Annotated in this window: 57 protein-coding genes and 1 tRNA gene (2 of these 58 running past the window's edge); 32 read left to right on the top strand and 26 right to left on the bottom strand. The window is 53.7% G+C overall.

What is annotated here, in order from left to right:
• Positions 1–1,846 carry the 3' portion of a hydantoinase/oxoprolinase family protein gene (locus tag DK507_RS10445; RefSeq protein ID WP_109356356.1) on the top strand. 215 nt of this gene lie to the left of the window's left edge, so the window shows 1,846 of its 2,061 coding nt (coding positions 216–2,061); the start codon falls outside the window, past its left edge; it ends in the stop codon at positions 1,844–1,846.
• A 12-nt stretch (positions 1,847–1,858) separates the two neighbouring features.
• Complete coding sequence (locus tag DK507_RS10450) at positions 1,859–3,544, top strand: hydantoinase B/oxoprolinase family protein (RefSeq protein WP_109356357.1); 1,686 nt, start codon at positions 1,859–1,861, stop codon at positions 3,542–3,544.
• 163 nt (positions 3,545–3,707) lie between these two features.
• Here DK507_RS10450 and DK507_RS10455 read toward each other — a convergent pair whose 3' ends face one another.
• Positions 3,708–4,541 (bottom strand): ATP-binding protein, encoded by an 834-nt coding sequence (locus DK507_RS10455; protein WP_162559007.1) that lies wholly within the window; start codon positions 4,539–4,541, stop codon positions 3,708–3,710.
• On the bottom strand, positions 4,516–6,426 hold the full coding sequence (locus tag DK507_RS10460) for a transposase family protein (RefSeq protein ID WP_162559008.1): 1,911 nt from the start codon (positions 6,424–6,426) through the stop codon (positions 4,516–4,518). The genes DK507_RS10455 and DK507_RS10460 overlap by 26 nt, the downstream gene beginning before the upstream one ends.
• A 320-nt stretch (positions 6,427–6,746) precedes the next feature.
• Between DK507_RS10460 and DK507_RS10465 the strand changes: the two genes are divergently transcribed.
• Positions 6,747–7,259 (top strand): helix-turn-helix domain-containing protein, encoded by a 513-nt coding sequence (locus tag DK507_RS10465; protein WP_109356360.1) that lies wholly within the window; start codon positions 6,747–6,749, stop codon positions 7,257–7,259.
• Positions 7,260–7,512: 253 nt separating this feature from the next.
• Positions 7,513–9,207 (top strand): long-chain fatty acid--CoA ligase, encoded by a 1,695-nt coding sequence (locus DK507_RS10475; protein WP_109356362.1) that lies wholly within the window; start codon positions 7,513–7,515, stop codon positions 9,205–9,207.
• On the opposite strand, the gene DK507_RS10480 is transcribed toward DK507_RS10475, so the two are convergent.
• Genes DK507_RS10480 through DK507_RS10490 form a run of 3 tightly spaced genes read right to left on the bottom strand, consistent with a single transcriptional unit; the run spans position 9,204 to position 13,738 of the window.
• Positions 9,204–10,481, bottom strand: coding sequence for an MFS transporter (locus DK507_RS10480; RefSeq protein WP_109356363.1), 1,278 nt, complete (start codon positions 10,479–10,481; stop codon positions 9,204–9,206). The two genes, DK507_RS10475 and DK507_RS10480, sit on opposite strands and share 4 nt — an antisense overlap.
• Complete coding sequence (locus tag DK507_RS10485) at positions 10,482–11,387, bottom strand: alpha/beta fold hydrolase (RefSeq protein WP_254054344.1); 906 nt, start codon at positions 11,385–11,387, stop codon at positions 10,482–10,484.
• An 11-nt stretch (positions 11,388–11,398) separates the two neighbouring features.
• A complete protein-coding gene (locus DK507_RS10490; RefSeq protein ID WP_109356364.1) occupies positions 11,399–13,738 on the bottom strand; it encodes a TonB-dependent receptor in 2,340 nt (779 codons plus the stop codon).
• A gap of 128 nt (positions 13,739–13,866) precedes the next feature.
• On the opposite strand from DK507_RS10490, the gene DK507_RS10495 reads away from it, so the two are divergent.
• From DK507_RS10495 to DK507_RS10510, 4 genes are all read left to right on the top strand, one after another.
• Entirely contained in the window at positions 13,867–14,487 is a 621-nt protein-coding gene (locus DK507_RS10495; protein WP_109356365.1) for a TetR/AcrR family transcriptional regulator, read from the top strand.
• 57 nt (positions 14,488–14,544) lie between these two features.
• Positions 14,545–15,186, top strand: coding sequence for a glutathione S-transferase family protein (locus DK507_RS10500; RefSeq protein WP_109356366.1), 642 nt, complete (start codon positions 14,545–14,547; stop codon positions 15,184–15,186).
• Positions 15,187–15,376: 190 nt separating this feature from the next.
• Positions 15,377–16,003, top strand: a complete 627-nt coding sequence (locus DK507_RS10505) for a DUF6445 family protein (RefSeq protein ID WP_109356367.1) — start codon at positions 15,377–15,379, stop codon at positions 16,001–16,003.
• A 17-nt stretch (positions 16,004–16,020) separates the two neighbouring features.
• Entirely contained in the window at positions 16,021–16,971 is a 951-nt protein-coding gene (locus DK507_RS10510) for an MBL fold metallo-hydrolase (RefSeq protein ID WP_109356368.1), read from the top strand.
• Positions 16,972–16,987: 16 nt separating this feature from the next.
• Here DK507_RS10510 and DK507_RS10515 read toward each other — a convergent pair whose 3' ends face one another.
• Entirely contained in the window at positions 16,988–19,342 is a 2,355-nt protein-coding gene (locus DK507_RS10515; protein WP_109356369.1) for a patatin-like protein, read from the bottom strand.
• 56 nt (positions 19,343–19,398) lie between these two features.
• The gene (locus DK507_RS10520; RefSeq protein WP_216822381.1) at positions 19,399–19,956 is read right to left on the bottom strand and encodes a DUF1287 domain-containing protein; all 558 of its coding nucleotides are present in this window, start codon (positions 19,954–19,956) and stop codon (positions 19,399–19,401) included.
• A gap of 121 nt (positions 19,957–20,077) precedes the next feature.
• Here DK507_RS10520 and radA point away from each other — a divergent pair, with 121 nt between their 5' ends.
• From radA to DK507_RS10540, 4 genes are read left to right on the top strand one after another with little or no spacing between them, the layout of a single operon-like run.
• The gene (gene radA, locus DK507_RS10525) at positions 20,078–21,442 is read left to right on the top strand and encodes a DNA repair protein RadA (RefSeq protein ID WP_109356370.1); all 1,365 of its coding nucleotides are present in this window, start codon (positions 20,078–20,080) and stop codon (positions 21,440–21,442) included.
• Positions 21,443–21,451: 9 nt separating this feature from the next.
• Positions 21,452–21,964: a CvpA family protein gene (locus tag DK507_RS10530; protein WP_109356371.1), complete on the top strand. Its 513-nt coding sequence runs from the start codon at positions 21,452–21,454 to the stop codon at positions 21,962–21,964.
• Positions 21,961–22,401 carry an iron-sulfur cluster assembly scaffold protein gene (locus DK507_RS10535; RefSeq protein WP_109356372.1) on the top strand — a complete coding sequence of 147 codons (441 nt, stop codon included), beginning with the start codon at positions 21,961–21,963 and terminating at the stop codon, positions 22,399–22,401. Before DK507_RS10530 ends, DK507_RS10535 begins: the two co-directional genes overlap by 4 nt.
• Positions 22,402–22,404: 3 nt before the next feature.
• Positions 22,405–24,177, top strand: a complete 1,773-nt coding sequence (locus tag DK507_RS10540; protein WP_109356373.1) for a monovalent cation:proton antiporter-2 (CPA2) family protein — start codon at positions 22,405–22,407, stop codon at positions 24,175–24,177.
• Between the two features lie 9 nt (positions 24,178–24,186).
• Here DK507_RS10540 and aroB read toward each other — a convergent pair whose 3' ends face one another.
• The gene (gene aroB / locus DK507_RS10545) at positions 24,187–25,287 is read right to left on the bottom strand and encodes a 3-dehydroquinate synthase (RefSeq protein ID WP_109356374.1); all 1,101 of its coding nucleotides are present in this window, start codon (positions 25,285–25,287) and stop codon (positions 24,187–24,189) included.
• The gene (locus DK507_RS10550; RefSeq protein WP_254054345.1) at positions 25,284–25,847 is read right to left on the bottom strand and encodes a shikimate kinase; all 564 of its coding nucleotides are present in this window, start codon (positions 25,845–25,847) and stop codon (positions 25,284–25,286) included. Before DK507_RS10550 ends, aroB begins: the two co-directional genes overlap by 4 nt.
• A 105-nt stretch (positions 25,848–25,952) precedes the next feature.
• On the opposite strand from DK507_RS10550, the gene DK507_RS18170 reads away from it, so the two are divergent.
• From DK507_RS18170 to DK507_RS10570, 5 genes are all read left to right on the top strand, one after another.
• The gene (locus DK507_RS18170; RefSeq protein ID WP_301950670.1) at positions 25,953–26,087 is read left to right on the top strand and encodes a hypothetical protein; all 135 of its coding nucleotides are present in this window, start codon (positions 25,953–25,955) and stop codon (positions 26,085–26,087) included.
• Positions 26,088–26,090: 3 nt separating this feature from the next.
• Positions 26,091–27,941: a hypothetical protein gene (locus tag DK507_RS10555; protein WP_109356375.1), complete on the top strand. Its 1,851-nt coding sequence runs from the start codon at positions 26,091–26,093 to the stop codon at positions 27,939–27,941.
• A 60-nt stretch (positions 27,942–28,001) separates the two neighbouring features.
• Entirely contained in the window at positions 28,002–28,898 is an 897-nt protein-coding gene (locus DK507_RS10560) for a tyrosine recombinase (RefSeq protein WP_109356376.1), read from the top strand.
• Positions 28,899–28,929: 31 nt separating this feature from the next.
• Complete coding sequence (locus DK507_RS10565) at positions 28,930–29,877, top strand: acetyl-CoA carboxylase carboxyltransferase subunit alpha (protein ID WP_109357619.1); 948 nt, start codon at positions 28,930–28,932, stop codon at positions 29,875–29,877.
• A gap of 123 nt (positions 29,878–30,000) precedes the next feature.
• Positions 30,001–31,512 carry a M48 family metalloprotease gene (locus tag DK507_RS10570; RefSeq protein ID WP_109356377.1) on the top strand — a complete coding sequence of 504 codons (1,512 nt, stop codon included), beginning with the start codon at positions 30,001–30,003 and terminating at the stop codon, positions 31,510–31,512.
• Positions 31,513–31,593: 81 nt separating this feature from the next.
• Here the strand turns inward: DK507_RS10570 and DK507_RS10575 are convergent, their stop codons facing one another.
• The gene (locus DK507_RS10575; protein WP_108810835.1) at positions 31,594–31,758 is read right to left on the bottom strand and encodes a Flp family type IVb pilin; all 165 of its coding nucleotides are present in this window, start codon (positions 31,756–31,758) and stop codon (positions 31,594–31,596) included.
• A 115-nt stretch (positions 31,759–31,873) separates the two neighbouring features.
• Positions 31,874–32,044 (bottom strand): Flp family type IVb pilin, encoded by a 171-nt coding sequence (locus DK507_RS10580; protein ID WP_109356378.1) that lies wholly within the window; start codon positions 32,042–32,044, stop codon positions 31,874–31,876.
• 95 nt (positions 32,045–32,139) lie between these two features.
• Between DK507_RS10580 and DK507_RS10585 the strand changes: the two genes are divergently transcribed.
• On the top strand, positions 32,140–32,550 hold the full coding sequence (locus DK507_RS10585) for a (deoxy)nucleoside triphosphate pyrophosphohydrolase (RefSeq protein ID WP_301950671.1): 411 nt from the start codon (positions 32,140–32,142) through the stop codon (positions 32,548–32,550).
• Positions 32,551–32,557: 7 nt separating this feature from the next.
• Here the strand turns inward: DK507_RS10585 and DK507_RS10590 are convergent, their stop codons facing one another.
• Positions 32,558–33,424, bottom strand: a complete 867-nt coding sequence (locus tag DK507_RS10590; RefSeq protein ID WP_109356379.1) for a methyltransferase domain-containing protein — start codon at positions 33,422–33,424, stop codon at positions 32,558–32,560.
• A 40-nt stretch (positions 33,425–33,464) separates the two neighbouring features.
• Between DK507_RS10590 and DK507_RS10595 the strand changes: the two genes are divergently transcribed.
• The 6 genes from DK507_RS10595 (at position 33,465) to DK507_RS10620 (ending at position 37,053) form a co-directional block, all read left to right on the top strand.
• Complete coding sequence (locus DK507_RS10595; RefSeq protein WP_109356380.1) at positions 33,465–34,205, top strand: ComF family protein; 741 nt, start codon at positions 33,465–33,467, stop codon at positions 34,203–34,205.
• Between the two features lie 57 nt (positions 34,206–34,262).
• On the top strand, positions 34,263–34,520 hold the full coding sequence (grxC, locus tag DK507_RS10600) for a glutaredoxin 3 (protein WP_109356381.1): 258 nt from the start codon (positions 34,263–34,265) through the stop codon (positions 34,518–34,520).
• A gap of 6 nt (positions 34,521–34,526) precedes the next feature.
• Positions 34,527–35,360: a carbon-nitrogen hydrolase family protein gene (locus DK507_RS10605; protein WP_109356382.1), complete on the top strand. Its 834-nt coding sequence runs from the start codon at positions 34,527–34,529 to the stop codon at positions 35,358–35,360.
• Positions 35,357–35,875, top strand: a complete 519-nt coding sequence (locus tag DK507_RS10610; protein ID WP_109356383.1) for a DUF1178 family protein — start codon at positions 35,357–35,359, stop codon at positions 35,873–35,875. Before DK507_RS10605 ends, DK507_RS10610 begins: the two co-directional genes overlap by 4 nt.
• A gap of 40 nt (positions 35,876–35,915) precedes the next feature.
• Positions 35,916–35,992: transfer RNA gene (locus DK507_RS10615), tRNA-Arg, on the top strand.
• A 185-nt stretch (positions 35,993–36,177) separates the two neighbouring features.
• Positions 36,178–37,053 (top strand): hypothetical protein, encoded by an 876-nt coding sequence (locus DK507_RS10620; protein ID WP_109356384.1) that lies wholly within the window; start codon positions 36,178–36,180, stop codon positions 37,051–37,053.
• 188 nt (positions 37,054–37,241) lie between these two features.
• Here the strand turns inward: DK507_RS10620 and DK507_RS10625 are convergent, their stop codons facing one another.
• The 4 genes from DK507_RS10625 to DK507_RS10640 all read right to left on the bottom strand — a co-directional run bounded on the left by DK507_RS10625 (position 37,242) and on the right by DK507_RS10640 (position 39,383).
• Positions 37,242–37,868 carry a hypothetical protein gene (locus DK507_RS10625; RefSeq protein WP_162559009.1) on the bottom strand — a complete coding sequence of 209 codons (627 nt, stop codon included), beginning with the start codon at positions 37,866–37,868 and terminating at the stop codon, positions 37,242–37,244.
• Positions 37,853–38,149, bottom strand: a complete 297-nt coding sequence (locus DK507_RS10630; RefSeq protein WP_162559010.1) for a hypothetical protein — start codon at positions 38,147–38,149, stop codon at positions 37,853–37,855. Before DK507_RS10630 ends, DK507_RS10625 begins: the two co-directional genes overlap by 16 nt.
• Positions 38,150–38,385: 236 nt before the next feature.
• Positions 38,386–38,799, bottom strand: a complete 414-nt coding sequence (locus tag DK507_RS10635) for a holin family protein (protein WP_109356386.1) — start codon at positions 38,797–38,799, stop codon at positions 38,386–38,388.
• 44 nt (positions 38,800–38,843) lie between these two features.
• A complete protein-coding gene (locus DK507_RS10640; RefSeq protein WP_109356387.1) occupies positions 38,844–39,383 on the bottom strand; it encodes a glycoside hydrolase family 108 protein in 540 nt (179 codons plus the stop codon).
• 202 nt (positions 39,384–39,585) lie between these two features.
• Here DK507_RS10640 and DK507_RS10645 point away from each other — a divergent pair, with 202 nt between their 5' ends.
• Both DK507_RS10645 and DK507_RS10650 read left to right on the top strand, forming a co-directional pair.
• A complete protein-coding gene (locus DK507_RS10645; RefSeq protein WP_109356388.1) occupies positions 39,586–40,704 on the top strand; it encodes an acyl-CoA dehydrogenase family protein in 1,119 nt (372 codons plus the stop codon).
• Between the two features lie 28 nt (positions 40,705–40,732).
• Positions 40,733–41,926: an acyl-CoA dehydrogenase family protein gene (locus DK507_RS10650; RefSeq protein ID WP_109356389.1), complete on the top strand. Its 1,194-nt coding sequence runs from the start codon at positions 40,733–40,735 to the stop codon at positions 41,924–41,926.
• Here the strand turns inward: DK507_RS10650 and DK507_RS10655 are convergent.
• Genes DK507_RS10655 through DK507_RS10675 form a run of 5 tightly spaced genes read right to left on the bottom strand, consistent with a single transcriptional unit; the run spans position 41,923 to position 46,571 of the window.
• On the bottom strand, positions 41,923–42,924 hold the full coding sequence (locus DK507_RS10655; RefSeq protein WP_109356390.1) for an LLM class flavin-dependent oxidoreductase: 1,002 nt from the start codon (positions 42,922–42,924) through the stop codon (positions 41,923–41,925). The genes DK507_RS10650 and DK507_RS10655 overlap by 4 nt on opposite strands.
• 3 nt (positions 42,925–42,927) lie before the next feature.
• Positions 42,928–43,665 (bottom strand): type II secretion system protein N, encoded by a 738-nt coding sequence (gene gspN, locus DK507_RS10660; protein ID WP_109356391.1) that lies wholly within the window; start codon positions 43,663–43,665, stop codon positions 42,928–42,930.
• A 17-nt stretch (positions 43,666–43,682) separates the two neighbouring features.
• Positions 43,683–44,174 (bottom strand): co-chaperone YbbN, encoded by a 492-nt coding sequence (locus DK507_RS10665; RefSeq protein ID WP_109356392.1) that lies wholly within the window; start codon positions 44,172–44,174, stop codon positions 43,683–43,685.
• 1 nt (position 44,175) lies between these two features.
• On the bottom strand, positions 44,176–45,585 hold the full coding sequence (locus tag DK507_RS10670) for an FAD/NAD(P)-binding protein (protein WP_109356393.1): 1,410 nt from the start codon (positions 45,583–45,585) through the stop codon (positions 44,176–44,178).
• A gap of 59 nt (positions 45,586–45,644) precedes the next feature.
• Positions 45,645–46,571 (bottom strand): hypothetical protein, encoded by a 927-nt coding sequence (locus tag DK507_RS10675; RefSeq protein WP_109356394.1) that lies wholly within the window; start codon positions 46,569–46,571, stop codon positions 45,645–45,647.
• A 141-nt stretch (positions 46,572–46,712) separates the two neighbouring features.
• On the opposite strand from DK507_RS10675, the gene DK507_RS10680 reads away from it, so the two are divergent.
• Entirely contained in the window at positions 46,713–47,222 is a 510-nt protein-coding gene (locus tag DK507_RS10680) for an Rrf2 family transcriptional regulator (RefSeq protein WP_174209037.1), read from the top strand.
• Between the two features lie 4 nt (positions 47,223–47,226).
• Here DK507_RS10680 and DK507_RS10685 read toward each other — a convergent pair whose 3' ends face one another.
• Positions 47,227–47,520 carry a putative quinol monooxygenase gene (locus tag DK507_RS10685; protein ID WP_109356395.1) on the bottom strand — a complete coding sequence of 98 codons (294 nt, stop codon included), beginning with the start codon at positions 47,518–47,520 and terminating at the stop codon, positions 47,227–47,229.
• A 48-nt stretch (positions 47,521–47,568) separates the two neighbouring features.
• Positions 47,569–48,705 (bottom strand): flavodoxin-dependent (E)-4-hydroxy-3-methylbut-2-enyl-diphosphate synthase, encoded by a 1,137-nt coding sequence (gene ispG, locus DK507_RS10690; protein WP_109356396.1) that lies wholly within the window; start codon positions 48,703–48,705, stop codon positions 47,569–47,571.
• Positions 48,706–48,822: 117 nt separating this feature from the next.
• Between ispG and DK507_RS10695 the strand changes: the two genes are divergently transcribed.
• From DK507_RS10695 to DK507_RS10705, 3 genes are all read left to right on the top strand, one after another.
• Positions 48,823–49,488 carry an SDR family oxidoreductase gene (locus DK507_RS10695; RefSeq protein ID WP_109356397.1) on the top strand — a complete coding sequence of 222 codons (666 nt, stop codon included), beginning with the start codon at positions 48,823–48,825 and terminating at the stop codon, positions 49,486–49,488.
• Positions 49,489–49,567: 79 nt separating this feature from the next.
• Positions 49,568–50,671, top strand: a complete 1,104-nt coding sequence (locus DK507_RS10700; RefSeq protein WP_109356398.1) for an isoaspartyl peptidase/L-asparaginase family protein — start codon at positions 49,568–49,570, stop codon at positions 50,669–50,671.
• A gap of 43 nt (positions 50,672–50,714) precedes the next feature.
• Positions 50,715–52,238 carry an acyl-CoA carboxylase subunit beta gene (locus DK507_RS10705; protein ID WP_109356399.1) on the top strand — a complete coding sequence of 508 codons (1,524 nt, stop codon included), beginning with the start codon at positions 50,715–50,717 and terminating at the stop codon, positions 52,236–52,238.
• Positions 52,239–52,245: 7 nt separating this feature from the next.
• Here the strand turns inward: DK507_RS10705 and DK507_RS10710 are convergent, their stop codons facing one another.
• The 3 genes from DK507_RS10710 to DK507_RS10720 all read right to left on the bottom strand — a co-directional run bounded on the left by DK507_RS10710 (position 52,246) and on the right by DK507_RS10720 (position 56,624).
• Complete coding sequence (locus DK507_RS10710; RefSeq protein ID WP_109356400.1) at positions 52,246–54,054, bottom strand: ABC transporter ATP-binding protein/permease; 1,809 nt, start codon at positions 54,052–54,054, stop codon at positions 52,246–52,248.
• A 54-nt stretch (positions 54,055–54,108) separates the two neighbouring features.
• Complete coding sequence (locus DK507_RS10715; protein ID WP_162559011.1) at positions 54,109–56,145, bottom strand: TonB-dependent siderophore receptor; 2,037 nt, start codon at positions 56,143–56,145, stop codon at positions 54,109–54,111.
• 170 nt (positions 56,146–56,315) lie between these two features.
• Positions 56,316–56,624: a hypothetical protein gene (locus DK507_RS10720; RefSeq protein ID WP_109356402.1), complete on the bottom strand. Its 309-nt coding sequence runs from the start codon at positions 56,622–56,624 to the stop codon at positions 56,316–56,318.
• 61 nt (positions 56,625–56,685) lie between these two features.
• On the opposite strand from DK507_RS10720, the gene DK507_RS10725 reads away from it, so the two are divergent.
• A complete protein-coding gene (locus DK507_RS10725) occupies positions 56,686–57,498 on the top strand; it encodes an SDR family oxidoreductase (protein ID WP_109356403.1) in 813 nt (270 codons plus the stop codon).
• Positions 57,498–57,671, top strand: partial view of a GNAT family N-acetyltransferase gene (locus tag DK507_RS10730; protein WP_109356404.1) — the 5' end (the start) only. The gene runs 426 nt beyond the window's last position; only the first 174 of its 600 coding nucleotides appear in the window; its start codon is at positions 57,498–57,500; its stop codon lies off the right edge, out of view. Before DK507_RS10725 ends, DK507_RS10730 begins: the two co-directional genes overlap by 1 nt.

Raw genomic sequence — 57,671 nt, forward strand, 5'->3', positions numbered from 1 at the left:
CAATGCGTTGACCGAACGCAAAGGTGTGAAGACCGGACTGATAATGACTCGTGGTTTTCGTGATATACTGGAAATCGCACGCGGCAACCGGCCGGATTTCTTCAACCTGCGATATGAAAAGCCGGAAGCTTTCATCCCTCGTTATCTGCGCAGAGAAATTACCGAGCGTTTGGACTATAAGGGCCAGGTGATAGAAAATCTGACTTTGAAAGAACTATCGCCCATTTTGGAAGACTTCAAGAAGGAAGGAGTAGAAGCGATTGCGGTCTGCTTGCTTCATTCCTACGCTAATCCTGATCATGAGCAGGAACTGGTCGGGAAGATTAAATCGCTCTGGCCAGATGTCGCGATTGTCGCGTCACACCAGGTATCACGAGAATGGCGTGAGTATGAAAGAAGCAATACAGCGGCTCTATGTGCATATGTGCAACCTATCGCCGAAAAATATCTCTCCAATATGGAGGACGCGCTGCATAATAACGGCTTTGACGGTTCGTTTTATGTCATGCGATCTAATGGCGGCATAGACACTGTAAAATCGGTGAAGGAAATTCCGATCACCGTGGTGGAATCCGGGCCAGCTAGTGGTGTGCTGGGGGCCGAAGCACTCGGCAAGCTGCTGGGCATCGAAAATATCATTGCCTTTGATATTGGTGGGACAACGGCGAAATGCTCGTTAATTGATCAAGGCCGCGTTTCGGTAACTAGCCAGTATATGATCGAGAAAACCCCACTATCTTCGGGTTATCCAATCATGACGCCCGTGGTCGATATTGTTGAAATAGGCAATGGCGGCGGTTCCGTCGCTTGGCTCGACGATCATGGAAAAATGCATGTCGGACCGCAAAGCGCGGGCGCGCTGCCTGGACCTGTGGCCTATGGCAAGGGTGGAATTGAGCCGACCACTACCGATGCCAATTTGATGCTTAACCGTATCAATCCCAATTATTTCATTGGCGGAGAAATTCAGGCGGACATGGAAAAAGTCCGTTCGGCCTTTGAAAAACTGGGTGATCCGGTGAATTTAGGGCCGCAGGAGGCCGCCCGCGGCGTTATTCGCATTGCTAATCACAATATGGCCAATGCTTTGAAGTTGGTTTCAATCAACCGTGGTTATGATCCGCGTGATTTTACATTGGTTGCCTTTGGCGGCGGCGGCGCAATGCATGCGACTGCGCTGGCCAAGGACTTGAATATCCCGAAAGTTGTCGTGCCTGCGCATAGTGCAGTATTTTCTGCTTTGGGAATGCTGCTATCTGACCTGCGCCGTGATTACATCCGCACAAGCCCAATGCCGCTTGATATATTGCAAGCCGCAGCCATTGGTAAGACTATTTCGGAAATGGAAGATGAGGCTCTGGCTTCCTTCGCTGAGGAGGGCTTCAGCAATGATGATATCTATTTCGAGCGCTTTTTGGATATGCGCTACGAAGGACAGGAACATTCGATGCGCGTGCCAATCGCATCTTCGAAAATCGCTGAAAAAAACGTGGATCTACTGCACCGTGATTTTGGCAATGCCTATGAACGTGAATATACATATCGGCTGGATAGCGATGTAGAAATTGTGAGTTTCCATCTTGCCGCCTATGCGCAGATCGAGAAGCCCGAACTTTCTCCCATTGCAGAAGACAAGGATGTCGCAAACGCCATTAAGGAAAAGCGCGATGTTGATTTTGATGAATCAGGTGTTGCCGAGGCGGTAATCTATGATCGCGATAAATTGGGCGCTGGAGCAGAGATCCAAGGCCCAGCTGTTATTGAGGAATCAGGCTCGACTACCGTCATTTTTCCTGACCAGTCAGCCACAGTCGATAGATTTGGTAACCTGCATATTGCAATATAGGAAAGGTTCAACATGGCTAAAGAAGACTTAGCGCCAAAGGTGGCGGAACATGACCCTATAACGATTGAGATCATACAAAGCTCGCTGCGCTCTATCACCGATGAGATGTTCGCTACTATGCGCAAGACGGCGATGAGTTCCGTCATTTACGAAGTACTCGATTTCGGTGTCGCGATGATGGACGCTGATGGTGAACTGGCCAGTTCGGGGTCCGGTATTCCCAGCTTTGTCGGTATGCTGGCGCCAGGTATTAAATCGGTAAGGCGGAAATTCACAAAGCCTGATGACATCAAGCCAGGTGATGTTTTTGCGACCAATATCCCGCACCATGGCGGCGTTAGCCATCTAAATGATGTCGTGTTGATGCAGCCTGTATTCTTCAATGGCCAAATTATAAGCTGGCTCGCCAACAAGGCCCATTGGGTTGACGTTGGTGGCACCTTTCCGGGCAGTATCAGCGTAGATGCGCTGGATATCTATCAAGAAGGTCTGCAACTGCCGTGCATAAAGGTGATTGATCAAGGAAAAGAAAACCAGGCAGTTATTGACATTATGGCGGGCAACTCCCGTGTGCCGGATATCACTGTTGGAGATTTTTGGGCAGGCATTGCCTCTATGCGTTCAGGCGAAAAACGTTTGCAGGCGCTCATTGAGAAATATGGTGATGAAACGGTGCGTTATGCGATAGCGGACTATATTGCTCTAGGCGAAGCTATGGCTCGCACTGAGCTCAAAAAGCTGCCGATGGGTGTCTATTCGGCGACCGAAAAGCTGGAGGATGGCCGTGTTGTGAAGGCGGTTGTGACAATCACCACAGATGCTTTTACGGTCGATTTGCGTGGTAATCCCAAACAGGGTAAAAATGCGCTGAATTCATCCTTGGATGCTACTATTGTCGATGCTCAAATGGTGTTCAAAGCACTGACGGACCCCCAATCTTTTGCCAATGCAGGGTCGTTTCGACCGGTTGAAGTTTTAACTGATGAGGGGTCTATTTTCAATGCGCAATATCCCACCGCGATGGGGGTATATTATGAAACCGGTATGATCCTGTTTGACCTTATCTGGAAAGCTTTGGCACCATTCATGGAGCAGCATCTCACAGCTGGCCACTATGGTTCAATCTGCGGAACATTTCTGGGCGGTAAACATCCTGATACTGGAAAGGAACATTCGATTGTCGAGCCACAATTGGGCGGCTGGGGCGCAAGTTTGGATCGTGACGGCGTGAACGCACTTTATACTGGACAGCATGGCGAAACCTTTAACGTACCTGTCGAGGTCGCTGAACAGCGCAACGGACTGATGATTGATCGCTTGTGCTTGAATGATGCACCGGGCGGTGAGGGTCAATATATTGGCGGTAAGGGAATAAATCTCGACTACCGTATCCTCGGCGATGATTGGTGGATTTCGATGACCTATGTCCGCTCCGAAAGTGGTCCATGGGCCCTGGAAGGGGGAAGGCCGGGTAGCACCAACTATATCAATGTGGTCCGCAAGGATGGCAGTGAAAAACGCTATTCGTCTTGCACTGCCTTGCCGCTTGAAAAAGGTGATGTCGTGCAAGTGGTGACGGCCAATGGCGGCGGCTATGGGCCACCACAAAAACGCGCGAAAGACAGCGTTTTTTCTGACATCAAAAATGGTTACATAACAGCAGAACGCGCGCGCTATATTTATGGTACAGAAGCCTGAGTTACAGTGAGATCGAACGAGCATCCCAGAAACATGTTAAATATGAAACACCGGTAGAACGCTTCGGTGCATGTGCTGCGATCGCCCGTTGAAACCGCAGGACAAAGATGACACTGGTCCACACTAACCCTTATATTTTTTGGTATGCTGATCTGATGTCCGATCAGGGGTTCAAAACATGTCTCACTGTTTCTACCGTAGTTGGTGCACCACCGGTATATCTCTCGCAGTTCAATATCACGCGCTCCATTTGTCGGAGGTCGCGCTTCACTCTCGGCTGGTTAAAAAAGCCAACTAGGGTTTTGATGGCGGCTTTGTCGGTTATGCCTTTTGCCTCTGCGATCATTGCCAAATCATCGTTAGATAGATTGGCATAGGTCAACTGCTCTTCGTATAGCAGTCGGCTCCTAACCGCTCCTGCAATCACACTGTCGCGGCCAAGACTTTCATCAAGTGCAAATTCATTATTGCCGATAAAAATTAAGCCGAGTGGAATTGGTCCAGTTGTTCTGTCCCTATCATTAAAATCGCGCAGCATTTCGATGGCTTCGCGAGAAAGCCTCTGCGCTTCATCAAAGATGATCGTTATCGGATAGTGAACGTCCAAATCGTCAAGGTCGTTTGGATCGCAACGCTTATAGACAAGATTGAAAACCATCTGTCGAAGCTGCCAAAGGGAACCGCTTAGCTGCATTCCGCCACGCTCTCCGTTTTCCATACGCATGGTTTCAGCGATACGTTGCAAGATCGACCGGGCCGTGGAACCTTGTTTGTTTGTCCCGTTTTCAACTTTCACAACTATGAATTCACCGAATCTGTCTTCTGTTTTTCTCGTTAATTCGTTGATTGTCGTTGTTTTACCAATTCCCCACGGTCCGGAAATGACAGATATCCCGCGCCGTTCATGCGTATCCTGCATCACTCTCATCAACAGACGGACTACAGAAGTTCCAACGATTTTGCTTTCTGTCCTAGGTTTTAGTTGAACGAGGCCCACGCGCTTTCTCCCATCTCTCTGTTTCTTCCATCTGTCGCGCTATGCGCCGCTCTTCGACCGTTGGTTGTGCCTTGCGTTTCGTTTCCCTATCAAACCGGGCATCCGCTAACTGCCTTGCTCGTTCGGATTGAGAGAGTTCGATTAAAGGAGCGGGTGCAGCTTTGCTTGGAATATTGATGATGCGGCGTGCCATAGTGGCTTTGGCGTTGATATTCACTGCTGCCTGTTTTGATCGTTTGACGGCTTTCTCGTTTTTCGACTGCAATCGACTTGTTTCAATAGCGCCCGAAATATTGCCAGGGAGGTGCAAAATTTCTGGCTCAGTGGCAACCCATCCATGGTCTGGGATTTTGGCCAATGGATAAGAACCGCGCCGATAAGGAATCGCGACTGGGATGGTTTGACGATTTGGTAATTCTGGATGCCGGTATCTTCCGCCGCCGTAGGAAATGACGCCGCGATCAACCTTTCGTGTGGAAAATTCACAAAAGGCAGCATCGAGCGTGAGCGTATCAACATTGACTGGACGCCAGCCATTATCAAGATGATCATGGTAGCATTGTGTTGGGCTAACGCCTGCAAAAGGACCGCTGCGTATTTCCCAGCTTTCAAAATCGGCAATCCGTTCCAAGGCTTCTTGCACAAACTGATCAAATGAGCCGGAATAAGGCTTTGTTGACTTGCCAACATTTTGGGTTTTCTTATTCATCCGATCGCCACCGGCCCAGCCTTCCATTTGCGAAAATACTGCACGGTCCAGTTTCGCAAATTTGCTTTCAATGGGCTTGGATGCCCCGGAATATGGCTTGGCATTGATAATCGTGCGAATACCTTCGTCAGCGATCATCGCTAGTGCCGACCGGATTTTGTCGAACATTTTGTATTCAGAGCCATTATCGCGATAGACTTGCTGCGGAAAACCCCAATGAGGGTCGCTTACCATTCGCAAAAAGCCATCCAGAACATGTTCTTGCCGAATGCCTTCGCCCTTATTTAGGGTAACAAAATGGCAGAATATTCGGTGGGTTCCAGTGTCCATGAAACCGATAAGCTTTGGCCAAGTCTCGCTGCCATCGGCTCGGCGAACAATGCAGTCTAGCGGTTTCACGTCCATGACGATTTGTTCCATTGGCTGGAACGTTCGGTTATCGCGACGGATGCGGGGTTTCATGTCATCAAAGAGCTTGCGATCATTCTGGTAAATGTCGACGATCCGCTGGCTTTCCGATTGCATGATGCGCCGCCTTGATAGTTTGCATGCGGACTTGGGCAGAGGACAGCCGCGTTTTTCACATTCCATTTGAAGGGCCGTCTGTGATTCTAACTGGACACGCCACCATCCATGTCGCTGCGAGGGGCTTTGCCAGTATGCAGCTATAGTGCCGTCAATCCAGTTCGATAGTTCTGGGAGTTCACTAGCAAGATACCCGGCTTCCACAAAAGCTTTGTCGAAAACGCGCGATACATGCACTCGCCGTTGGCCAGCATTGGACGGGCGTTTGTGCGCGAGAGCATTTACATCACCGCCACTGTCCGTCAGTTCCTTACAATAGCGTTGCAGGGTACGAACGGTCTTTCTGTATTTTTTTGCGGCGCGCTGAAGTTCAAATGTGCGTTCTGGCGTGCCGGGCGGATAATCTAGCGCCTCGTTTATCATTTCCAGCCGGCGTTCAATTATCGAGCCCTGGTTTGCAGCTGGAATAGGGCGATAATATTCGACGATCTTAGAAGGCTCTGAGCGATCGATAAGAAGCTTCTGATAGGTCCATGGAAGACTGCTAAGCAGAACTTCATATCGTTTTCCTGCTGCACCGCCGCGCCCGTTAACAATTCGGACTACCAGCCTTGCTTCCTTCCAAAGTCTGCCAGATTTTGCATTACGCAATATACGATTTGCAGATTGCCGTCGAAATCCTACTAAATCAGCAAATTCGGGACTCGAGAGCCATTGACCATCTTTCTGGATCATGAGGTAATTAACCTAAACTCCAATCTCTTCTTTGCACTTTCGGGAACCGAACGCCTTCGCCGCCATTGTGATTCGGTTGATTGATTTTTCCCCAGAAATCGAGCAAGTTGAGCGTCGGTTTCGCATTGCGCCTTTTGCTTCATATCCACAATTTCTGCATCCACTTGTTTTGAACGAGTGTTGCTTTTGGTCATAAATACACCCATCAGAGATTACTAAACACGACAGGCAATGACATGAATGACACCAATATTCAATCTTTAATGTCATTCCTCTGCCCTCATGAAGATGAGGGAGTTCCAATGTTTATTGGATGTGTTGCAAAAGCCCTAGGATCAGCAAAGGATAGGACGGTTGCACTTACCATTGGAGTTTCATCAGCCACCATTGCAAACTGGAAACGCCGTAATCGCATACCTGACGACTACCAAGTTTGGCTCAATACCACTCTAATTAAAAAAATTGTTGGCTATAATAGACAATACCCAAAAACCGAACTTGAAGCTCGAATTGCACTTTTGAGGCTTTTAAAGGAAACGGATGGAGATCCTTATAAACTTGGTATCAAAGGAGAGGTCGCCGTTGCAAATTCTATGCCCGGATTGCTTGCGCTCTCTCAGTTTCTACTAGACAGAATGTATGTTACTTGCCGAGATGAGAGCGAAGTTACTGTTGAACGGTTATGTGATCTTTTAAAGACTGCCATGTTTTTTGCTCGGCGTGCCGATCATATCAGGGCGTTCCACTAATTCGGCGTTCCCAAAAGGTTCCCAATACGACAAACTATAGGAACAATTTTCAGGATTTCCGCTATTTCCGATTGGGAACACCAATAGTTTGCTTTTGGTTCCCATTGTCCCAGCGACAGATTGATCTTTAGAGACAATTCTGAGTCCGACGACAAATCATAATGGTTCACCGATGACAAATTGAAAAAGCGCTTCCATCGAAGTTCGCGGATCACCATTGTCAGCCGCTCGATATTCACTTACATGAATGTCAATGACTGACACCCCCGAAACACAGCCGTCCGCCGATTCCACTCCTATCTGGAAATCGCGTTATAATCACCCCACGGACTGGGATCAGTTTTTCCCGCCGTTGTCGATGCCGGGCATGTTCTTTCGCTCGGCCGGACGGCGGGGAGATGCCAATCTGCTCGACTTTATGGGGCGGAAATATAGCTATGCCGAAGTTGCTGCCGGTGTTATCCGTGTGGCTAAAGGGTTGCAGGATCTGGGAGTTCAAAAGGGTGACCGGGTCGGTCTGTTCCTGCCTAATGTTCCTCACTATGTAACTGCCTATTACGGCGCGATGGCAATCGGCGCGACGGTGGTCAACTTTTCGCCGCTTTATACTGTGGATGAACTCAATCATCAGGTGGAAGATAGCGGCACAAAAATTCTTTTCACGCTCTCGGCCAGTGCCGTGTTCCCGACCGCTTATGAAGTGTTGCAGCAATCGAGCCTCGAACGACTGGTCGTTGGCAGTGTCGCTGGCGCGCTGCCCGGTGCCAAGGCGCTGTTTTACCGCCTGTTCCGGCGCAAGGAAAACTCGCCGCAGCCAAAGGATGACCGGATCACGCCCTTTGCCGACCTGACCGATAATGACGGCAAATATGTTGCGCCCAATATCCATCCGGAAAAGGATATTGCCCTGCTGCAATATACTGGCGGCACCACGGGTACGCCGAAAGGCGCGATGCTCAGTCACCAGAACCTGACCGCCAATGCGCGGCAAATTAACGGCATTGATCCGTTTATTGACGATGATGACCGGTTGATGGGTGTGCTGCCCTTCTTTCACGTGTTTGCCAACAGCGCGGTGCTCAACCGGACCGTGCAAAGGGGCGGCGAGATTGTCATGCTACCGCGCTTTGATGCGAAACAGACATTGAAAGCGATTACCCGCAACCAGATTACCGCCATGCCGGGCGTACCGACCATGTATCAGGCATTGCTTGACCATCCTGATATCGACAAGACCAATTTCTCGTCGCTGAAAGTCTGTGTATCGGGTGGCGCACCGCTGCCGCTGGAGCTCAAGAAGAAATTTGAAGCGAAGACCGGAGCCAAGCTGGTCGAAGGCTATGGTCTTACCGAAAGCTCCGGCGTTGTCAGCGCCAATCCCTATTCGGGTTTGAACAAGTCGGGCACCATCGGACAGCCGGTGCCGGGAACATTGGTCAGGCTGGTCGACAAGGAAGATCCGACCAAGGACGTTCCCGAAGGGGAACCGGGCGAACTGATCTTTTCAGGGCCGCAGGTGATGCAGGGGTACTGGAACCGGCCAGATGCGGATGACGACGTGTTTGTCGACGGTTTTCTGCGCACCGGTGACGTCGCGGAGATTGATGACGATGGCTATGTCAAAATTGTAGACCGGTTAAAGGATATGATCGCGGTTGGCGGTTTCAAGGTCTTTCCGAGCCAGGTCGAGGAAGTGCTTTACAAGCATGATGCGGTCAAGGAAGCGCTCGTCATCGGGGTGCCGGACGATTACCGCGGTGAAAGCCCGAAAGCCTTTGTGGCTTTGGAAGAAGGCATGGATGTCGACGGCGCTGCGCTGAAAGACTGGCTGAACCCGCAGCTTGGAAAGCATGAGCGGGTTGAGGATGTCGTGGTAAGAGAGAGCCTGCCCAAAACGATGATCGGGAAACTCGACCGCAAAGCATTGCGTGCAGAGGAATTGGGCTAGGCGGTTTCCTCGACCCATTCCCGTTGCAAGGGCTTTGCCGCCAGCGCCATGAAGCCCGCGGCGATCACATAGAATACCAGCGATATCAGCATGGAATAGCGCAGGCTGTCCTCGCCATAAATCGGGACGAGGCTGTCAGAGAGCGCACCGAGAAAGAATATCCCGCCACCAATGCCCACGAGATTATTGATCAGCAGGAACAGCGCCGACGCGGTGGCCCGGGTTTCGGCGGTGACCAGATGCTGCACTGCTGACAAAACCGGTCCCAGCCAGATATAGGCCAGACCCTGCGGGATCAGGAACAGGATGAAGGCGAGGGTAGCCGAACCGCTCATGATGCCTGCGGCAAACAGAGGAACAGCGAGCAGGAAGGCAGCCGCCGGGACCAGTCCGTATGCGCCCTTGTTCTTGCTGCCGAGCCAGTCTCCCAACATCCCGCCGCCAATGACACCGGCTACGCCGCCGATCAGCAATATTGATCCAAAGAACAGGGAGGTTTCAATAAGATCCAGGCCAAAGCTGCGCTGCAACAGGCTGGGCAGCCAGAAGGCAATGCCATAGCCGAGCATCGAACTGGAGGCCGCGCCAAAGGCGAGAAACCAGAAAGCGCGTTTTTTGGCCAGAATTTTGACGATATCGACAAAGCGGGCTTGTGGAGATGCAGCTTCCGCGATCACCGGTTTCTTGACTGGATCGCGCACAAGATATTTAAACAATGGCGCGATCAAAACCCCGGACAGCCCGACGACAATAAAGGCGAGGCGCCAGTCTACAGTGGCGGCAATATAGCCGCCTGCGATCACGCCTGTTGCCGATCCCAAGGGGATGCCCAGCGAATAGATAGACAGAGCACGGGCACGCTTTTCGCTGGGGAAATAATCCGCGATTAGCGCGTAAGAGGGCGCAACACCGCCCGCCTCGCCGATGCCAACGCCGAGGCGCGCGAGGAAGATCGACCAGAAACCTTGGGCGAAACCGCAAAGCGCAGTAAATCCGCTCCATACGCCCAGGGAAATGGTGATGACCCAGCTGCGGCTGGTCTTGTCGGCTATCCAGCCAAGCGGCACCGCCAGGGTAGAATAGAGCAGGGCGAAGGCAATACCGCCGAGCAATCCCATCTGCGTGTCGCTGAGGTCCAGATCGGCCTGAATCGGGCCAGCGAGTATCGCCAATATCTGCCGGTCAATGAAGTTGAATATGTAAACGACCAGCAACATGCCCAGCGCAACATTGGGGGAGGTGGCGCGTGCAGGGATCCGGGCATTGCTCGCCATTCAGGATTCCAGGCTTTGCAGGAAACCGTCAATTGCCGAGATTGCGGCCGGTTCGTCCAGCATTGGGGCGTGACCGCGATCTGCAATCTCGACTGCGCTAATTGGTCCGGAATGGCGATCTTGCATTTCCGCCACAGTGGTCGGGGAGATTATGTCTGTCAACGCACCATGGATAATCAGGGCAGGGATATCATCAAGCTGCTCCCATACCGGCCACAGGTCTGGTGGAACAGCGGTTTGTTCGTTGCCGGCAAGACCTTCGGAAATAGCGGGATCATAAGCGAATTTTATCCGGCCGTCGGGCAATGGTTGACAGGTACGCTGCGCGAAGCCGAGCCAGTCCTTGTCATCATAGCCGCGCATCACATCACCATGTACCTTTTGGCAATGATCCGCTGCTTCCTGCCAGCTATCAAAGGGAGCGAGCGCGCCGACATAGCTCTGGATGCGGTCCAGGCCATCCTGTTCCACCACCGGACCAATGTCGTTGAGGATAAGGCTGGTGAAACGTTTTGGCTCTGTGGCGGCCATCATCATCGCCATGAGACCGCCCATGGACGTCCCGATGAGACCGATTTGGTCGAGCTGCAGACTGTCGATCAGTGCCATCATATCGACCACATAGGTCGCCGGTATGTAATTGACCGGATCCCGATCATAGTCTGATCTCCCGCGACCGCGCTGGTCGGGAACGATCAGGCGATATTTTCCGGCCAGATGCGCCGCCAAGCCTTCAAAATCGGCACTATTGCGGGTCAGTCCATGCATCAGCAACAAAGGCGGCCCGTCGCTCTCGTAAATGCGCGCGTAAAGCGTCAGCCGATCATCACCGCTGCGGTAGAAATGATCCTGGTAGGTAGGCGGATCACCTTTGTCGCGATCCGCCTGTGGAGAGTATTTCGCCACGTCCGGCCGGCTTAAAACTTGATTTCGCCAGTGACGAAAACGCGCCGGGGGTCACCGAAGAAGGCCGTCAGAGTGCCCTCCAGACCCAAGGTAGAGACAAAGGGCGCTCCGTTTTGTCCTCCTGCGACGAAATTATATCCGGCCACCTTATACCGTTTGTCGAACAGGTTCTTGCCATGCACACCGATCGAGAAAAGATCGCTGTCATCGGTATAGACCAGGCTGGCATCGACCAGAGAGAAACCGTCCTGATCGAGGAACGGATTGGGCGATTCAAACTGGCTGGCGTCACTGCGGAAGGATATAGAACTGATCAGATCGAGCATCCCGCTTGCCACCGGCACGCCCAGGTTAAAGGACATGCTGCCGGTCCAGTCCGGCGTGTTCTGGAACACCCGTTCGTCCGCGACATCATTACCCAGATTGTCGATAAACGTGTTGAATTTGGCGTCCAGATAGCCAAGCGACCAGCTGACATTGAAGCGGCTGCCCGGTCCGGCAAAATCCCTGCCGACCAGAGCGCGGCCTTCAAATTCGAAGCCGTTGACATCGGCGCTCGCGGCGTTTGAGGTGATACCCGCAAAACTGTCATTGGTACCGTCTCCATCGGTATCGAAACCGACTGAGCCGGGTATCTGGACATCGGAATAATCGCCCTTGAACAGCGCAACGCTGACATTCAGGCGATTGTCGAGCAGAGACCCCTTCCAGCCCAGCTCATAACTGTCGACGGTTTCCGGATCGAACTGCAGGAAGTCGAAAACCTCGTCGGCGGAAATTGTGCCATCTTGATCGAAATCGGGTGTTGCACTGCTCTGACCGCGCGGATCAAATCCGCCGCCCTTGAAACCGCGCGAATAGGTGAAATAGATATTGTGGTTTTCATCCGGCTTCCAGCTGATCGACGCGCGCGGGGTAAATTCCTTGAACGTGTCGCTCCCTTCAAAATCGGACGTCACGGCAAAAGGAACGCCCGCCCCACCGAACTGGTCTGAAAAGCCGTTCACAAATGACGTGCGCAAAATCCGCGAGCTACGCTTGTCATTGGTATAGCGGCCACCCACAGACAGGCTGAGATGATCGGAAATATCATAGGTAAAATCGCCGAAAATCGACCAGGTCTCGGTATCGACGTCGCCAAGAGTCTGGGCGTTAAGGCCGGGCAGGTTGACGAAAGGCAGCGCGCCGGTCGTCGCCAGCAGCACGTCGAACACGTTGAATGCGTTGGCGTCGAGATAATAAGCGCCCAAGACGCCGTTCAGATTGTCGCTTTCATACAGGACCTGGAACTCCTGACTGAACTGGTCATTCTCATAGATGACCGGAACGTCGAGATCCTCCGACGGCAAGCTGTCAAAGTCGATATTGGAGGAAGATTTATCTTCGCGATACGCGGTGATGCTTTTTAGCGTGATATTGTCCGATACCGGCGCTTCGATCAGCAGCGATCCGCCATAAGCTTCGACCAATTGCTCGGGGACAGTCAGGCCAGCGCGTGTGTCAAAAACATCATCCAGAACCGGTGCGCCGGTCAACAGGCTGGGGATCAGCCGGTGGCCCTGACGCGGATCACTTTCGTCGCGGATATAGTCGCCGGACAGGCGCACGAAAAATCCGTTATCATCATATTCGATGCTGCCACGCGCGGCCCAGACGTCTTTATTGTAATTTTCAACACCCTGCTGAACCAGATTGTCGCCAAAGCCGCCGCGGCTGAGCCGCGCGCCGCTGGCACCGATGCGCAGGCTATCGGTAATCGGGGTAGAAGCAGTGACGATCAGATCGGCCTGATCATAGGAGCCGTATGTTCCACGGATCTTGACCGATGTGTCGTCGGGCAGGCGACGTGAGACATATTTGATCGCACCGCCAATGGTATTGCGGCCATATAATGTGCCCTGCGGTCCGCGCAGCACCTCAATCCGCTCGACATCATAAATGTCCAGAACAGCGGCTTGCGGCCGGTTAAGGTACACGTCGTCGACATACAGGCCCACGCCTGCCTCAAAGCCGGCAACAGGGTCCTGCTGACCCACGCCGCGGATGAAAGCGGTCAATGTGGTGTTGGTACCGCGTGATACTTCCAGTGTCAGGTTGGGGACCTCCTGACCGATCTCGGTGATATCCTGCACGCCCGAGGCGACCAGATCATCGCCGCTAATCGCTGTGATGGAAAGGGGGACATCGACCAGACGCTCTTCGCGGCGGCGTGCGGTGACAACAATGGTCCCGTCGTCGGTGTCCTGGCTGGCCGCTTCCGTCTGCTGCGCGTGGGCGGCCGTTGGAACGAGCATTGCCGTCGCCAATCCGGATACCAAAGCTGCATAACTGACGCTGTGTTGAAATCTCATGGGGAACCTCCTCCTAAACATTTTTTAGCCTGGCATTTCCAGATCGTTACACTGCCTTTACTGAAACATGAACCACCTTTCAACTATGAAATTTGCCAATCCCGCAAAATGCCGTTAGCCGTGACTTCATGGCCACAGAATATTCCGATCATGTCGAATCGAAAGACAAGCAACCCCGCACCGCACGGGGTTTGAAGACCAAACGAAAATTACTGGATGCTGCGGCGCTGGAATTTGGTGAAAAAGGCTTTCATGAAGCCTCGATTACCGGAATTACCCAAAGGGCCGGAACCGCCTTGGGCAGTTTCTATACCTATTTCGATTCGAAGGATGAATTGTTCAGCGCGCTGGTGAAAGACATGAGCGCACGGGTCAAAACCCACGCCGCCAGTGCGATGACCGAATGGCAGGATGCGCTGGAGCGCGAAAAACTGGCGCTTGAAGCATTTATGAGCTTTGCCCGCGAGCATAAGGAAATTTACCGGATTATTGACGAGGCGGAATTTGTCGATCCCGCAAGCTATCGATCTCATTATGAGGAAACAGCCGCGCGCATTGCCGAGCGATTACAGGAAGGCAGTAAGGCGGGCGACTTGCGCGATGATATGGATGAGGCTCATGCGTGGGCCATTATGGGTATGAATGTTTTTCTGGGTCTGCGCTATGGTATCTGGACAGAGGACAAATCCCCGGCCGAGGTGGCCGCAATCGCAAACGATATTCTCACCAAAGGTATTGCGAGCGCCTGAAATCTCGAAAAGCGGCCAGATGATGACAGGTGCATATTTTCGCACTAGCCTTGTCTGATGGTTCAACCGACACTTCAGATTCATGGCACGATAATCTCGACCTATAGCCGCATTGTTCAGACTGTGGCGGAGGAAGCCGGGATTGGCTGGGGCATAACCGCCACTCCAGCGGGCAGCGAGGAAAACAGGCGGCGACATCCGTTCTGCAAGGTCCCCACGGTCGAGATTGACGGGCTGAATCTCTATGAGAGCGTCGCGATCTGCCAATATATCGACAACGCCCATAATGGCGGCGCGCTGCAGCCGGACGATCATGCCGCGCGGGCGGAAATGGATCGCTGGATATCGGTGGCGAACAACTATCTGTTCCCGGTTGCCGAACATGGCCTTTTGATGCCGCGGCTGGCACACCGGTTTCTGAAGACACCATTGCGATCGGATGTGATAGAGGCCGCCTTGCCAGAAATCGCGGAGCATCTCGGTATCGTCTGCCAGCGGGTGGAGGAAGCTCCCTATTTTGCGGGAGCGGAATTTTCGCTGGCGGATATTTTCCTCTATTGCATCTTGCGGCCCGTCCAGATGACATCAGAAGGAGACAATCTGATCGGTCAGCTTTTGCCACTGCGCCACTGGCTCAACAAGATCGGCAAGCGCCCCAGCCTGATTGCCACGCGATGGGAGACGGAGGGGGGACCATAAAACCCTGTCCTACAGGCGTGGAATTATGATAGTCGGTACTCATCACAGATCAAATAAAGAATTTTTAGGATTGTCTTTATTTATCAATATTATGTGAAGGAATTTTTACCTCATTTCTCGAAATTGAAATACCCCAAAAGGACATTGTGCACATTGTAAACTTCGTAACAAAATTACAAAGGCTGAATTGATGCTGCCATCACTACTGATCATTGATGACTTTCTGTCCGATCCACTGGCTGCGCGTCAGGCAGCCTTGGCGCTGGACTATGATGCAGCTTTCAAGCGCGGCAATTACCCCGGACATATTTCGACAAGGCCGCTGGATATTCAGGGACTGGATGAGCGCGTTTCAAAGATAATTGGCGCACCGGTAAAAGCTGCCGATGGAACGAGTCACAGCCATTGCCGGATCACCCTGAAAGGCGACAAGGGGCGCAGCGGTGTGCATATAGATCCGGCCTTCTATTCCGGCATTCTCTATCTGTCCTTGCCGGAGCATTGCAAAGGGGGCACCGAGTTTTTCCGCCACAAACGCACCGGGCTGGAACGCGTGCCCAGTGATCCACTTGCCATTACCAAGGCGGGATATGCGGATATCAACGCGTTGATTGAGGATGTCGTGAACCGCGACACGCAAAATAAAGCGAGATGGGAGCGGACCATGCTGGTCCCGATGCGTTTCAATCGCCTGATCCTGTTCAGTCCCTGGCTGTTTCACAATAGCGGTGCGGCTTTTGGAACATCCCACGAGACCGGCCGGCTGGTACATTTGATGTTCTTTGCCAAAGCCATAACTTCGTCTACAAGGCCTTGAATTTAGGAGAAAGCCCCATGGAAAATATTGTAACCAAGACCATCTCGCTGGCGCTACTGGCCGCATCTCCCTTGGCGTTGACGGCTTGTGCCGAGACCAATGCGCAGGAAACGGATCGCTTCGCGAAGGTGGAGATTAAGACCGAGCAGCTTGGCGATGGTATTGCGGTGCTCTTTGGCGCGGGCGGTAATATTGGCGTATCCTATGGGCCCGATGGCACGGTGTTGATTGACGACCAGTTCGCGCCATTGACGCCGAAAATTCAGGCAGCGGTTGCAGCCTTGGGCGCAGAACCGGTCAAATATCTGATCAACACCCACTGGCACTATGACCATACCGGCGGGAACGAGAATTTCGGTAAGGCCGGCGCGCTGATCATGGCACATGACAATGTTCGTGAGCGGATGGCGGGCAAGCAAACCAGCGGAAACGGAAATGACCCGGCATCACCCAAAGAGGCACTGCCGGTGGTCACCTATCATGATGGCGTGAAGCTGCATCTCAATGGCGATGAAGTGCATGTGAAGCATATGGCGCACGCGCATACCGATGGAGACAGCATCGTGTTCTGGAAAAACGCCAATGTCTTGCACATGGGTGATCTTTACTTCAACAAAGTGACCCTGCCATTTATCGACATCAATAGCGGCGGTAATGCGCGGGGCGTCTTGGCGGCTGCGGAAAAGGCGCTGACCATGGTGAATGACGAAACCAGGATCATTCCCGGGCATGGTCCGATGGCGACCAAGGCAGATCTGACAGACTATCGTAATATGATGAAAAGCGTTATCGAAACGGTCGAAAAAGCGCGTGGTGAGGGCAAGACGCTAGAGCAGATTCAGGCGATGAAGCCTGCCGCTCAGTGGGACACCAACAAGGACGCGTTCATCAAGGGCGACGCATTTGTTGAGGCTGTATTCAAGAGTCTGGAAATGCCGGACCATGGAAAGGGCGGCCATAAACACTAAGCGCCAGTGTTAAACATTACGGCGTTGCGCGCTCAATTTCCTTGCGAAGCGAGATGATCAGCGGGCCGATCTTGGTCAGCCGCTGCTCCTCTTCATCAATGATTGCACGAAACAACGTCTTTTTGAATGCCAGCGTCTTTTCCGGGTCAGGGCGCTTCGCTTCGGGGAGGGTCGAGAGAAGGATATCAATCATCCGTTCGGCGCCATGGAGCCGGCCCCAAAGATAGTCATTCTCGCGATAGTTCCTGCTAAAGAATGCGCCAAAGTTATTGAACTCAATGCCTTTTAATGTTGCGGCAACACCGCCCTGACGGATCGATTTTGCATCTTCAGGAGAAATGCGGTCCACCTTGATCGGGTCAAATTCGTCGAGACCTTCACCTTGCAAAAGGGGCAGGGTGGCGACGTCGTAAAACGGGAAGCCGAGAAAGGCGAGCAGCATGGATCGGCGCTCCGGCTTGGGCAGTCCCGCCATCGCTTCGGCCAGCTTGGCATCGACCAAAGCATCGGCGGAGGCGAGATCACGAGCCTTCGCCAGGCTGCCGAGCATTGCGGCCGGTGCATGCTCGGCATTTTTGGCCAGAGCGACAAAATCATCGCCCAGATATTCAATCGTTTCGCGCTCGATATAAAGGGAAAGACAGTCGTAGATCACATCATGCATCTGCTCGATCACGGCATAGTCATCGGGATGCGCGCTATCGAGATCTTCGGCAAACCGCCGGGCTAGAAACCGCAGCCGGCGGATGCGATAACCCAGATCATGCTGCCGGAAGAAATCGGCGGCGAGCTTTGACGGGCCGGCACCGCCTTTTTTGGCGATATTCTCAAAGCCGTGCTCACGCAGTTCCGCCCACAGCACTTCGCGCAACGCATGATGACTTTGGGCATTGGAATCGGCCTTCGCCCGCCTCACCGTATGGGCGATGTCCTCAAGCACGGTTGCGAGTTTAAGATGACCATAAGCACTATAGGAAAAGCCGGCGAGTTTACCGGCCTTGTCCCGTGACTTGCGCCGCCATGCGGCAAGGCGGGCCGCCGTCGGTTTGTCCAGAAACAATGTGCGGCCGAAAATGGCCTCGACATTCTGCTCAACCTCACCGCGCAGGTTGTCGGTGATCTGCCGCATCTGGATAATCCGGTTGGATCGCCGCGATATGTCGTCAAGATTGTCGCGGATCGGTTGCTCTCGCGGAATATTGGATATCGCTCCGAATATGGTCGAGAAGAAGCCGGGGAGGTTTTCGTCTTCTGCTTCTTGTGCGGCCTGAAGCCGTTGCAGCGCCCGGTCGCTTTTGGCGACATCCAGGTCCGGTCTTGGGTCGATATAGACAAAACGTCGATCCACCTCCCGCTTCGCTGGCCGGTTTTTCAAAGCTTCAATGGCCTGCGCAAAGGGGGCGTTCGCCAAAACGGAACCATCAATCAACACCGTATCATTGGCGGTGCCAGCCCGGCTTTGATTGGGCAATATCCGCTTTAGAAAACGTGACCGATTGGTCCAAACCTGATTGCGGTCGGATAGAACATTGTCCAATTCGGTGACCGTGAATGGTGGAAACGCGCCCGGAAAGCTGGCTGTTGCCCGGCCGGCAAAAACGAGTTCGGCGGGATCAGCGATATCGCCGCCCGGCTTGCCCCGCGTGGAAAAACTGATGGTGATGCGGTGCTCCATCTCCAGAGCCTCTGGCGGACTATGGAGTTGCAGCTTTTCCGGATGACCGACAAAGTCAGTCACGGTGACAAATAAATCAAGCGGCTGCCCCGGTGGCAGTAATTTGGGACCGCGCTTGGTCTTCTTCATCGTTGCCAGCGCGTCCATGATCAGCCCGGAAAATATCTTTCCGCCAAATGGAGGCGCAAACCATCTTGCCCGCACGAAGCGGGACAGCTTCATTTTTACCTCTTCGCGCGCTTCCTTGGAAACTGTCTGTTCCACCGCGCCGCCCTTGCGGCCAAGCGCCATCCAGGCAATGGGCTCTGCCCAGAATTTGGAGAAACGTGACAGCGGCCGCGCATCGGGATCCAGTAGCGTATCGACATCAGCCGTTTCCAGCCACATATCGGTCAGCGGTTCCAGAGATTCCCCGGATATGATCGCTTGTGACAGGAATATACCGTTGATCCCGCCTGCGCTGGCACCTGCAATGATATCAGGCAGCACCCGCAATTTGACGGTGCTTTCCTGCTCTATCCACTCCAATATGTCGTAATAGGTACCGCGACTGCAGCTATCGTTTTTCTGGCCGTCATGAAAATCCCGGCTGGCCTTGGCAAGCTTCCAGATTTCCTTGGTGATGCCATGCATGTAAATGGCGAGGCTCACGCCGCCATAGCAGATCAGGGCCAGTCGGAGTTCTTTTTGCCGCATGATTTTTCACTACAGGATGGCAGGGAGTGTGCAAGCGTGGAATTGGAGCAATATCGCTAGACTGCCCAACGATAATGGCCTGTGATTGGCCACGCAAAGAGGCGGTCTTCCTCACGGGTGCCCCGTCCGACATTGTGGATCAGCAGCGGGCGGCTTCTTAGTTTGCGATCCGAAACAATCCCGCAATGTGCAAGTCTACCGTCAATAACGCTCGTGACGATATCGCCGGGCAACCAATCTTCAGGGTCTTTCGAAAATGGCTCGACCGCCCCTTGCCGTTTGAGAAAGGTACGCATATTCGGGACGCGGCGGTGGTCGATATTTCGATCGGTCGTCTTGAGACCCCAGATTTTGGGATAGGCCGAAAATGCCTTTTTCATGTCGAGATGGATGAGCTTTTGTAAATCCAGATCAAGGCCATCGCGATAGGCGCGGATGATGACATCGGTGCACGCACCAGATTTGCGAGGAAAATCTCCGTTAGGATAGCCGATGCCGTGATAGGCCTGGCTGTAAATGGTAGTGACGCCAACCTGGCTGCGTGCCGCCAGAACCAATTTTGCCGCGCGGTCCAGCGGCTTTGCTTTCAATAACGGCGGGAGAAGCAAGCTCACACCAGCTGCCGCGACGATTTGCCTTCGGGAAATTTTCATCCTGAAAACATGCATTTGGATGCGTGAATCCTGAATGAATGAAAAGGCTGGTGTTCCGTATTTGTTCTGATAAATAGCTGTTATGGCCAAACCGAAGAAAAAATATGTCTGTCAGGAATGTGGCTCGATTTCCCATCGCTGGCAGGGACAGTGCGTGGATTGTGGGGAATGGAATACGCTGGTTGAAGAGGCCGGGGATACGGTCTTTGCGGCCAAGCATAATTTGCAGAGCGGGGGCAGGGAGGTTCGGCTGGTCGGTCTCGACAGCGACATAGCTTTGCCCGAACGCAAGCTAACCGGAATCGCGGAATTTGACCGGGCTATAGGCGGCGGCCTTGTGGCTGGCTCGGCAACGCTGATGGGCGGCGATCCGGGAATTGGTAAATCAACTTTGCTCCTGCAGGTTTCTGCCCGGTTGGCAGAGGCTGGCCTTTCGGTAGCCTATATTTCCGGCGAGGAAGCTGCGGACCAGGTTCGGCTGCGCGCCCGGCGGCTGGGCTTGGGGAAGGCGCCTGTGAAGCTGGCTTCTGCAACATCGGTTCGCGACATACTGACCACGCTTGGAAAAGACGCGCCGGATTTTGTGGTGATCGATTCGATCCAGACCATGCATAGCGATTTGATTGAAGGCGCGCCCGGAACCGTCAGTCAGGTGCGGGCATCGGCGCAGGAACTCATCAAATTTGCCAAGGAACACGGCACAATGATCATGCTCGTCGGGCATGTGACGAAAGACGGTAATATCGCCGGGCCGCGCGTTCTTGAACATATGGTCGATACGGTAATGAGCTTTGAAGGCGAACGCAGCCATCAGTATCGAATATTGCGGTCGATCAAAAATCGCTTTGGCGGCACTGATGAAATTGGAGTGTTCGCGATGGAGGAAATGGGTCTTAGCGAGGTCCAGAATCCATCAGCGCTGTTTTTGACAGATCGTAGCGAAGAAGTGACGGGCGCCACTGTCTTTCCGGCTCTGGAGGGAACACGGCCGGTTCTGGTCGAAATCCAGGCGCTTACGGTCCGCTTGGCCAGTGGTGCGACCCCGCGGCGTTCCGTCGTTGGGTGGGATAGCTCTCGCCTCGCCATGATATTGGCGGTGCTCGAAGCGCGTTGTGGGCTCAGTTTTTCGGGTGCAGAAGTATATCTGAATGTGGCCGGGGGATACCGCCTGACTGATCCCGCGGCCGATCTTGCCGTCGCAGCCGCGCTGATTTCTGCTCATGCCGAAAAACCGATGCCAAGCGATGCTGTGATCTTTGGAGAAATCGCACTCTCTGGTGAGATTCGGGCAGTGTCCAACACACCAATGCGGTTGAAGGAGGCTTCGAAACTAGGCTTCGGAAGAGCTTTGATACCCGCATCCAAAGAAAACTCTGCCCCAGGTGTGAATTGTGTGAACTTTGCGAAGCTTGCCAATCTCGTTGACCATATGCTTGGCCGCGATTAGCTAGTCTTCATGACTGGTTTGGATATTTTTGTATTGGCGTTGATGGGCGGCGCCGCTGTTCTTGGTTTTCTTCGCGGATTTGTGCAGGAAACGCTGTCCCTCATTGCTTGGGTGCTGGTTATCTTCGCTGTCCGGTTCTTGCATACGCCTGTCACGGATTTCCTGATCGCGCCAATTGGTAATGACGGCGGAGCGGCAGTATTGGCTTTTTGCGCGATTGTGATCGTTACCTATGCTTTGGGACGCTGGTTCGCCAAATCTGTTGGGCGCAAATCACGCAAATCACTGCTCGGTCCGATTGACCGTGTGCTTGGCTTTGGATTTGGCATGATCAAGGGGCTGATCGGGGCGACCTTGGCGTATCTGCTGGTGGTGCTGGTTTATGACAGCATCTATGGTGCAGCAGAGGCGCGGCCTGAATGGATTGCCGATAGCCGCACTTACCCATTGCTTAATGCCAGCGGTGATGCTCTGGTTCAATTCGTGGAGGAGCAGCGCGAAATGGCGGAAGTAGAAGAATGAGCGACGCGCTTTATACACGGGATATATTGCGTCTGGCGGTGTCCATTCCGCATCAATCGCGGCTGGAAGAGCCCGATGGCACGGCGGAGGTCCGGTCTCGTACATGCGGAAGCCGGGTGGTTGCCGATATCATATTGTCTGAAGACCGATCTATTGCGCAATTGGGAATAGAGGTAAATGCGTGTGCATTGGGGCAGGCTTCTACTGCCATTGTGGGGACGGAAGCGATCGGCAAGTCTGCAAAAGACATTGCGGTCGCTAGAGATTACCTGTCCGGTTTTTTGAGTGGTTCTCACGATGATCCCGGTCCGTGGGATAATATGGACCATCTTCGGGCCGCGAAAGATCATCCTGGACGACATGCTGCGATTTTATTGCCTTTTGATGCTATCCTTGCTGCCTTCAAATCGGCAGCAAACGCCAGCGAGGCGGCCTAAGGAATGGAGGGAGCAGAAGCACATATGGGTGATCTGCTATTGGGCGGTTTCATTATGCTGGGTGCGGCTTTGCTCTTGGTGCTCTTGTTCCGCAAGTTCGGGATAGGTGCTGTTCTGGGCTATCTGATCGCCGGTATATTGATCGGACCGCAAGGTTTCGGACTGATCAGTGAGGGTGAGACGATCCTCGAATTTTCCGAAATCGGGATCATCCTGCTGCTGTTCCTTGTTGGGCTGGAACTGGCGCCTGCGCGTCTTATGCGGCTGCGCAAGGCGATATTCGGTCTGGGGATGAGCCAGGTTGTTTTTTGCGGAATTGCTTTGTTCCTGTTGATTATGGCGACGACAAACTTTACTTTTGGAGCCGCTATTGCACTTGGCTTGCCGCTCGCTCTGTCATCGACAGCGCAGGTGCTGCCGATGCTGCAGTCCTCCGGAAGGCTGAATACGCCAACCGGCGAAAAAGCATTCTCGATCCTGCTGTTTCAGGATTTGTCGATCATCCCGCTGCTGACAATTATCGGTGTACTGTCCAGGGCGCCGGCAGAACCCGGAGCATTATCCGGCTGGATGACCGCGATATTGGGCGTCGTTGCGATTGGCGGATTGATACTGGCCGGGCGATATGTATTGCAGCCCGCTTTGGAGCTGATCGGCAAGATTGCCGAGCGGGAATTGTTCATTGTTGCAGGACTGGTTGCGGTTTTTGGCAGTGCTGCATTGATGGAACTGATCGGCCTTTCGCCTGCTCTTGGAGCTTTCATCGCTGGTGTAATGCTGGCCAATTCCCCGTATCGCCACGAACTGGAAGCGGATATTGATCCCTTCCGATCCTTGCTTCTGGGGCTGTTCTTCCTGGCTGTGGGGATGATGCTGGATGTCGGCGTGATCGCGGAGAATACCGCTTTTGTGTTCGGTGCGGCCATTGCACTGGTTGTGACAAAAATTGTCATCATATTTTGTCTGGGCAAACTTTTCGGCATGGATACTCTGCCTGCACTAGGCATGGGCATGTTGCTCAGTCAGGGCGGTGAATTTGGTTTTGTGCTGTTTGCCGAAGCCGAAAAAGCGCTGCTTATCCAGTCGGAAGCCAGTAGTCTTTTTGGTGCTGTGATTACGGTTTCGATGGCAACAACACCGCTGCTTATGCTGATTGTAGAGCGTTTTAATGTTGCGCGGACAGAAGGCGATGTCGATCTGGACGATCCCTCTCAGGCAGGCCAAGCTTCTGCGATTGTGGTTGGTCATGGCCGGTTCGGGCAGACAGTCGCCCAGATGCTCAGCGGGGCGAATATTCCGGTCACAATCATCGATATAAAGCCGCAGCAAATAGGGGTTAGCCAAAAGTTCGGCCGCAAGGTTTTCTATGGCGACGGAACCCGGGTTGATCTGTTGCGGGGAGCAGGGGCCGATCAATGTGCGGCGATTGTTTTTTGTATGGATGGCAAGGAGTTAAACGCCGAATCGCTCGACATGATAAAAATGTCATTCCCCGAAGCGAAACTGTTTGTACGCGCTTATGATCGGGTCCATTTGCTGGAGGTCAAAAAGGCCGGTCTCGACGGTGTAAAGCGTGAGGTCTTTGAATCGGCAATCCATTTGGCGCGTCAGACTATGACGGCGATCGACGTGGATGAATCGCTAATCGACGAAGTGGACCGAGAATTTCGACAGCTTGATTGTGACCGCCTCGAGGCGCAGCGCGCTGCCGGTGATATGCTTGCGGGCAAGCATCTGGGTTTTGGAATTACCGGCGCAAATAAGGGCGGTGATTAGCAACCAAATTCAACCTGCCAGGTCGAGAAACGCCGCAACGTCATCCAAATCGACATCATCGGCGAGATAGGTTTGCCCGATACCGTTGGCCAATAGAAAGGGCAGGTTCCCGGCCGTCATTTTCTTGTCATGCAGCATATGCTGAACTAGCCGTTGCCCGGAGGCCTTGACCGAAGCGCTTTTCAGACTATGCGGCAAACCCGCACTTTTCAGATGGCTTTCGATGCGCCGCGCGTCGGACTCGTCACAATGGCCGCGTCTGACGGAGTAGTGAAAAGCCAGCGCCATTCCGGCGGCTACCGCTTCGCCGTGTACCAGTTCGCTGGAATAGCCGGTTTCCGCTTCGAGCGCATGTCCGAATGTATGACCAAGGTTCAGCAGCGCCCGGCGCCCGCTTAGCTCTTTTTCGTCTTCTGCAACGATATTTGCTTTCGCCTGAACGCTCTGGGTTATGGCGTAGCTCAGGGCTTCGGGATCCCGTTTCAGCAGCGCCGCGCCATTTTGCTCGCACCATTCGAAAAAAGCCGTGTTATTGATCAGGCCATATTTGATGACTTCCGCATAGCCGGCACGCAATTCACGGTCCGGCAAGCTGTTAAGCACCAGTGGGTCAATGAGGACAAATTTCGGTTGATTAAACCGTCCGATCAGGTTCTTTCCCGCCCGGCTGTTAATGGCAGTTTTACCACCGACGCTGCTGTCGACCTGCGCGAGCAGACTTGTCGGGATCTGGATAAAATGACAGCCACGTTTCAGGATGGCTGCCGCAAAGCCCGTCAGGTCACCGATGACGCCGCCGCCGAGGGCGACAAGCGTATCCGATCGCTCCGCACCTTCGGCCAATAGCCAGTCCGTAAGCTCTTCAAGTCCTGCCCAGCTTTTTGTATGTTCACCGGCCGGAAGGACGTGATGGATCACTTTAACGCCGGATTTCTGCAAATCGGCTTGCAACGGTTCGAGCCATTTCGCCGCGACATTGGTGTCAGTAACCACGAAAACCCTGTCCTTGCTGATATGCGGTGCGAGATGAAGGGAGGGAGTGTTCAGCGCGCCGGGCTCGACAAGGATCTCATATCCATTGCCGGCAAGATTAACGGCTATACGGTTCATTTACGCAGCACCTTGATAATGTTTTCTACTGTCAGATCATGCGGCGCGTCGTTACCGGTTACGTGGTGATGGGCAAGCGCATAGACCGGATTTCTTTTGGCAGCCAGATCCCGTAATATTGTCTCGGGATCACCGCTTCTCAGCAGTGGTCTTGTGTCGCGGCGGGCGACACGTTTAACCAATATATCGATATCTGCATCGAGCCAGATCGCCGTTGCTTTTGATAAAATCAGCTCGCGTGTTTCTTCGTTCATAAACGCCCCGCCGCCGGTTGCGATGACTTGTCGGCCGTCCTCCATAAGACGCGCAATGACCCGCCTTTCACCATCACGGAAGTATTCTTCGCCAAACCGATCGAAAATTTCCGAGACCTTGAGGTCCGCAGCTTTTTCAATCTCTTCATCAGCATCAACAAATGGCAAATTGAGCCTTTTCGCCAGTCGGCGGCCGACGGTTGTCTTGCCAACGCCCATTAAGCCGATCAAAACCAGAGGTTTTTCGATTAATATGCCACACTCTTCACCGGATTCTTCGGTGGATCGGTCAAAAGGGTCTTTCATGTTTTTGTCCATTGAGGCAAAGGCTATACAGAGGATGGTGGTGAGTGCAAAACCCAATGCGCCTGCGCCTGTAAATTTGGTAAAAAGAAAGATATTGGAACAAAGATGCCGCGTAACTTGGTTTTTCTGATCGTCTTTCTGGTCGCCATTGTCGGAGCGATGTTCCTTTTGGCATCGATGGATGTCGAACAAGACGTAAAACCGGTCGAAAAACCAGTGATTGGCGGAGAATTGAACTAAGCGATGCGCGTCCGCCTTAAACATATATCGCTTGCGACGGCCGGCATTTCTGCTCTCGCGCTGTCTTTGCCCGTTTTGGGCCAGAGTTCCCCTGAATCGCTTTTGCCGCCCGGTTTCGGTGATCCTGCTCCTGCGCCTACACCAACCCCCGCGCCGACGCCAACACCGGCGCCTGGCCCAACGCCAGCAGCACCTTCTGTGATTAATCCGCCTTCAGGCGGATCAGTTGTCAGCGGTCCAGCTTCAGCTCCTGATGTGGCAATCGGATCACCTGATTCGATATTGGATCTGGATGAAGACGGTAATTTGAGTGCGCTGGACGATGCGTTGCAGCCGCAATATTATCTGGCGCCCGGTGCCCGCCGCTCAATGGCGCAAATTGGCGTGCTGACCGAGAATTCAGGAGGGATGGTACCCGATGCTTTTGGTGAAGAAGGTGGTCAATATCTGACCAATCTCATCAAAAACCTCCATGGCCCGATTATTTCGCGTTGGGGGTCAATTTTGCTGCGCCGTACTTTGCTGAGCAAGGTGGATAGCCCGGAAAATGTCAATCCGGCTGATTGGGTTGCCGAACGCGCGTGGCGGCTGTTGCTTATGGGAGAAGCGGAAGCCGCACGGGGGCTGGTATTGAAGGTCGATGGCGGTAATTTTACACCGCGACTTTATACTGTCGCCATGCAAGCCCATCTGGCAACCGCAGACCCCGCTGGTATCTGTCCTTATGTAGAAGGTGGGGTGAGGGCCAGTGAGGCACCGACATGGGTGATGTTCCGCCCGATTTGCGCTTCATTTTCCGGTGAGCAAAGCCGTGCCTCATCGCTATTGCGTATCGCTGCGCGAGAAAAGACGGCAACCGGTATAGATTATCTGCTCGCTGAAAAAACAGTGGGTGCGGGATTTGAAGGGCGACGTGCAGTTTCGATAAACTGGGATGACATAGAATATTTCAACAATTGGCGCTTTGGTTTGGGATCTGCAACCGGAGTAGAGCCGCCCGACCGTTTATACGAACAGGCCGGCCGGCACGTGCAGGGCTGGCGCGCCCGGGCACCTATGCTTTCCAGGGATTCACGGATGAAGGCGGCGGACACCGCAGCCGCGATCGGCGTGTTGTCTAACAAGGCCATGGTCGATCTTTATTCGGCAACTTATGACGATCCGGACGCGAGTGACGATCTGAAAGCACGCGCCTCGACGTTGCGTCAAGCTTATACCGGCGGAACAGCGACTGCGCGTATTGAAGCGATGCGTGCGCTTTGGGAGCGCTCCAACGGAGCTTTGACGTCCTATTCTGCAAAAATTCTGACAGCTCGTGCGGCTGCGAAAATTCCGGCATCGGCCAATTTGCAAGATGCCAGCGGCGATTTAATTGCGTCGATGTTGTCGGCAGGGTTGGATCGTAATGCCGCGCGCTGGGCAGACCAGGTAGATGCGGGTAGCAACGGATGGGCTTTGCTCGCGGTAGGTGCTCCCAATCTGGCCGTTACCGTTGACGCATCGGCGCTTGATGAGTTTAGCGATAATGATGAGAGTGTCGGTCAGCTGAAGAGCCAGTTTCTTCTTGCTGCGCTGGCGGGCTTGGGACGTATTGATCCCGGGACTCTCCAAAACGTTTCGAGCGATTTGGAAATTGATCTGGATGAAACATCCAGATGGACCGGTGCCATAAGGTCTGCCGCGCAGCGCGGGCAGGGCGGTACCGTCGCGCTTTTGGCGGCCGTCGGCATGCAGGGACGGGACTGGAATGCGATGTCGCCGCTTCATCTATTCCATATCACCCGTTCGCTGTCTCGTGTGGGCATGGAAGCGGAAGCACGCATGATCGCTGCCGAAGCGCTGATGCGAACTTGACACCCATGGAATCATAGACAGCTTTCCAAGCGGGCAAGGCGTCGTTATCGTTGTGGCCCCATGAGCAACGACACCGTCTATATTGATAGATTTCTGGAAATGATGGCTGCGGAAGGCGGTGCGTCTCAAAATACATTATCAGCCTATCGGTCAGATCTCGAACAGGCATCCAGTTTTGCCAAAGGCAAGCTGGCAGACAGTGACCGGGACGCCTTGCAGAACGCCGCCAGTGCCTGGAGTGATCTGAAAAACAATAGCGTTTCTCGGAAATCGTCGTCCTTGCGCCGCTTTTTTGGTTTTTTGGTTGAGGAGGGCTTTCGCCAGGATGATCCCTCGGATGCATTGCCGCGTCCCGGGGGGCAGCGCAGTTTGCCAAGGGTCTTGTCGCACGATGAAATCGCGCGGCTTTTCGAAACCATTGAAACCAGATTGGCTTCGCAACAGATAAAGCCGAACGACGCCAGGCTGTCGGCTTTGATTGAACTGCTATATGGCTCAGGGCTAAGAGCCAGCGAACTTGTCTCCCTGCCACGCAAATCTGTGATGGTTGATCGCCCGTTTCTGATTATTCGCGGGAAAGGCGGGAAAGAGCGGCTTGTACCCATTTCCGACCGCGCACGCAGCGCTGTCAAACGGTGGAGCGATTTTGTCGACGCCGATGAAAAATATTTGTTTCCCTCTCGCACGGGGCATATCAGTCGTATTCGTTTGTTTCAGATTATCAAAGACTTGGCTGTTAAGTCTGATATCAGTCCTGCAAAAATCAGCCCTCATGTCCTTCGGCATGCTTTCGCAACTCATTTACTTGAAGGGGGTGCTGATCTTCGTGCTTTGCAGACCCTGCTGGGTCACAGTGATATTAGCACGACGCAAATATATACGCACGTTGACAGCGCCCGATTGGTGGAATTGGTGAATAACCGCCATCCGCTCAGCCGTCGTAATCTGACGCGTTGACGTTTTTGTCTGGCGGTTCTAACCGAATATGATGACATCTTTTCTAGATTTTGAAAAACCGATTGCCGCCCTTGAATCGCGGATTATTGAACTCAGAGAAACAGCCGACGAAGGATCGCTGGATATTGAGTCCGAAATTGCCAAATTACAGGCAAAATCGGCAAAAATGCTCCGCGATACTTATACGAATCTGACACCCTGGCAGAAAACCCAAGTTGCGCGGCATCCGGAGCGCCCACATTTCAAGGATCTCGTTTCCGGCCTGTTTGACGAGTTCGTTCCGCTGGGCGGGGACCGCAACTTTGGCGATGATCAGGCGATCATCGGTGGTTTTGCCAAGATTGGTGACATGCGCCTTGTCGTTATTGGCCATGAAAAAGGCGATGATACCGAAAGCCGGCTGCGCCACAATTTCGGTATGGGAAAGCCGGAGGGGTATCGCAAAGCCATTCGCTTGATGGATATTGCTGACCGGTTCTCTCTGCCAGTGGTTACTTTGGTCGATACTTCCGGCGCTTTTCCTGGCGTTTCGGCAGAGGAGCGTGGGCAGGCCGAAGCGATTGCCCGGTCTACCGAAAAATGCCTGTCTCTTGGCGTTCCCATGGTTGCTGTGATTGTCGGCGAAGGCGGTTCGGGCGGTGCAGTGGCGCTGGCGGCTGCAGAACGGGTTTTGATGCTGGAGCACGCCGTGTATTCCGTCATATCTCCGGAAGGCTGTGCTTCGATCCTATGGCGTACCGGCGACAAAGCGGACGTAGCGGCCGATGCCATGAAAATCACGGCGCAAAATCTCAAGAAGCTTGGCGTGATAGACCGGATAGTGAAAGAGCCCGTGGGCGGAGCGCATCGCGATCGGAACTTGTCCATTGCCACATTGGGTAAAGCGATTGTTGAAGAAGTTGAAGCGCTTCAGAAACTGGATCGAAAAGAGCTACGCGCTATGCGCCGCGACAAATTTCTGAAAATTGGAACGATATAGCGTTCTCGTCACGATGCTGGACAGTTAGATGAGGCTCAACAGGGCCAAGGCTACGCTATTTTACATTCGCTCCCCTTTCGCTGAACTGCTCTCTCATATAGGCTGAGACGCAAGGAGAGTCTGATGAGAACCATATCCAAGAAATTGCTTTCAACTGCCGCGATATTGTCGTTAGCGGCCTGCGGTGGTTCGGGCGCTGACGCAGGTGCGGTTGAATCGGCCGGTAGCAGTTCATCTGGTGAGCGCGGCGAAGTGCGCTCTATTTCTGCTAAGGACAAACGCAAAGGCGCGGAGGCGCATCCACAATTATTGCAGGAATTTGGCGGGGCCTATACCGGTCCACAAAGCGCCTATGTCGTCCGGATTGGACAGGATATTGCCGTGCAGTCAGGACTGGGTGATGCGCGCAGCGACTTTACGGTGACGCTGCTTAATAGCCCTGTAAATAATGCTTTTGCTATACCCGGAGGCTATGTCTATTTGACGCGGCAGTTAATGGCTTTGATGAATGACGAGGCCGAGATGGCCGGCGTTTTGGGTCATGAAGTGGGTCATGTTGCTGCGCTTCACGGCGAAAAAAGACAAAAAGCAGCCCGGCGAAATAGCATTTTGGGTGTATTGGGCCAGATTGGTTCAGCCGTTCTTTTAGGGGATTCTGCTCTGGGAAAACTGGGTCAGGAAGTTTTCGGGACCGGTAGCCAGTTGCTGACGCTGAGATATTCCAGAAAACAGGAATATGAGGCGGATGACTTGGGTATCCGATATCTTGCGTCTGCCGGATACGCGCCTGATGCGTTGGCAACAATGCTGGAATCATTGGCAGCGCAGTCTGCTATTGATGCCCGGGTGGCGGGGCGGGACGCGCGGAGCGTTCCCGAATGGGCGAGTACTCATCCAAATCCTGTGCAACGCGTATCGAGAGCTGCCAGAAATGCCGGAAAGCTTGGAGTTTCGGGTGGAAAGCGTAATCGCGAAGCCTTTTTGCGGAATCTGGACGGGGTTCTATATGGTGATGATCCCAAACAAGGCGTGATAGAGGGTAACAGCTTCCTTCACCCGGATCTGAAATTGAAATTCACCGTACCCAATGGGTTTGGTATGCAAAACGGTACCAGAGCTGTGACGATTAGCGGCTCCGCCGGCCAAGGGCAATTTACAACCGGTCCCTATAACGGCAATATGGCGACTTATATTTCCTCCGCTTTCAAAGCCTTGTCAGGCAAGGGGCAGGATATTGCCTATGGTGATATCCAGCGAACAACCATCAATGGGCTGCCGGCATCTTATGCGACAGGCCGGGTAAACAACCGCAATGGTCAGGTGGATGTGACAATATTTGCCTACGAATTCTCGAAAAGCAGTGCTTTTCATTTTGCAACATTGGCACAGGCAGGTAGGACTTCTGTCTTCACACCAATGTATGACAGCGTTAAGCGGCTGACGACCCGTGAGGCTGCCGCGATAAAACCGCGGAAAATTGATGTTGTGACGGTCAGAAGTGGCGACACGATTGACAGTCTCTCGCGCAAAATGGCCTATTCCGACTACCAGAAGGATCGGTTCTTGGTGTTGAACCGGATGCGCTCTACCGACAACCTGCGCGCAGGTCAGAAGGTAAAGATTGTTACCTACTGATTCTAGTCGATTTACTTATGCACAAAAAAAGACGGCAGCCTTTGCAGGCTGCCGTCCCAAATTTCTAAATTAATCCGAAGATTAACCAGCCATTTCACTTTCAACTTCGTTGAAGGTGTTGCTGAGGGTGTTACCCAGCTGACCCATTGCAACGATAGCTGCAACAGCGATCAGAGCAGCGATCAGGCCATATTCAATAGCCGTTGCGCCTTCTTCGTTCTTAAACATTTTACGTACGAGTTTCATGTCTGGTCTCCTATATTTGACAAACTTCACTTACCCAATCAAACCCTTAAACTCGGGCCGATAATGATCACACTAATTCAGAAAACTTTATAAATGTTTAATGACATACGGCCGTTTAGGAACTTGCGACTACTTCATCAGCCACTGTATTCCACATGTTTCCGGTTGAATTTGCCACGCCGCTAATCGCCACAATTGCGGTGATCGCGATGAGTGCCAAAATCAGACCATATTCCACGGCCGTCGCCCCCTGTTCCGAACGATATAATTTTTTAAACAGTTCCATTATATCCCTCTCTTCACTTCTAAAGTTCTGCTAAGTTGCGAACGATCCGTGTTTCACAGAAAGGGATTAACAAAATCCTTACATCGCAAAAAAAAGTGGAAAATAATCCGACATATCTGTTTGTGGTCGCCGCGGCCCTGATCGACGAAAACCGCAATATTCTGGTGCAAAAACGGCCTCCGGGCAAGCCGATGGCTGGGCTTTGGGAATTCCCCGGCGGTAAGGTCGAATCGGGTGAAACGCCGGAAAAGGCGCTTGTGCGGGAATTAAAAGAAGAGTTAGGACTGGCAATAAAGACTGACGCTTTGATGCCTGTCGCCTTTGCCAGTGAAGCTTTGGGGGAGAAGCATCTGCTGCTACTATTGTATACGTGTCATGATTGGACGGGTGAAGCGCAAAACCTGGAATCGTCTGATATGAAATGGGTGCCCCTGCCGGAATTGCAGCATCTGGATATGCCGCCAGCCGATATACCCCTGGTGGCACAATTGATGACTGTCCTTTAGCCTCGTTTCAGTCCGAAGCGGGTTTGTTGAGAGCGTCCTTCAACGACATCTGGCCACTGCCACGGCGTGCCGGGACTGGCTGATCGGGGTGGGGTGCCCATCCGCATAGGTAGATGATTTCGATATGTTCGGTTGTCTTGCCGCCATCTGCTGCGCCGTTTTCAAAATTCAGCTTGGCTTGTTCATAAACATTTCGAGGAAGTGAGCGAATCTGGTCTTTCAGGATATTGGTACCGCCCATATCCCTGATATCGCTGACGAGCTTTTCCAACGCGCTGTAGCGCAGGCGCAAACCGTCGCTATCGATCACGGGTAGCGCAAATCCAATGCGAGACATCAGGTCGCCAGCCGTCCGGATATCAATTTGCGGATGGATGTGGACCGATACGCGGTCGCCCTCAGCCTTCATCAATACTGATTTGAGAGTTGTGAAACTTTCAGCGCCAACGAAAGACGCGAGAAACAATCCATCCGGTCTCAATATCCGTCGGGTAAGAGCCAGAGCGCCCGGCAGGTCGTTCACGCTATCCAGTGTTGCGACATTGATGACCAGGTCAAAGCTGTAATCGGCAAAGGGCAGGCGGTCTTCATCGCATTGGACGCCGCCAAAGGCAGCTGCGGCTAAAAAGCTGGCATCTGCGGCAATAGTTTCGATGCCCATATCGTTAAGCTGAGAACGCAGGCCATTAGCTGCTTGACCGATGATCAGGCATTTTTTGAAATCCCGCTTCACCAATGACAGTCGATCCAGAATTTCCTCTGACATTATCTGGCCCAAGAAGTCCTTGCCTTCAGACCGGTCGTAAGCGCGATCACGGGTGCGTCGTCTACGCTTGCGATCAAATATTTCCTTTGGTCCGTCGGTATTGCTCATACGGCCTTGTGCCCACCGCTTTAACGAGCGACAAGGGCAAATGGAAATTTTGTCGACCTTGCTCAAACCGGTTGTCGATTTTGCACTGCCGCCGCGTTGTCCAATCTGCGGCGTTACGGTTGAAGCAGATAACCGTTTCTGTTTGTCCTGTTGGAATAGTCTGGATTTTCTGACCGAGCCTTGGTGTGCATCTTGCGGCAGGCCTTTTGCTTTTGAGCAGGCGGCAGGAACGCAGTGCGCAGCCTGTCTCAAAAAGCCGCCTGATCATGACGGGGTCCGGGCTGTTGTGGCTTATGACGACAATAGCAGCTTACTGCCGATGCGTCTTAAATATGGGGGGCGTCTGGGTTTTGCCGAATTGATCGCCGGTCAGCTGGAACGTTTTTTGGGTGAAATTCCCGCAGATGCTTTAATCGTCCCGGTGCCACTTCACCGTTGGCGCTTGTGGTCCCGCGGGTTCAACCAATCCGTGCTGATTGGTCGGGCCCTGTCGGAGCGCAGCGGAATTGCGATGGAAACGGGCGTGCTCGCTCGCAAAGACGCAACACCGCCGCTCCGTTCGATGTCGGCAAAAGAGCGACGCAGACTTGTAAAGAACGCATTCGCGGTATCGCATGATGCACAGTCAAAACTAAAGGGAAGGGCAGTCATTCTGATTGATGATGTGTACACGACCGGCTCTACCGCCAATGCCTGCGCGAGAATATTAAAGGTGTCGGGTGCAGATCAGGTGACGGTTTTCTGTTGGGCGAGAGTATTGACCGAATATGACCAGAGTTGAATTAGCAGGGCATAAGGTCCATCTGCATGGGTAATCGAAACATATTGGAAAGCTGTTATGGCAAAAGTCGAAATTTATACCAAATTCACATGCGGATATTGCTTTCGGGCAAAGGGCTTGCTGAAGAGCAAAGATGTCGCTTTTGAAGAGACGGACATTACCATGGGCGGTCCAAAGCGCGAGGAAATGATCCAGCGTTCGGGCGGCCGTACGACCGTGCCTCAGATTTTCATCAATGATCAGCATATTGGCGGTTCCGATGATCTTGCAGCTTTGGAAGATGCAGGGAAATTAGACGCATTGCTGGCGGCCTGATCGCAGATGCGTGTTGCCTTGGCCCAGATGTGCAGCGGTATCGATCCCGCTACCAATGCGAAAGTATTGCGCGCGCATATCGGTGAAGCTGCGGCCCAAGGTGCTGATATCCTGTTTACGCCGGAAATGACCGGTCTTGTTGACCGTGATCGAAGCCGGGCAGCAGCCAGCATATATATAGAGCAGGAGGATCCGGTCCTGAAAGAGGCCTGCGTCTCCGCAAAGAATGAACAAATCTGGGTTGCGCTTGGCTCGCTGGCGATAAAGCAAAGTGATTCAGACGCCGGTAAATGGCTAAATAGGTCCTTTCTGATCGACCCATCGGGGACAATAGTGGCCCGCTACGACAAGATCCATCTTTTCGATGTTGATCTGGACACTGGCGAAAGCTGGCGGGAATCTGCGGCCTATGAGGGCGGAGCAGAAGCTGTCGTTGCTCCTGTGAAGGCAGCGATGCTTGGTCTTTCAGTCTGTTATGACCTGCGTTTTCCCGCATTATACGGAGCGCTGACCAACGCTGGAGCCGATATATTGTCGGTACCCGCTGCCTTTACTGTGCCGACAGGCGAGGCGCATTGGGAGATATTGCTGCGGGCGCGGGCAATTGAAGCCGGCGTTTTTGTGGTCGCGGCTGCCCAATCCGGCTTGCACGACGATGGTCGCACGACCTACGGGCATTCAATGGTGATCGATCCATGGGGGCACGTACTGTTGGACATGGGTGCGGATACAGGCGTCGCGACATGCGATATTGACTTGGATGATATTGCGAAGGTACGCAGCCGCATTCCAGCGATCACCAATCGCCGGACTTTTGCGTCACCAAAAGGTGCTTTATGATAGTGTTCGATCTTATATGCCGCGACGGCGGCCATCAATTTGAGGGCTGGTTCGGTTCCTCAGGCGACTACGCCAAGCAGCAAGCTGCAGGGCTGATCGATTGTCCCAGTTGCGGTTGTAACACTGTCGACAAAGCGGTGATGGCCCCCAATGTCGGTATTAAAGGCAACCAGCGCTCTGGTGCGGAGCCGGTCTCTGGATCAGTCGAATCGGGGCCTACTGAAATGGAGGCTTCCAAAGAAAACGAGCAATCAATGGCGAAAGCGGTCACACTCCCGGCCGAGGTCCAGGATATGGTTGGCAAACTGGCCAGAGCACAAGCGGAAATGTTGGAGCAATCAGAGTGGGTTGGCGGCGATTTTCCGGAGGAAGCCCGGGCGATCCACTATGGCGAAAAAGATGCGGCTCCGATCCACGGGACAGCATCTCCAGAGGATGTGGCAGAGCTTGAAGAAGAAGGCATTGATGTCGTGCCACTGCCCTTGCCTGTGACGCCGCCCGAAGCGCAAAATTGAAGCTGGTCTATCCGACCTGCACCCGTTAAATGACGGGCAAGCGCCCGTAGCTCAGGTGGATAGAGCATCAGATTCCTAATCTGGGGGCCACAGGTTCGAATCCTGTCGGGCGCACCAGTAAGCTATTGATAATAATAGATTATTCTGAAAACCGTTGTCACAAAACTGTAGTAATTCGTCGCATGGTGCGACGACACCGTCGCATGGATAATCTGACGCCAATCACTAAAATACCCACTCTCTTTGACTCAGACTTGGCACGACTCGCTCCATATGCGTATTAAGTAAAAAGGGGGTGATAAATGAGTAATCCGAAAATAAAACTGACTTATGATGGAGGGGATGCCGATCAACATGCAATAGATGCGAAGCTTTTTGGTCAATCGTTACAAGGTATAGACAAATTAGTGTCGGATGCGCTGATCATTATTACCCAAGAACGACTGCCCAAACGAGGTGAGCGCGCACCTCTTATAATGAAGGCAAAGGAGCCAGAAAGTGGTTCCCTAACTGTAGCTGGATTCTTTCAAGAGGCGGCTGTTTTACTGCCTTTGGGGTTGCCACTAATATCTACAATCGGTGTCGATATCATATCCCATTATGTTACTTCGGCCTTGAGTTTTTTCAGCGGCAAGGATGAGAATATGGAAGTGCTGACAAAAGCGATGGCTAAGATGCATCACGACATAGTAGTTGCAAATGATCGAGCTGACGAACGTCGACATATTGAAGCTATGGGTATGCAAGACATCTTACGCCAATCAATTGCCTCGAACGAACAAGCGGCCAGAAATTACGTTGCCCCCGTTGGACCGTCTGTAGGTACGGCATCATTTTATAGTGGGAACCGTGATCCGGTTATCATAGGCGTAGAGGAAGCTGACAAGGTGCGTGAGTTTGATTCGGTTGAATGGCTGCCTGTTGGTAAAATGGGTTTAGAAACAGACGGGTTCAAATTCCATACCAATGGCTTGAGCGTCAAAAATCCCGATCGAGATGGGTTTCTTATGGCAGAAGTAGTTGATCCGGTATTTGAGCAGGAATCAAACCCCTATACGATCGCCGCACAGAAGAAAGCGGCAATCACTGTCCTAGCTCGTCGTGGGTACAAAGGCGACAAGCTGTCAAAGATCCAAATTGTAGATTTCGTTGAGGAACTCGGCGACGACGCAGCTTGATCTTTTTTGGTCCGAATGGCGCATTGACTAACAGTGCAACCGTGCGACGATGTTGCAATTTCGGTGCAAAGTCGCACAGGTTTTACAACCTAAGTCATTGAAAAGTATAGATGGGTGTAAGTTTCCTAATCTGGGGGCCACAGGTTCGAATCCTGTCGGGCGCACCAGTTTTTTCCGATTGATGTTGTTTAAAGGTCGAATGTCGTCCGAGACATTATTTCGACGGTTTTGTTTTCAAACACCGCGTCGCCGAGTTCCGCTTTCTTTTCGGCTAGCAGTTTGTCGCGTTCGTGCAGCATATCGATGATGGGATCATGAAAAACTTCCACAGCGGCAGTAAGCCAGTCGTTGACGAGCGGATCACCGGGAGCCTTTTTCATGGAAAAAAGCTTGAGCCGCGATGCAATGGCATCGGCGGGCATGAAATATTCGTAAGTGACCCAATAGTTGGTTGTGAACCAGCTCAATGGCATCCCGTCCAGGCCAAAACTCAGTGCGCCGAAATGAACGACGCCTTGTGTTGGCTTGCCATTGGGAAGTTTTTTGGGAGGTTCGTAAAGCGCGTTTACGCCTTTGAACATCTCGAGCGGCAGAAACATGTGGAAATGGCCATGCTCGCCTTCTTCGCGTTCCTCGGGCTTGTGCGCATGGTAGAACCAGCGAGACTTGTTGCCGGGTGCAACACAGTCGCCCTTCGGATAATGTTCATATTGAACGAAAGGGGCGTCTGCCGGTACCACTCTGGGTACTAGCGAGACGCCCTCTTTAGCTATCTGGCCTGTTAGCTCAAACAGCCTTTCTAATGCATTTTCCAATGCGCTGTACTGATATTACTCAGTAGCGGCACATGCAGCGGCACACGCAGCATCACCAGCGGCACATGCAGCGGCTTCAGCAGCACAGCCAGCAGCGTCAGCAGCACAACCAGCGGCACATGCAGCAGCACAACCAGCTTCTTCAGCAGCACAGCCAGCGGCACATGCAGCTTCTTCAGCGGCACATGCAGCACATTCAGCGGCACATTCTGCAGCTGCAGCAGCATCTTCAGCTTGCTCAGCACATGCTGAAAGAGCAGGAACTGCAAGAGCAAGACCACCAGCTACTGCCAGCATTTTGCGGAAACTTGTTTCGTTAGACATTAAAATATCCCCTTTGGAATGAACTAGACTTTCCCCTCTATCTGCAAAGATATGGGCATGGCAAGTCTATTTGTGCGATATCCGGGAAAATGGCTGAAATTGTCGCTTTTTTGGGCATTCAAATAGTTAATTGCACAGAAATCAGGCGGTTAATCTGCCCGATTCTTCGTCTATTCACTTCTGATTTCTCGGCCTATTTCTCCACACCTCGGATTTTTCCCCATTGCCGCGCCATAGTGTAGCCAAGATAGCCGGTGCCAAATAAGGCGTATAGGGGCTCTGGAATACCAGCAAGATAAGCATTCATGCCATTGGCGATATCATGGGCCGCTTGCGGCCTGACTGCCGCGATCAAACCCATGGGTAATGACCAGAGCAGCAATATATACATGACGTAGAGAAAGCTCGGCCGCGCGCGACTGGTCCAAGGGTCGGGAGATCCGGCCTCAGCCAGTATCGCGGATATCTGAATACGAAGCTGTTCCACTTCCTGGCTACCTTCAAGTTTCAGCAGTTCCAGCTTCGCGAGATCCCGGGCTTGCTTGTCGGGAATGATCTTGTCGATAATTTTTGAAATGGGACCGATGAGGGTCGAGAGTAAAGACATGGTTCTGATTCCTTATATTGCAGAAGGGGAAGCCGGCCGGGTTTTCAACCTATGCGGTGGGAGAGCCAGCCATAGAGAAATGCTTCATTGGCCGGGCGCTGTTCAGCCAGTTTTATGTAGCGTGCGCCCTGCAAAGCCTCGACGGCTTTCAATAGAACCGCCTCGCCGCCATCGGCGCGCTTCGCCAGGAATTTCTGTAGGGCGCCGATTGTCCTCGGACCGATTTGGCCGTCGGTTGCGATATCGGCAAAATCCTGCTCGTTACGGTTTAGCGCATTGAGCGCCCGTTGCAGGAAACGGGCTGCGATCGCTGGTCCCATATTAATGCCGGTGTCGAACAATTCTTCGGCCAGTCGCGGGGCCAATGCGTTGACGCTATCAAACGACGGACGCAGCCAATATCTGCGTTTATATATGGCGACGGCTTCGTCTTGGGGAAAATACCGCATGTCACCAGCATAACCGTGGCTGCGCGCGACCGCTTCAGTGACGCCCCAGCGGGTAGGGCCCCCGCGGTCAGCGGGATGATTGGAATAATCGCCTTCTATGGCAATGACGTCGTCGATCAATGTGTCGATATTCATGGCAGCATCTTTCTTTCCAGAGGTTGAGTGCAAGAAATAACCTATTTGGTTATTTGTAGGAAAGAGCAAAATTTTGGCTATGGAATTTAATTGACTGATTAATTTCGATCAGGCCTATTCGGACAATTAGCCAGAGCAGTGATTCGTTAGATGATTTGCTGTGTCTGTTCGCCGCGAAAATATGTATTAAGGAGCTGGTAGATTGAACTTTGATTTCTCCGATGATCAGAAATTCCTGCGCGATGAAGCGCGCAAATTTCTTGAGGCCCAGTGCACCAGCGCCCATGTGCGCGCTGTGCTGGATGATGACGATGTCAGCCATAATGACGAAGTCTGGCAGAAAATAGTCGAAATGGGCTGGCTCGGTGCCGCCATTCCAGAGGAATTTGGCGGGCTTGGCCTGGGCATGCTGGAACTTTGTGTGATTGCAGAGGAGCTGGGCCGTGTGTTGGCGCCGGTGCCGTTCGGATCGTCTGCCTATTTCTTTGCCGAGGCGATCAAGCTGGCCGGAACCGACGAGCAGAAAGCCGAGTTTTTGCCGAAAGTGGCGGATGGCAGCATTGTCGGATGTCTGGCGACCACCGAAGGCCCCGGTGCTCTCTCCGCCTCTTCGGTCCAAACAACTGCCAAGGATGGCACACTGTCCGGGACGAAAGTGCCGGTCACTGATGGCGATATTGCGACCCATGCCGTTGTGCTGGCGAAAGAAGGCAGCGGCACTGGCTTATACATAGTAGCGCTGGATCAGGACGGGGTTTCCCGCAACGCGCTCAAGACGATTGAACCTACCCGCAGCCATGCCGAGATCAAACTGGATGGTGCCACCGGAGCCCGATTGGGCCATGAAAGCGGCAACGGCATGACGGTGCTCGATCAAGTGATGAACCGGGCGGCGGTATTGCTCGCCTTCGAACAATTGGGCGGCGCGTCCCGTTGTCTGGAAATGGCCACCGAATATGCGAAAGAGCGCCACGCCTTTGGCCGTCCCATTGGCGGCAATCAGGCAATCAAGCATAAGCTGGCCGATATATATGTGAAAAATGAAGTGGCACGCTCCAATGCCTATTATGGGGCATGGGCGCTGTCTACCGATGCGGCAGAATTGCCGGAAGCTGCGGCTGCGGCGCGAGTGGCTGCGTCAGAAGCCTTCTGGTTTGCCAGCAAAGAGAATATCCAGACCCATGGCGGCATGGGCTTTACCTGGGAGGTGGATTGCCACCTCTATTATCGCCGCGCCAAACTGCTGGCGGTGCAGGCGGGCAGCCCGGCGGTATGGAAAGAGAAACTGGTTTCCGCGCTCGAAGCGAAAAACGCGGCTTAGTAGACAATATCCCGAGAAGGACAAGAAGATGGATTTTACAGATACAACAGAAGAAGCGGCATTCCGGGCCGAGGCCAACGCGTTTCTCAGCCAGCATCTTGAACCCAAAAAAGCAGCAGCCATCCGTTCCGGCAGGCGCGACGATTATCTGAAACGCGCGAAGGACTGGCAAAAGGTCAAAGCCGAGAACCAGTTTGCCCAGATTACGTGGCCGAAGGAAATTGGCGGTCGCGGAGGATCGCCAATGCAACAGGTCATCTGGAATCAGGAAGAATCCAAATTTGATGCACCAATTGGGCCCTTTGCCATCGGTCTTGGCATGTGTGTTCCGACCGTGATTGCTTTCGGTTCGGATGAACATAAACAGCGCTATGTTCAAAAGGCGTTGTTCGGCGAGGAAATCTGGTGCCAGCTTTTCTCCGAACCCGCCGCCGGATCCGACGTCGCTGGCCTGAAAACCAAAGCAGTCAAGGATGGCGATGATTGGGTGATTAATGGCCAGAAGGTCTGGACCTCTGGCGCTCATTATTCCGATTATGGCATCTTGCTGGTGCGCACCGACCCTGATGTGCCGAAGCATAAAGGCCTGACCATGTTCATCGTCGACATGAAACAGGAAGGCGTCGATGTACGCCCGATCCATCAGGCATCAGGCGGCAGCGAATTTAACGAGGTCTATTTCACCGACGTTCGTATTCCCGACAGCGACCGGTTAGGCGAGCCGGGAATGGGCTGGAAAGTCGCTTTGGTGACGCTGATGAACGAGCGGCTTGCAGTTGGCGGTTCACCTGGACCGGACTGGGCCGAGATCATGGATTATGCGCGCTCCTCAGGCTCGATGAGCGATCAGGCATTTCGTGCGAAATTGGCGGACTGGTATGTTGCGGCGCAGGGTTATAAGCTGACCAAATTCCGCACCCAGACCGCTTTGTCCAAAGGCGAAACACCGGGGCCGGAAAACTCCATCGGCAAGGTGATCACAGCGAACCATTTGCAGGATATCTGTAACAGCGCGATCGAGATGCAGGATCATTATGGAATTATCTCCGACAAGGATCATGCGCCAGCAGATGCAATTTTTCAGGAAAGCTTCATGTGGGCACCTGGCCTGCGGATTGCGGGCGGCACCGACGAGATTCTGAAAAATATCATCGCGGAGCGGGTGCTGGGACTGCCGCAGGATGTGCGGGTCGACAAGGACAAGCCTTTCTCGGCTTTCTAGGCGGCGATCAGGTCGCGGACTTGGGCGGCCAGGCCATAGGACTTTTCGCGAGCGGCTTGATCGAAGATCGAGCCGCAGACGATCAGCTCGTCCGCCTGTGTCCGGTCGAGAAAGGCCCGGACGCCACTTAATACAGCATCCGGTGCGCCAACTGCGCTGCCCTGCATGATCTGGGCGAGCATCGATTGAGCCTGGGGCGGCAGGCTTTCGCGATAGCCCTCGACCGGAGGCGGGAGTTTACCCGGATTGCCGGTGCGCAGTGCCACAAAACTCTGCATCATCGAGGTTGCCAGATGCTCTGCTTCGTCATCCGTGTCGGCGGCAAAGATATTGAAACCGCACATCGTATAAGGTTCCGCCAACTGCGCGGATGGTTTGAAATCGCGGCGATAAATGGCCAGCGCTTCATCGAGCGCTTGCGGTGCAAAATGAGACGCAAAGGCATAGGGCAGGCCGAGGGCCGCTGCGAGCTGCGCACCGAACAGACTGCTGCCCAATATATAAAGCGGGATTTTCGCGCCTGCACCGGGTGTTGCCTGAATGCCCAGTGCAGGGTCTCCTTCAAGCAGCGCTTGGAGTTCGACGACGTCGCGCGGAAATTGATTTGGGTCGGTGTTGAGATTGCGCCGCATGGCTTGCGCTACCCGCTGGTCGGAACCCGGTGCGCGGCCAAGGCCGAGATCGACCCGGCCGGGGAACAGCGCCTCCAACGTTCCGAATTGTTCGGCAATCACCATCGGCGCGTGGTTGGGCAGCATGATCCCGCCGGCGCCGATGCGGATAGTCTTCGTGCCTGCGCCAATATGGGAGAGTGCAACCGAAGTCGCCGCGCTGGCAATCCCGGCCATGCCGTGATGTTCCGCCATCCAGAACCGTTCAAAGCCAAGCGCTTCACCATGCTGTGCCAGCGCGAGCGAGCGATCCAATGCTGTCTTTACATCGGATCCTTGAGGTACCGGTGACAGATCAAGAATCGAAAATTTCACAGCTTTGCTCATTACCTACCTCTTTTGTCCCAACTGCCCGGCTACTTTAATCGCATAGCCGCTTGGGACTTTTCGAAATCCCAATGTTGGCAGCAGCAATGTCCACGCGCGATCATTCCCATTTAGGAATAGTCGCGCGGTATAAAAGCCGTTGCCCTCCAGTTTCATCGTCAATTCTTCCATTCCTGAACCGCTGGTGAGTGGCAGAACCAGCACGCCGTCCTCGCACATCGCATTGCCGAGCAGACCCTGTTTTAAATCCAGTCCCGGAATATTCGCATCAAGCGACAAGCGCACCTTGCCGCTAGCGGACTCACAGCGGCCATTGGCAAAGGCTACGCTGACATTATCCAAGGTGATATTGGAAGCAGGTAGCGGAGCAAGAGTCTGACCGACGCTTAAAGCTGTGGTCGCATTTTCGACCAGCAAGCTGTTGCCCTGCTTCCCAATGGTGGCGACCAGGCCTTTGTCGCCTGCAACAGCGGGGCGTTCCAAGTCCATCTTCACTTTTCCAGTCAGCAGCGGAAAAAACTGTACCCCCGCTTTCAAATCACCCAGCGCAAAGGGGCCGAGCTGCGCCTGTTCTATACGTCCGTTCCAGATGCTGCCGCTAATTTCTCGCGCCGAAAATCTCGAATCTTCCAATCCGGCGATGCTGATCGCGAGCTTGAGCGGCATGAAGACCAGCGCCAAGATAATCAGAGCAAGAATAATCAATATGTAGATCAACGCGCGCGGCACCTGCTTTCCCATCTATGTCAGATTCCCTATCACAGTTCGGGCGTAAACTGATCAAAATAGGCATAAATATCCGCTTCATCGCGGCTTGCTGCATTGCGCCATGTGGGTGCGGATTTCGGATTGAGCAAAGCGCCTTGTGAAGAGAGGACCAGCACGGTTGGGGTGCCTTTGATCTTTTCAATGCCAAATCGCTGGGCAATGTCGATATTGCGATCACGATGGCCGACATCGACATAGACGACTTCATATTTGGTTTTCAGCATTTCGGCAAAGCGCGGCTTTTCAAACCATCCGGCGAGCCCGCGACTATCATGGCACCAGTTCGCGCCCATGACGAGCAGCACACGCTTGTCTGCTGCCACGGCGCGGGCAAGGGCGGCATCGACATCTTGCGATGCCTTGGCGTTTTTTTCATATGGCTTGGCTTCGGGATGCTCTGCCGCAGAACCATCCGCACCCGGCGCAGCAGGAACCGGAGCTGCCAACGTAAGTCCCACAGCAATGAAAAAATGCTTCAACATCTTATCCACCTGCCTGAGCCATGAGTTTCGGCAGGTTGCCCATCGCGGCCATGGCATTGGTCCTGAATTCGCCCAATATCGCCATTTTCTCTTCATCATCGGGGGACACGCCGAAAATCATTTTTCCGAAACCGTCGAGCCGGCTCTGGGTAATCCATTTGTTGACGACCTTGTCCTGCGACCATTGAAACTGGTTCATCATATTGACCATCGTCGCGGCGGGATAGGTATCAATGCCATCGGGCAGGGGGATCGGCTGTCCCAAACGGTTTTTAGTCTCGTCATCATCATAGGTGACTTCGAGAAAAGCAGATAGCGCAGCGCTGAAGGCCGGTTGCGGTACGCGGATCATCTGTAATGTGATGAGCCCCTCTTGGAATTGCGGAACCACTGGGCGGCGTTCGACAGCGGTGGCAGTGCAGTCGATATAGAGCGTCTCCGCCGGCATCAGATAGTCGCCCTGTTTCAGATGCATGCCGTTCTGATCGATAGTCTCGACATGCCCCATGCGGACGACGTTCTTGATCTGCCGCAGGATATCGACCTCACCCTGCGAGATGGTGGCATAGTGGAACATGCTTGGCTTGGCTTCCGGATCGATCCGCAGCATTACGCCGCAGGCCTCAAGGCGAAGGAACAGATCGTCAGCGGTTTCCGCCGCCGCCAGCGCCGCCATCAAATCCCTTTGACCGCCAATTGTTTGGTGGAAAAATTCCTGACCCGGCTGGGTATTGTTGCGATTGAGCAACCAGCTATCGCGCGGACAGACCCAGACGATATCATCCGCGTTCGCGCCGGAGCGCAGTAACCAGACGCCGACATCCATTGCGGTTTTGCCAGCGCCCAGGATGACGAATTTCTTGGGCAGTGGCCCGGCGCTTTGCCAAAGCTGTGGCAAGGCGTTGGGCGGGATCATCTTGGCGCCATCCTTCACCTCGAATTTCGGTGTGTGGGTGGATGGCACAGTGGTGCCATAATAGGTCGCGTCTACCGTTTTCTTGCGGATATTGATCTGGGTTTCCTTGCCCGACAGCAAGGACACAAATTTACCGTCTCCGAGATAATCAGACATGGGATGATAGCTTACCCGCCCGCTCGGCAAGAAGCGCTGGTGCATCACCTTTTCAAAATAGCTGTTCACCTCAGCGCCGGTGGCCAGCTCATAATAGCCTTTGTTAAGGCCGGTTGTGTCGATTTCGCCGCTACCCAACTGGGTCGAATTCACGCCATAGAAAGCCGACGGCTGGTGCAAGGACACGAACGGATAAGCGTCATTCCAGTGACCGCCCGGTTTTCCGTGCCGATCGACAATGGTGATATGCGCATCGCTTTCTTCCAGCAATGTATCGGCAAAGGCCATTCCGACGGCACCGCTGCCGATAATCAGATAATCCGTTTCGGCCTGCGCCATATGAAAGTCCCTTCGCTGGATTTATCCGATTTCTTAGGGACTAAAAAGCAAGAGGGCAATCAAACTTCCAGCGGGGTGAGGGAACAGGCGGTCGTGAGGCCAAGGCCGCGCTTCATGGCGGGATAGGCCCTGACCATCGCCGCAGCCATGGCAAGCTCCCGCCGGACGCCGCGCCCGAATTGCTGCTCGATGCTTAGCCCAAGCTCGTCCGCCTCCGCAGATTGCCGCGCAATGGCCTGACCGAAATCAAAAGCCAGCTTGTTTTCGCCGGACAGCTTGCCGGTCAGCATGGCGTTGACCTCATCTCTCGGCAATCCTTCCGCCAATGCGCCGTGCGCAGCGGTAATTGCGCAGGGTCCGCAATCCTCAACCAGCACAGCGCCAATCCGAGTGGCGGATAACAGGTCTGCACTGGCTTCATAACGGTGATTGCTTGCGGGCATGAAATGCTTAAACTTCTCAAGCATGTGTCCGGGCGCACTGGCGACCTCGTGGATATAGGCGCTTTCGCCGGGGGACATCCGATCTACCATCGCCAAAAAGAGACGGTCGGGCACGCCTGCTGGCACGATGCGCTGACGAAAGAATAGAATAGCGACTGCGATCAACACGAGCAGCGGCGGACCCAGTACACCGGGAGCGTCGGCCCAGAAAATCGCGGGCGAACAGATGCCGACTGACACCTCGTATATATGCAATATCCCGTGCAAGGAAAGCCACAGACCGCCAGCCAAAGCGGCCATCCAGCGCATATGAAGGCTGGCGCTGGCATAGAGCAGAATGATTCCGCAAGTTGCATAGGCAATCCCGATATCACGAATAAAGTGCTTATTGGGCGGGCCAGTGGTGATGACGGTGGGGATCGCGGTGTACCAGTCGAGCGGACTGATGATCATGAACATCCCAAAAAACAGCGCGCCTATGCCAACGGCGAGGACCAAAAACTGCGTCAGCCTGTCGAGAAAGTCGGGTTTTCCGGTTTGCATGACAAATTCCCTATCTGAGTCTCTTTAATTCAGATAATAAATATCCGAATAAGAAATATTGTCAATATGAAGCTGGGAAATTGCCGCGAGGATCTTATTCGGATATGAAGTATCGGAATAAGGGAAGAAAACAGGTAGACGATGCAGATTTCCAAGGGTGTTGAATGGGCGGCGCACGCCGCTGCGTTGCTGAATGGCCTTCCCCCCGGTCGCGGTCTGAAGGCGGAAGCCCTGGCGCGCTATCATGGAGTGCCAGCGCCCTATATGGCGAAGCAGCTACAAGCCTTAAGCAAGGCCGGGATCACGCAAACATCACGCGGCGCGCACGGCGGCTATCGCCTCGCCAAACCGGCTGACGAGATTACGCTATGGGATATTACCGCCGCGGTTGATGGGAAAGGTCCGGCATTCCGGTGCACCGAAATTCGTCAAAACGGCCCATGTGGTCTGAAACCCGAAGACTGCAAACGGCCCTGTCAGATTGCCGCTGCCTTTGCTTCTGCAGAGCAGGCGTTTCGAGACAGTTTGGCCGCAGTGTCGCTGGCTGATCTGGCGGGCCAGGTTGTCAACGATTCTCAGCCGGAACATCTCTTGGACATTGTGAGTTGGCTGACTGCAGAGGCCGAACCGCTGAGCGAGAAAAGCGCCTAGCCAGTCACACAAGCTTGATCATCGTTTCAAACCGCAAAGGCTCGGCCAGCCAATTATCATAATTATCCATCACCGCCTTGGTATATGGCTTGCTATGATGCTCTTGCAGGGCCGCTTCATCCTGCCATTCTTCATAGAGGAAGATGTGGCCCTGATCTGCATCCGTTAGGACGGTAAATTCGATGCATCCGGGCTCGGCTCTTGTTTCCGATACGATGCCTAAAATTGCATCCCTCGCATCGTCATAATTGTCGGTTTTGGGTTTGATTTTGGCAAAACCGAAAAGCGTATTGGTCATATATTCGAGACTTTCGTTTTAGTAAGCCCCCGCTTGATTATCCCTGTTTTACTCTGCCGCTTCGACCTGTTCCGTCGCCGCCTCAATCTCCGCCGCCTTGTCTTCGACCAGCTTCACGATATGGTCGACCATATCGCCATCAGCAACATGATGATCGGTCACGCCGGACAGATACACCATATGTTTGCCCGCGCCGCCGCCGGTTATGCCGATATCGGTCTCGCGCGCTTCCCCGGGGCCGTTGACGACACAGCCGAGGACGGAGAGCGACAAAGGAGTGCGGATATGCTGCAATCGTTCTTCCAAAGTCTGGACCGTGCGGATCACATCAAAGCCTTGCCGCGCACAGCTGGGGCAGCTCACGACACGGACGCCGCGGGTGCGCAAACCAAGGGATTTGAGCATTTCATAACCAACCCGCACTTCTTCTTCCGGCTCGGCGGACAAGCTCACGCGGATCGTGTCGCCAATGCCAGCCCACAGCAAATTGCCCATGCCGATCGAACTTTTGACCGTTCCGCCGATCAGACCGCCTGCTTCGGTAATGCCCAGATGCAGCGGACAATCCACCGCATCAGCAAGCTGCGAATAAGCGGCGACGGCTAAAAACACATCGGATGCCTTCACTGCGACCTTATATTCGTGAAAATCATGATCCTGCAAAATCTTGATATGATCGAGCGCGCTTTCGACCAGCGCCTCAGGACAAGGCTCGCCATATTTTTCAAGCAGATCTTTTTCCAGACTGCCGGCATTGACCCCGATACGGATCGCGCAGCCATTGGCTTTGGCCGCATCGACCACTTCCTTGACCCGCGCGGCGTTGCCGATATTGCCGGGATTGATCCGCAGGCAGGCCGCGCCCGCCTCGGCGGCTTCGATGCCGCGCTTATAATGAAAGTGAATATCCGCGACGATTGGTACCCGGCTGGCGCGGACAATCTGTTTCAGCGCGGTCGTGCTCTCGACATCAGGGCAGGACACACGAATGATATCGACACCGGCCTCTTCGCAACGGCGGATCTGATCAATGGTTGCCTTGGGGTCGCTGGTCAGTGTGTTGGTCATCGTCTGCACGGTAATCGGTGCATCCCCGCCCACCGGCACGTCACCGACCATGATCTGGCGGCTCTTGCGGCGCTCTATATCGCGCCATGGACGCAGGGAGGGATTATCGGCTGTCATGATGGGAACCTGTCACAATATTGCTCGTTCCGTGCTATATAGCGGTTTCATACCGCTGGTGCGAGGGGCGATTGCGTCTGCATCCCAAAAAAGCACAATATTATAGAGGAAATAATCATGGGAACTGTTCTGATAACCGGCGCCAATCGCGGCATTGGGCTGGAAATGGCCAAACAATATGCAGACAATGGATGGGACGTCATTGGCACGGCGCGCGAACCGGAAAAAGCCACAGAGCTGAACGCGATCAACAATGCAAAGACGATGCAACTGGATGCGGCAGATGACGATAGTGTCGCAAGTTTCATGAACCAACTCGGCGACCAGCCGGTTGACCTTTACATTAACAATGCCGGTATTTTCGGTCCGCAGGAATTTGATCGCGATGGCTGGTTGGAGCTATTCAATGTCAATGTCGTCGCGCCGGTAAAGCTTGCCAATGCGCTCAAAGACAATGTTGCCAAGTCAAATGACAAGAAGATGGTCGTGATCTCCAGCCAGGTCGGCAGTATTACTGAAAATGACAGCGGTGAGATGATGTATTATCGTTCCAGCAAGGCGGCGGTGAACCAGGCGTGGAAGTCGCTGTCCAATCAGTGGAAGGACGAAGGACTGACCCTCACCATGATGCATCCCGGCTGGGTCCAGACCGATATGGGTGGTGCTCATGCCGACTTGACCCCGCAGGAAAGTGTCAGTGGTATGCGTCAAGTGATTGATCAGACCAGCCACATGCAGACAGGTAGTTTTCATGACTATAGCGGGCGCGAAATACCATGGTAATTTTGGTGGCGCATGACCATATCACAATGGTTGCGGCTCTGATTATTGGTGCTACATCTGTACCCAAAGGAGCCGTATCATGTTCAAATTCGCAATTATCGCACCGGTTTTAACGATGGCCGCACTGGCCCTCTGCAACAGTGCGTCAGCCCAAACGGATCGGGAAGTAAACTGGTCCATTGCCATTCATGGCGGTGCCGGGACGATTGAGCGTGAAAAGATCACACCTGAAAAAGACGCAGAAATCCGGACTGCCCTGAACAAGGCACTGGCCGAAGGATCCAGAATTCTGAAAGCCGGTGGCAGCGCAATGGACGCAATTACCGCAACCATAGTGCTTCTGGAGAATGATCCCAATTTCAACGCCGGTAAAGGCGCGGTTTTCACGTGGGACAAGACCAACGAGCTGGATAGCAGCATCATGGATGGCAGCGACTTGTCAGCTGGCGCCGTCGCCGGTGTCACAGCAACGAAGAACCCGATATTGCTGGCCCGGGCGGTCAAGAATAACAGCCCGCATGTAATGCTGTCCGGCAAGGGTGCCGACCAGTTCAGCCGCGAACAGGGCCTGGAGCAGGTGACACCCGACTATTATGCCACGCCGCGTCGTCTCAAACAGATTGAAGATGTGCTGGCTCAGCAAGTCAGCGCTGCCGATATCGATCATAAATTCGGTACCGTCGGGGCCGTTGCGATGGACAGCAAAGGCAATATGGCTGCCGGCACCAGCACTGGCGGGATGACTGGCAAGAGATGGGGCCGGATTGGTGACAGCCCGGTAGTTGGCGCGGGCACCTATGCCGATAATCGCAGCTGCGCCATATCAGCGACCGGTGCCGGTGAATATTTCATCCGATTGGGCGTCGCCCATGAAATCTGCACGCGCATCCGAATGCGCTTCCCCGCCGCGATCGAAGAGGCACAGACTACGGTGCCAAAGGACAAGGACGGCAACTATAGTTACTTGATCCATGCTAGTGAATTTATCCTGGACGACGCGGAAGTGCAGGAAATCGCCGATGATGTGATGGCGGAACTCGGAGGTATTGGAGGTACCGGCGGTATCATTTATGCAACGCCATGGGGTCAGGCAGGCTATAGTTTCAATACGCCGGGCATGTACCGGGGTCGCGCGACGAGCGATGGTACAACAAGTGTATCCATATATGGTGACGAAGAGTAGATTCCTGCTTCCCCTCACTTAATCACTCGGTTAAACCGGGCGCATGACATGGAAACCGGAAATTGAAGAGCTGCGCGAGCGGCAGCGGCTGGCAGAAAAAATGGGTGGCGAGGAGAAAGTCTCTCGCCAGCATGGGCGCGGCAAGCTTGATGCCCGGGCGCGGATAGCCGGAATTGTCGATGAAGGCAGTTTTCGCGAGATTGGCAAGATTGCCGGGCGCGGGACCTATAACGAAAAAGCGGAATTTGAGGATTTTGCGCCAAGCAATCTGATTTTCGGCCGTGCCAATATCGAAGGGCGTCCGGTGGTTGCGAGTGCCGATGACTTTACCGTTCGCGGCGGCGCGGCGGATGCGGCACTACATCGCAAATTCACGCAATGCGAAAAAATGGCCCATACGCTGGGCATCCCCATGATCCGCATGATGGATGGCACCGGCGGTGGCGGTTCCGTCAAATCGCTGGAGGATATGGGCTTTACCTATGTCCCTGCAGTGCCCGGTTGGGAAGATATTATCAAAAATCAGGAAACAGTACCCGTCGTGGCGCTGGCGCTAGGACCGACAGCAGGTATGGGCGCTGCCCGGACTGTGGCGAGTCACTACTCCATCATGGTGCGCGGGTTGTCGCAGTTATTTGCTGCTGGTCCTGCCGTTGCGGCCGCCATTGGTGACAACCTGACCAAAGAAGAATTGGGCGGCAGCGAGATTCACACCCGAAATGGCGTTGTTGATGAGGAGGTCGCCAGCGAGGCCGAGGCTTTCGCCACAGCGCGCAAATTCCTGTCTTATCTGCCGAGCAATATCAACCAGCGGGCCGAACGGGTGGTTACGGGCGATCCTGCCGGCCGGCGCGATGAAGCCTTGCTCTCGGCCGTTCCGCGCGGTGACAAGGAAGTCTATTCCATGCGCAAGATCATGGACTCGGTTTTCGACAAGGGCTCGGTTTTCGAGATGGGCAAACGTTGGGGCAGGGCGGCTATTACGGCATTTGCGAGGCTGGATGGTTATCCGGTGGCGGTGCTGGCCAATGACCCCAGTTTTCTGGGTGGTAGCTGGGAAGCCAAGTCATCGGAAAAGGTCGAGCGTTTTGCAAAGCTGGCGGACCAGTTCCGTCTGCCTGTGGTTCATCTGGTCGACAATCCGGGTTTCATGATCGGCGAAGATGCCGAACGCACCGGCACGATCCGCTATGGTGTGCAGGCGATGAACGCGGTCTATAAAGCAACCGTGCCATGGGCCAGCATCATCGTGCGGCGGGCCTACGGTATTGCGGGCAGCGCGATGTCCAATGCGGAAAATTTCCAATATCGTTTTGCGTGGCCGAGCGGCGACTGGGGATCACTGCCCATCGCAGGCGGGCTGGAGGTTGCTTACAAGGCAGACATTGAGGCGTCTGAGGATCCAGCGGCCCGGCTGGAAGAGATCAAGGCCAAACTCAATCAGGTGACATCCCCGTTCCGCACGGCGGAGCAGTTTAGCGTCGAGGATATCATCGACCCGCGGGAGACAAGACCGCTGCTATGCGAATTTGCCGATCTGGCGTGGCGGAAATTAGGGGTCGAATAGAGCTTCTCTAGACCTCTTCCAATTGCCGGTCCTCCGCCTGTCTTTGCCACATTTCCGCATAGAGACCCTCTTCGGCAAGCAGTGCACGGTGATTGCCACGCTCTGCAATCCGGCCTTCGTTGAGAACGATAATCTCGTCAGCATGGGTGATAGTTGACAGCCGGTGGGCGATGATCAGGGTGGTGCGGCGTTCCGAGATTTTGGCGAGTGTTGCTTGAATCTCATCTTCGGTGCGGCTGTCGAGCGCCGATGTTGCCTCGTCCAATATCAGCACGGGCGGGTTTTTGAGCAAGGTCCGGGCGATGGCTACGCGCTGTTTCTCACCACCGGACAGTTTGAGACCGCGCTCGCCGACCTGCGTATCATAACCGTCCGGAAGCTTGGCGATAAAGCCATCCAGCGCAGCCCCGCGCGCTGCTTCTTCGATCTCCGCCTGGGTGGCGCCTTCGCGGCCATAGCCGATATTGTAACCGATCGTGTCGTTGAACAGCACACTGTCCTGCGGCACGATGCCAATGGCGCCGCGCAGGCTGTTCTGGGTGACATTGGAAATATCCTGACCATCGATCAGAATGCGCCCGGCCTGCGGATCATAAAAGCGGAACAGCAGCCGCGCGAGGGTGGATTTGCCAGCACCCGAAGGCCCGACAATGGCCAGTGTTCCGTCGGGTGGCACTTCAAAACCAAGGCCATGGAGGATGGCGCGATCCTCATCATAGGCAAAAGCGACATCCTCGAATGTCACCCGGCCGGAACTGACATTCAGTGTTGCTGCATCCGGTTTGTCCGTGATCTCGGGATCGGTGTCGATCAGTTTGAACATCGCGTCCATATCCACCAGACCCTGACGGATGGTGCGATAAACCATACCCAGCAGATCCAGCGGCCGGAACAGTTGCATCAGGAGCGCGTTGACCAGTACCAGGTCACCGACCGTAAGCTGTCCCTGGCTCCAGCCATAGACGCTGTAGCTCATCGCCCCGAACATGGTCAGGTTGGTGATGATCGATTGCCCGATATTGAGCATGCCCAGAGAATTTTCCGATTTGACCGCCGCATTGGCCCAATCCTGCATTGCCCGGTTATATCGTTCGCCCTCACGTTTTTCGGCGGTAAAATATTTCACGGTCTCGTAGTTAAGCAGCGCATCGACGGAACGGCCAATCGCCCGTGTATCCATATCATTCATTTCCGCACGCAGAGCGTTGCGCCAGTCAGTTACCTTGCGGGTGAATGTAATATAGATGGCCACCATTGCGACGGTTGCGGCGACCAGACCAAAGCCGAATTTCACCTGAAAAATGACCAGCACCGCGATCAGCTCGATTAATGTCGGGGCGATGTTGAACAGCAGAAAATAGAGCATGATGTCGATACTCTTCGTTCCCCGTTCGATGACTTTCGTAATCTCGCCAGTGCGTCGACCCAGATGGAAGCGCAGCGACAGCTGATGCAAGTGCGCAAAGACATTTGTGGCAAGACGCCGCGCGGCTTCCTGCCCGACCTTTTCAAAGACAATGTTGCGCAGATTGTCGAACATCACCTGACCAAAGCGCGCCAGTCCATAGGCAGCGACCAAAGCGAGCAGCACGGTGAGCGCCGCCTCGGTTCCGGCAGTCATCCCGTCGACGACAGCTTTATAGGCAAAGGGCATGGATAGTACGGCTGCCTTGGCGCAGAGCACCAGCAATCCGGCGATGACAATGCGCACGCGCAGAGCAGGCTCATCCTTTGGCCACAAATAGGGCATGAAGCGCTTTAGCGTCGGAATCATCGGCGGGTCGATTTGACCCTTCGTGCTTTGGTCTGGTGGCATTCCTAGGATGTAGGGATGCTATCGGCGCTTGTCTATGTGCGGCGCTGCGGGACTTTAGAAACTGCCGCTAATGGTCAACCGGTAAACAAGACCGAATCTCCGTGTGCGGTCTTCGATAAAGTCAATCGGCCCATCTCGCCGATTGACGTAATCGGTGCGCACAAACCGTTCGCCAAGGTCGAACAAGTTACCCAGATTGGCGTTTACGGTCAGACCCAAAACATCCTTGTGCTCCACAAAAATCCACGAATAGGGAGCGAGCGTATCAAAATCGGCTATCTGATCGAGACGGATATTGGCGACATCATCGGAATCTTCGATGCCGGCGCCCCAGGCCCAGTCTGTATCGGGAATGTCATGTCGAAGCGTGATCTCATAGCTGTAGCGATCATCCTGTCCGATCCGCCGATTCCGTAGGGTGATCGGGTCGCGGACGCTGCTGTTCACTCCCTCGACTTCGATATCCAGCTTCGCCCCTTTCCAGCCGATTGGGTCGAATAACAGGGTGGAGACCAGTTCAATACCATAGCGGTCCGCGCTGCCAATATTGCCGCGGGCTTCGCGTATGTCATCAATTGGGAAGGTATCAACAATATCGTTGATCTTCTCACCAAAAAAAGTGACCGTGGCAGAACCGAAAGCGCCGAGTTTCTTGGTTGCCTCCAGTTCCGCACGCCATTTTTGCGGCGGCACCAGATTGGTATTGCCTGCGGTCTGAACATCATTCGATACCTCGACCGAGCCGACAAAATCAAAAAAGTCGAGCTGATCCACTTCCCGGGACAATTTGAAACTGAGATCAAAATCTGCGGCCGGTCTCCAGGCCAGGGCAACGGACCCTTTAGGCCGGATGAAAGACCGGGTGAGATCGCCTTGACTGATCTCGCTATACTCGCCTCCAAGAGCGGCTTGCAGCGTTAAGTTTTCAGACAAAGATCGCCCATAAGTTGTTATGAATTCGCCTCTTTTCTCTTCAACACGGGTATTGCTATCGCCCCCTCTATCGGCCTCGCTTTCAAGGAAATTATATGCGCCCTCCAGGCTGAAACCCCAGTCGGTTCCGCCAGCGGTCTGCCAGCCATATTCGGCACGCAGCACCGATTCTCCTTCATCCACTGTGCGGTTAAAGGCGCTTATGAAAGGTTCAGTAACACCATCGGTAAAAGTACGGCTGAAAAAATCCCTGGTCGGGCTGTGCTCCAGCCGTTGCAGCCCTATCAGTTTCAACCGGCCGCCACCCAGATCAAATTCATAATCTGCGCTGAATTCTGCGTTCCATTCCCTTTCGCGGCGGGTAAACAGTTCGAAAATATCCGGCACTCCGGCCTGCGTCCGCAAAGTTTCGACGCGCTGGCGAAAATGATCGATTCCATATTCACCGCTGATGTTGAAGACCGATCCGGCATCGCTGGTCCGGCTGTAGGAGGCATTGATCGTTGGAGCATCAGCCTGCGGCTGGCCGGTTTCAAAGCGTTCAAATAGCAGTTCGCCTTGTCCGTTGGTGACTCGCTCCGGTCCCCGCGCTCCATTGCGAAAGCTTTCATTCTGGACGGCAATGGTAAAATCGCCTTTGCCGATCTTGCCGCTAATCGATACCTCGCCGTCAAACCAGTCGCTTCCTGCCCGCCGCCATTGTGGTCGCCATTTGAAATTGCCGGTTATTCCTGTCGCACCGTCACTGCTGGTAACCAGATTCAACACCTGGCCCGATAAACCGGAAATACTAAGTGTTGCACCATCGACAATCTCGACGCGCAATACGCTGGCAGCTGATATGCGACCCAAAACGGTGAAAGCGTCATTATTCTTGCCGGCAATCCGCGCGCCATTGATCAAGACATTTTCGTCTGCCTGTCCCAACCCGCGTGCATCTTCGTCACCAGTATCAATGATAAAGCCAGGTACTTGCTGCACGATATCCAGTGCGGTACGGGGGTTGAACCGCGCAAATTGTCCGACATCGTAAATCTGACGCCCATTTTCCGTCCGTGGTTGCAGGTTGCTATTGGTACTTGTTGCCGTTTGCGCCAATGCAGCGGATGGCACCGCGGAAATTGCAATAGCCAAAGATAACCACGTGGTTTTGTTCAAGATAATCCCCCCTTACCGGAATTAGGTCTCTGTATATTTCGTATGTTTCTTGTCCGTTTGCTATGGCCGGTTGGTTACACGAGATACCGTATTTCGACAAACTACATCTGTAGTCGGATCAACAACTTTGCAGTGCAATTTCACAAGATGCTGCAATAAACTGTTCTATCTTAATGTTTGTTTGAGAAGAGGACATATGCACCGGCGCAGTTGGCCAATGTGTAAATGCCATAGAAGAATACAGCGCTGAGCATTCCCATATTGGCGAAGATCAGCGCTGCAGCAAGCATTGCAAACTCCAATATATAGCTGCCATAGGGACCCAGCAGCTTCGAAAAACTGCCCCGCGCTTCGGTGATCATCGGATGGTCGCTCTCCATCATTGCCTTGTGCATGGCGAAATTGCCGATACCGCAGATAAAGATGATGAAAACATACATGGCCTTTATATAGGTATTCTTGGTGCTATTGTCAGTCATTCCCGGCGATAATTTGTCATGGTGGTTTTCATGTGACAGTCACCGGGTTTGGGAGGGTGAAATGGAATTTGCAGGAAAGACAGCCGTGATCACAGGCGGCGCGACCGGTATCGGTTTTGCCCTGGCACGCGAGATGGGAAAGGCAGGTTCCCGGATCATCCTGTTTGAACCACGCGAAGACAGGTTAAAGGAAGCCGTTAGCCAATTGATCCAAGAGGGTGTGGACGCGAAATATCAAGTTGGCGACGTGACCAGGCCGGAAGACATCGAAGCGCTGGCCGACTTTGCATGGGCGGAAAACGGTCGGGCGGATTTGTTGATCAACAATGCCGGCATTGGCGGCTCGATGAAATCGGTGATCAAGACCGACCCGGCGGAAGCGCGGCGAATATTTGAAGTGAATTTCTGGGGCATGTGGTCCGCCATTTCCGAATTTGGCCGACGCTTCCGCGCCGAGGAAAAGCCTTCCGCAATCTATTCCGTCGCGTCGGAAAACGCGCTGTTCAATGCCTTCCCATTTGGCGGCGGCGCCTATGTGTCAAGCAAGCATGCCATATTCGGCCTGATGGATGTGCTACGCAGGGAAGCGCCCGACTGGCTGACTACCGGGGTCATCATCCCCGGCTGGGTGAAGTCCGAGCTGTCAGAAGCCAATCAGAAGATTCCTGTGGCCATGGACACGGCGGAATATGCGAAGATCATTGCGCCGCAGATTGAGGCCGGCGAATATTATGTTGTCAGCCACGGCTATAATGTCGTCCGCTTCGACGAGCGTTATGACGAAATGAAAAAGGCTTTCGACAAATATGCGCCGCGCAGCGAGGGGGACGAGGTTTATGATGTGCAGAGATTTTTTGCGGAGATGCAAAGCTGATGGATATTGATCTGCCCAATGGGCTAACCCGTGCCACGCCTGCTGATTGGCGTCAGCTCGCCGATATCACTGCCGAGGCCTTTGCCGAGGACCCGGTAAACACATGGATGTTCGACAGCCAGCAGGCCATCCAAGCATCCTTTCGCGTACTCGCACGCGAAATCTATGCGCGG

It is taken from the genome of Sphingorhabdus sp. EL138 (genome assembly GCF_900258045.1).
Taxonomy (GTDB): Bacteria; Pseudomonadota; Alphaproteobacteria; order Sphingomonadales; family Sphingomonadaceae; genus Parasphingorhabdus.

Coding starts and splice junctions, on each gene's coding strand:
- DK507_RS10450 (WP_109356357.1), top strand. CDS start 1,859: ATGGCTAAAGAAGACTTAGCGCCAAAGGTGGCGGAACATGACCCTATA.
- DK507_RS10465 (WP_109356360.1), top strand. CDS start 6,747: ATGAATGACACCAATATTCAATCTTTAATGTCATTCCTCTGCCCTCAT.
- DK507_RS10475 (WP_109356362.1), top strand. CDS start 7,513: ATGACTGACACCCCCGAAACACAGCCGTCCGCCGATTCCACTCCTATC.
- DK507_RS10480 (WP_109356363.1), bottom strand. CDS start 10,481: ATGGCGAGCAATGCCCGGATCCCTGCACGCGCCACCTCCCCCAATGTT.
- DK507_RS10490 (WP_109356364.1), bottom strand. CDS start 13,738: ATGAGATTTCAACACAGCGTCAGTTATGCAGCTTTGGTATCCGGATTG.
- DK507_RS10495 (WP_109356365.1), top strand. CDS start 13,867: ATGGCCACAGAATATTCCGATCATGTCGAATCGAAAGACAAGCAACCC.
- DK507_RS10500 (WP_109356366.1), top strand. CDS start 14,545: ATGGTTCAACCGACACTTCAGATTCATGGCACGATAATCTCGACCTAT.
- DK507_RS10505 (WP_109356367.1), top strand. CDS start 15,377: ATGCTGCCATCACTACTGATCATTGATGACTTTCTGTCCGATCCACTG.
- DK507_RS10510 (WP_109356368.1), top strand. CDS start 16,021: ATGGAAAATATTGTAACCAAGACCATCTCGCTGGCGCTACTGGCCGCA.
- DK507_RS10515 (WP_109356369.1), bottom strand. CDS start 19,342: ATGCGGCAAAAAGAACTCCGACTGGCCCTGATCTGCTATGGCGGCGTG.
- radA (WP_109356370.1), top strand. CDS start 20,078: ATGGCCAAACCGAAGAAAAAATATGTCTGTCAGGAATGTGGCTCGATT.
- DK507_RS10530 (WP_109356371.1), top strand. CDS start 21,452: ATGACTGGTTTGGATATTTTTGTATTGGCGTTGATGGGCGGCGCCGCT.
- DK507_RS10535 (WP_109356372.1), top strand. CDS start 21,961: ATGAGCGACGCGCTTTATACACGGGATATATTGCGTCTGGCGGTGTCC.
- DK507_RS10540 (WP_109356373.1), top strand. CDS start 22,405: ATGGAGGGAGCAGAAGCACATATGGGTGATCTGCTATTGGGCGGTTTC.
- aroB (WP_109356374.1), bottom strand. CDS start 25,287: ATGAACCGTATAGCCGTTAATCTTGCCGGCAATGGATATGAGATCCTT.
- DK507_RS10550 (WP_254054345.1), bottom strand. CDS start 25,847: ATGAAAGACCCTTTTGACCGATCCACCGAAGAATCCGGTGAAGAGTGT.
- DK507_RS18170 (WP_301950670.1), top strand. CDS start 25,953: ATGCCGCGTAACTTGGTTTTTCTGATCGTCTTTCTGGTCGCCATTGTC.
- DK507_RS10555 (WP_109356375.1), top strand. CDS start 26,091: ATGCGCGTCCGCCTTAAACATATATCGCTTGCGACGGCCGGCATTTCT.
- DK507_RS10560 (WP_109356376.1), top strand. CDS start 28,002: ATGAGCAACGACACCGTCTATATTGATAGATTTCTGGAAATGATGGCT.
- DK507_RS10565 (WP_109357619.1), top strand. CDS start 28,930: ATGACATCTTTTCTAGATTTTGAAAAACCGATTGCCGCCCTTGAATCG.
- DK507_RS10570 (WP_109356377.1), top strand. CDS start 30,001: ATGAGAACCATATCCAAGAAATTGCTTTCAACTGCCGCGATATTGTCG.
- DK507_RS10575 (WP_108810835.1), bottom strand. CDS start 31,758: ATGAAACTCGTACGTAAAATGTTTAAGAACGAAGAAGGCGCAACGGCT.
- DK507_RS10580 (WP_109356378.1), bottom strand. CDS start 32,044: ATGGAACTGTTTAAAAAATTATATCGTTCGGAACAGGGGGCGACGGCC.
- DK507_RS10590 (WP_109356379.1), bottom strand. CDS start 33,424: ATGAGCAATACCGACGGACCAAAGGAAATATTTGATCGCAAGCGTAGA.
- DK507_RS10595 (WP_109356380.1), top strand. CDS start 33,465: ATGGAAATTTTGTCGACCTTGCTCAAACCGGTTGTCGATTTTGCACTG.
- grxC (WP_109356381.1), top strand. CDS start 34,263: ATGGCAAAAGTCGAAATTTATACCAAATTCACATGCGGATATTGCTTT.
- DK507_RS10605 (WP_109356382.1), top strand. CDS start 34,527: ATGCGTGTTGCCTTGGCCCAGATGTGCAGCGGTATCGATCCCGCTACC.
- DK507_RS10610 (WP_109356383.1), top strand. CDS start 35,357: ATGATAGTGTTCGATCTTATATGCCGCGACGGCGGCCATCAATTTGAG.
- DK507_RS10620 (WP_109356384.1), top strand. CDS start 36,178: ATGAGTAATCCGAAAATAAAACTGACTTATGATGGAGGGGATGCCGAT.
- DK507_RS10635 (WP_109356386.1), bottom strand. CDS start 38,799: ATGTCTTTACTCTCGACCCTCATCGGTCCCATTTCAAAAATTATCGAC.
- DK507_RS10640 (WP_109356387.1), bottom strand. CDS start 39,383: ATGAATATCGACACATTGATCGACGACGTCATTGCCATAGAAGGCGAT.
- DK507_RS10650 (WP_109356389.1), top strand. CDS start 40,733: ATGGATTTTACAGATACAACAGAAGAAGCGGCATTCCGGGCCGAGGCC.
- DK507_RS10655 (WP_109356390.1), bottom strand. CDS start 42,924: ATGAGCAAAGCTGTGAAATTTTCGATTCTTGATCTGTCACCGGTACCT.
- gspN (WP_109356391.1), bottom strand. CDS start 43,665: ATGGGAAAGCAGGTGCCGCGCGCGTTGATCTACATATTGATTATTCTT.
- DK507_RS10665 (WP_109356392.1), bottom strand. CDS start 44,174: ATGTTGAAGCATTTTTTCATTGCTGTGGGACTTACGTTGGCAGCTCCG.
- DK507_RS10670 (WP_109356393.1), bottom strand. CDS start 45,585: ATGGCGCAGGCCGAAACGGATTATCTGATTATCGGCAGCGGTGCCGTC.
- DK507_RS10675 (WP_109356394.1), bottom strand. CDS start 46,571: ATGCAAACCGGAAAACCCGACTTTCTCGACAGGCTGACGCAGTTTTTG.
- DK507_RS10680 (WP_174209037.1), top strand. CDS start 46,713: ATGCAGATTTCCAAGGGTGTTGAATGGGCGGCGCACGCCGCTGCGTTG.
- DK507_RS10685 (WP_109356395.1), bottom strand. CDS start 47,520: ATGACCAATACGCTTTTCGGTTTTGCCAAAATCAAACCCAAAACCGAC.
- ispG (WP_109356396.1), bottom strand. CDS start 48,705: ATGACAGCCGATAATCCCTCCCTGCGTCCATGGCGCGATATAGAGCGC.
- DK507_RS10695 (WP_109356397.1), top strand. CDS start 48,823: ATGGGAACTGTTCTGATAACCGGCGCCAATCGCGGCATTGGGCTGGAA.
- DK507_RS10700 (WP_109356398.1), top strand. CDS start 49,568: ATGTTCAAATTCGCAATTATCGCACCGGTTTTAACGATGGCCGCACTG.
- DK507_RS10705 (WP_109356399.1), top strand. CDS start 50,715: ATGACATGGAAACCGGAAATTGAAGAGCTGCGCGAGCGGCAGCGGCTG.
- DK507_RS10710 (WP_109356400.1), bottom strand. CDS start 54,054: ATGCCACCAGACCAAAGCACGAAGGGTCAAATCGACCCGCCGATGATT.
- DK507_RS10720 (WP_109356402.1), bottom strand. CDS start 56,624: ATGACTGACAATAGCACCAAGAATACCTATATAAAGGCCATGTATGTT.
- DK507_RS10725 (WP_109356403.1), top strand. CDS start 56,686: ATGGAATTTGCAGGAAAGACAGCCGTGATCACAGGCGGCGCGACCGGT.